The sequence below is a fragment of the Streptomyces asiaticus genome (assembly GCF_018138715.1).
Taxonomy (GTDB): Bacteria; Actinomycetota; Actinomycetes; order Streptomycetales; family Streptomycetaceae; genus Streptomyces; species Streptomyces asiaticus.
On sequence record NZ_JAGSHX010000006.1, the window covers coordinates 1,311,761 to 1,368,998 of the forward strand.

Annotated in this window: 51 protein-coding genes (2 of these 51 cut by a window edge); 26 read left to right on the forward strand and 25 right to left on the reverse strand. The window is 69.8% G+C overall.

The features are described from left to right. Positions 1–388, forward strand: the final stretch of a protein-coding gene (locus tag KHP12_RS13215; RefSeq protein ID WP_211832971.1) for a methyltransferase domain-containing protein. The gene continues 752 nt to the left of window position 1, outside the view; only the last 388 of its 1,140 coding nucleotides appear in the window; the start codon falls outside the window, past its left edge; its stop codon occupies positions 386–388. Positions 389–587: 199 nt separating this feature from the next. Here the strand turns inward: KHP12_RS13215 and KHP12_RS13220 are convergent, their stop codons facing one another. Together KHP12_RS13220 and KHP12_RS13225 are read right to left on the reverse strand one after the other, a co-directional pair. Further along, positions 588–806: a hypothetical protein gene (locus KHP12_RS13220; RefSeq protein ID WP_037951535.1), complete on the reverse strand. Its 219-nt coding sequence runs from the start codon at positions 804–806 to the stop codon at positions 588–590. A gap of 286 nt (positions 807–1,092) precedes the next feature. Beyond that, on the reverse strand, positions 1,093–1,329 hold the full coding sequence (locus tag KHP12_RS13225; protein WP_037951761.1) for a DUF8836 family protein: 237 nt from the start codon (positions 1,327–1,329) through the stop codon (positions 1,093–1,095). 306 nt (positions 1,330–1,635) lie between these two features. On the opposite strand from KHP12_RS13225, the gene KHP12_RS13230 reads away from it, so the two are divergent. Continuing rightward, positions 1,636–3,012, forward strand: a complete 1,377-nt coding sequence (locus KHP12_RS13230; RefSeq protein ID WP_086886241.1) for a serine/threonine-protein kinase — start codon at positions 1,636–1,638, stop codon at positions 3,010–3,012. Positions 3,013–3,263: 251 nt separating this feature from the next. Here KHP12_RS13230 and KHP12_RS13235 read toward each other — a convergent pair whose 3' ends face one another. From KHP12_RS13235 to KHP12_RS13275, 9 genes are all read right to left on the reverse strand, one after another. After that, entirely contained in the window at positions 3,264–4,082 is an 819-nt protein-coding gene (locus KHP12_RS13235) for a TrmH family RNA methyltransferase (protein ID WP_037951528.1), read from the reverse strand. 80 nt (positions 4,083–4,162) lie between these two features. Beyond that, complete coding sequence (gene cobA / locus KHP12_RS13240; RefSeq protein WP_037951526.1) at positions 4,163–5,383, reverse strand: uroporphyrinogen-III C-methyltransferase; 1,221 nt, start codon at positions 5,381–5,383, stop codon at positions 4,163–4,165. A 107-nt stretch (positions 5,384–5,490) separates the two neighbouring features. Further along, a complete protein-coding gene (gene cobT / locus KHP12_RS13245) occupies positions 5,491–9,687 on the reverse strand; it encodes a nicotinate-nucleotide--dimethylbenzimidazole phosphoribosyltransferase (RefSeq protein ID WP_211832972.1) in 4,197 nt (1,398 codons plus the stop codon). 280 nt (positions 9,688–9,967) lie between these two features. Continuing rightward, complete coding sequence (gene cbiE, locus KHP12_RS13250) at positions 9,968–11,221, reverse strand: precorrin-6y C5,15-methyltransferase (decarboxylating) subunit CbiE (protein ID WP_211832973.1); 1,254 nt, start codon at positions 11,219–11,221, stop codon at positions 9,968–9,970. A gap of 306 nt (positions 11,222–11,527) precedes the next feature. Next, positions 11,528–12,175 (reverse strand): GNAT family N-acetyltransferase, encoded by a 648-nt coding sequence (locus KHP12_RS13255; protein ID WP_210610188.1) that lies wholly within the window; start codon positions 12,173–12,175, stop codon positions 11,528–11,530. A 198-nt stretch (positions 12,176–12,373) separates the two neighbouring features. Next, positions 12,374–13,198 carry a MetQ/NlpA family ABC transporter substrate-binding protein gene (locus tag KHP12_RS13260; RefSeq protein ID WP_211832974.1) on the reverse strand — a complete coding sequence of 275 codons (825 nt, stop codon included), beginning with the start codon at positions 13,196–13,198 and terminating at the stop codon, positions 12,374–12,376. A gap of 94 nt (positions 13,199–13,292) precedes the next feature. Then, the gene (locus tag KHP12_RS13265; protein WP_210610184.1) at positions 13,293–14,090 is read right to left on the reverse strand and encodes a methionine ABC transporter permease; all 798 of its coding nucleotides are present in this window, start codon (positions 14,088–14,090) and stop codon (positions 13,293–13,295) included. Further along, positions 14,087–15,169: a methionine ABC transporter ATP-binding protein gene (locus tag KHP12_RS13270; RefSeq protein WP_210610182.1), complete on the reverse strand. Its 1,083-nt coding sequence runs from the start codon at positions 15,167–15,169 to the stop codon at positions 14,087–14,089. The genes KHP12_RS13265 and KHP12_RS13270 overlap by 4 nt, the downstream gene beginning before the upstream one ends. A gap of 401 nt (positions 15,170–15,570) precedes the next feature. After that, the gene (locus tag KHP12_RS13275; protein ID WP_086883059.1) at positions 15,571–16,218 is read right to left on the reverse strand and encodes an HAD-IA family hydrolase; all 648 of its coding nucleotides are present in this window, start codon (positions 16,216–16,218) and stop codon (positions 15,571–15,573) included. A 148-nt stretch (positions 16,219–16,366) separates the two neighbouring features. On the opposite strand from KHP12_RS13275, the gene KHP12_RS13280 reads away from it, so the two are divergent. Both KHP12_RS13280 and KHP12_RS13285 read left to right on the forward strand, forming a co-directional pair. Further along, positions 16,367–16,735 carry a hypothetical protein gene (locus KHP12_RS13280; RefSeq protein WP_020867132.1) on the forward strand — a complete coding sequence of 123 codons (369 nt, stop codon included), beginning with the start codon at positions 16,367–16,369 and terminating at the stop codon, positions 16,733–16,735. Further along, a complete protein-coding gene (locus tag KHP12_RS13285; protein WP_244202977.1) occupies positions 16,728–17,252 on the forward strand; it encodes a hypothetical protein in 525 nt (174 codons plus the stop codon). Before KHP12_RS13280 ends, KHP12_RS13285 begins: the two co-directional genes overlap by 8 nt. 51 nt (positions 17,253–17,303) lie before the next feature. Here KHP12_RS13285 and KHP12_RS13290 read toward each other — a convergent pair whose 3' ends face one another. The 3 genes from KHP12_RS13290 to KHP12_RS13300 all read right to left on the reverse strand — a co-directional run bounded on the left by KHP12_RS13290 (position 17,304) and on the right by KHP12_RS13300 (position 19,757). Then, a complete protein-coding gene (locus KHP12_RS13290) occupies positions 17,304–17,807 on the reverse strand; it encodes a GNAT family N-acetyltransferase (RefSeq protein WP_037966064.1) in 504 nt (167 codons plus the stop codon). A gap of 123 nt (positions 17,808–17,930) precedes the next feature. Beyond that, complete coding sequence (locus KHP12_RS13295) at positions 17,931–18,452, reverse strand: RNA polymerase subunit sigma (RefSeq protein WP_086883060.1); 522 nt, start codon at positions 18,450–18,452, stop codon at positions 17,931–17,933. A 141-nt stretch (positions 18,453–18,593) separates the two neighbouring features. Next, a complete protein-coding gene (locus KHP12_RS13300; RefSeq protein ID WP_211832975.1) occupies positions 18,594–19,757 on the reverse strand; it encodes a glycerophosphodiester phosphodiesterase in 1,164 nt (387 codons plus the stop codon). 304 nt (positions 19,758–20,061) lie between these two features. Between KHP12_RS13300 and KHP12_RS13305 the strand changes: the two genes are divergently transcribed. Beyond that, positions 20,062–20,694: a lysophospholipid acyltransferase family protein gene (locus tag KHP12_RS13305; protein ID WP_246643536.1), complete on the forward strand. Its 633-nt coding sequence runs from the start codon at positions 20,062–20,064 to the stop codon at positions 20,692–20,694. A gap of 233 nt (positions 20,695–20,927) precedes the next feature. Then, complete coding sequence (locus KHP12_RS13310) at positions 20,928–21,734, forward strand: alpha/beta fold hydrolase (RefSeq protein ID WP_240813324.1); 807 nt, start codon at positions 20,928–20,930, stop codon at positions 21,732–21,734. A 215-nt stretch (positions 21,735–21,949) separates the two neighbouring features. Here the strand turns inward: KHP12_RS13310 and KHP12_RS13315 are convergent, their stop codons facing one another. The 4 genes from KHP12_RS13315 to KHP12_RS13330 all read right to left on the reverse strand — a co-directional run bounded on the left by KHP12_RS13315 (position 21,950) and on the right by KHP12_RS13330 (position 26,380). After that, a complete protein-coding gene (locus KHP12_RS13315) occupies positions 21,950–22,939 on the reverse strand; it encodes an aldo/keto reductase (protein WP_211832977.1) in 990 nt (329 codons plus the stop codon). Between the two features lie 38 nt (positions 22,940–22,977). Continuing rightward, a complete protein-coding gene (argH, locus tag KHP12_RS13320) occupies positions 22,978–24,408 on the reverse strand; it encodes an argininosuccinate lyase (protein WP_211832978.1) in 1,431 nt (476 codons plus the stop codon). A 113-nt stretch (positions 24,409–24,521) separates the two neighbouring features. Continuing rightward, the gene (locus KHP12_RS13325; RefSeq protein ID WP_086885216.1) at positions 24,522–25,718 is read right to left on the reverse strand and encodes an argininosuccinate synthase; all 1,197 of its coding nucleotides are present in this window, start codon (positions 25,716–25,718) and stop codon (positions 24,522–24,524) included. 92 nt (positions 25,719–25,810) lie between these two features. Beyond that, the gene (locus KHP12_RS13330) at positions 25,811–26,380 is read right to left on the reverse strand and encodes a MarR family winged helix-turn-helix transcriptional regulator (RefSeq protein ID WP_211832979.1); all 570 of its coding nucleotides are present in this window, start codon (positions 26,378–26,380) and stop codon (positions 25,811–25,813) included. Between the two features lie 65 nt (positions 26,381–26,445). Between KHP12_RS13330 and KHP12_RS13335 the strand changes: the two genes are divergently transcribed. The 3 genes from KHP12_RS13335 to KHP12_RS13345 all read left to right on the forward strand — a co-directional run bounded on the left by KHP12_RS13335 (position 26,446) and on the right by KHP12_RS13345 (position 29,751). Beyond that, entirely contained in the window at positions 26,446–27,162 is a 717-nt protein-coding gene (locus KHP12_RS13335) for an SDR family NAD(P)-dependent oxidoreductase (RefSeq protein ID WP_211832980.1), read from the forward strand. A 73-nt stretch (positions 27,163–27,235) separates the two neighbouring features. Beyond that, entirely contained in the window at positions 27,236–27,469 is a 234-nt protein-coding gene (locus tag KHP12_RS13340) for a hypothetical protein (RefSeq protein ID WP_211832981.1), read from the forward strand. Between the two features lie 131 nt (positions 27,470–27,600). Beyond that, complete coding sequence (locus tag KHP12_RS13345; protein WP_211832982.1) at positions 27,601–29,751, forward strand: AIPR family protein; 2,151 nt, start codon at positions 27,601–27,603, stop codon at positions 29,749–29,751. A 78-nt stretch (positions 29,752–29,829) separates the two neighbouring features. Here the strand turns inward: KHP12_RS13345 and KHP12_RS13350 are convergent, their stop codons facing one another. Beyond that, positions 29,830–30,303 carry an ATP-binding protein gene (locus KHP12_RS13350; RefSeq protein WP_211832983.1) on the reverse strand — a complete coding sequence of 158 codons (474 nt, stop codon included), beginning with the start codon at positions 30,301–30,303 and terminating at the stop codon, positions 29,830–29,832. Positions 30,304–30,469: 166 nt separating this feature from the next. Here KHP12_RS13350 and KHP12_RS13355 point away from each other — a divergent pair, with 166 nt between their 5' ends. Further along, positions 30,470–31,309 carry a helix-turn-helix domain-containing protein gene (locus KHP12_RS13355; protein ID WP_211832984.1) on the forward strand — a complete coding sequence of 280 codons (840 nt, stop codon included), beginning with the start codon at positions 30,470–30,472 and terminating at the stop codon, positions 31,307–31,309. Further along, a complete protein-coding gene (locus KHP12_RS13360; protein ID WP_211832985.1) occupies positions 31,306–31,551 on the forward strand; it encodes a DUF397 domain-containing protein in 246 nt (81 codons plus the stop codon). The genes KHP12_RS13355 and KHP12_RS13360 overlap by 4 nt, the downstream gene beginning before the upstream one ends. A gap of 68 nt (positions 31,552–31,619) precedes the next feature. Here KHP12_RS13360 and KHP12_RS13365 read toward each other — a convergent pair whose 3' ends face one another. After that, complete coding sequence (locus tag KHP12_RS13365; protein ID WP_211832986.1) at positions 31,620–32,459, reverse strand: ParB N-terminal domain-containing protein; 840 nt, start codon at positions 32,457–32,459, stop codon at positions 31,620–31,622. Positions 32,460–32,602: 143 nt separating this feature from the next. On the opposite strand from KHP12_RS13365, the gene KHP12_RS13370 reads away from it, so the two are divergent. From KHP12_RS13370 to KHP12_RS13435, 13 genes are all read left to right on the forward strand, one after another. Next, entirely contained in the window at positions 32,603–34,696 is a 2,094-nt protein-coding gene (locus KHP12_RS13370; RefSeq protein ID WP_211832987.1) for an N-6 DNA methylase, read from the forward strand. Positions 34,697–34,803: 107 nt separating this feature from the next. Next, positions 34,804–36,804, forward strand: coding sequence for a type I restriction-modification system subunit M (locus tag KHP12_RS13375; protein ID WP_246643105.1), 2,001 nt, complete (start codon positions 34,804–34,806; stop codon positions 36,802–36,804). Further along, positions 36,801–38,099: a restriction endonuclease subunit S gene (locus KHP12_RS13380; RefSeq protein WP_211832989.1), complete on the forward strand. Its 1,299-nt coding sequence runs from the start codon at positions 36,801–36,803 to the stop codon at positions 38,097–38,099. Before KHP12_RS13375 ends, KHP12_RS13380 begins: the two co-directional genes overlap by 4 nt. A gap of 5 nt (positions 38,100–38,104) precedes the next feature. Beyond that, the gene (locus KHP12_RS13385; RefSeq protein ID WP_211834844.1) at positions 38,105–41,317 is read left to right on the forward strand and encodes a type I restriction endonuclease subunit R; all 3,213 of its coding nucleotides are present in this window, start codon (positions 38,105–38,107) and stop codon (positions 41,315–41,317) included. A gap of 123 nt (positions 41,318–41,440) precedes the next feature. After that, entirely contained in the window at positions 41,441–43,015 is a 1,575-nt protein-coding gene (locus KHP12_RS13390; protein WP_308036091.1) for a serine/threonine-protein kinase, read from the forward strand. A 27-nt stretch (positions 43,016–43,042) separates the two neighbouring features. After that, the gene (locus tag KHP12_RS13395) at positions 43,043–45,175 is read left to right on the forward strand and encodes a UvrD-helicase domain-containing protein (RefSeq protein ID WP_211832990.1); all 2,133 of its coding nucleotides are present in this window, start codon (positions 43,043–43,045) and stop codon (positions 45,173–45,175) included. A 289-nt stretch (positions 45,176–45,464) separates the two neighbouring features. After that, on the forward strand, positions 45,465–46,319 hold the full coding sequence (locus tag KHP12_RS13405) for an endonuclease/exonuclease/phosphatase family protein (RefSeq protein ID WP_211832991.1): 855 nt from the start codon (positions 45,465–45,467) through the stop codon (positions 46,317–46,319). Between the two features lie 175 nt (positions 46,320–46,494). Next, positions 46,495–47,823, forward strand: coding sequence for a ferredoxin reductase family protein (locus KHP12_RS13410; protein WP_051573977.1), 1,329 nt, complete (start codon positions 46,495–46,497; stop codon positions 47,821–47,823). 13 nt (positions 47,824–47,836) lie between these two features. Next, positions 47,837–48,313, forward strand: coding sequence for an FMN-binding protein (locus tag KHP12_RS13415; RefSeq protein WP_210610181.1), 477 nt, complete (start codon positions 47,837–47,839; stop codon positions 48,311–48,313). Between the two features lie 47 nt (positions 48,314–48,360). Further along, the gene (locus KHP12_RS13420; RefSeq protein WP_372455298.1) at positions 48,361–49,101 is read left to right on the forward strand and encodes an FAD:protein FMN transferase; all 741 of its coding nucleotides are present in this window, start codon (positions 48,361–48,363) and stop codon (positions 49,099–49,101) included. Positions 49,102–49,268: 167 nt separating this feature from the next. Continuing rightward, positions 49,269–49,703: a hypothetical protein gene (locus KHP12_RS13425; RefSeq protein ID WP_244203035.1), complete on the forward strand. Its 435-nt coding sequence runs from the start codon at positions 49,269–49,271 to the stop codon at positions 49,701–49,703. Positions 49,704–49,712: 9 nt separating this feature from the next. Then, positions 49,713–51,590 carry an alpha/beta hydrolase gene (locus KHP12_RS13430; RefSeq protein ID WP_086883471.1) on the forward strand — a complete coding sequence of 626 codons (1,878 nt, stop codon included), beginning with the start codon at positions 49,713–49,715 and terminating at the stop codon, positions 51,588–51,590. 77 nt (positions 51,591–51,667) lie between these two features. After that, positions 51,668–52,132: a hypothetical protein gene (locus tag KHP12_RS13435; RefSeq protein ID WP_143678163.1), complete on the forward strand. Its 465-nt coding sequence runs from the start codon at positions 51,668–51,670 to the stop codon at positions 52,130–52,132. 12 nt (positions 52,133–52,144) lie between these two features. Here KHP12_RS13435 and KHP12_RS13440 read toward each other — a convergent pair whose 3' ends face one another. Then, a complete protein-coding gene (locus KHP12_RS13440) occupies positions 52,145–52,531 on the reverse strand; it encodes a DUF488 domain-containing protein (protein ID WP_086883473.1) in 387 nt (128 codons plus the stop codon). Positions 52,532–52,582: 51 nt separating this feature from the next. On the opposite strand from KHP12_RS13440, the gene KHP12_RS13445 reads away from it, so the two are divergent. Further along, on the forward strand, positions 52,583–53,173 hold the full coding sequence (locus KHP12_RS13445) for a pyridoxamine 5'-phosphate oxidase family protein (protein ID WP_086883474.1): 591 nt from the start codon (positions 52,583–52,585) through the stop codon (positions 53,171–53,173). A gap of 66 nt (positions 53,174–53,239) precedes the next feature. Then, positions 53,240–54,250, forward strand: coding sequence for a bile acid:sodium symporter family protein (locus tag KHP12_RS13450; protein ID WP_308016769.1), 1,011 nt, complete (start codon positions 53,240–53,242; stop codon positions 54,248–54,250). Positions 54,251–54,391: 141 nt separating this feature from the next. Here KHP12_RS13450 and KHP12_RS13455 read toward each other — a convergent pair whose 3' ends face one another. The 4 genes in view from KHP12_RS13455 to argJ are tightly spaced (at most 8 nt apart) and all read right to left on the reverse strand, a layout consistent with a single transcriptional unit that may run on beyond the window. Then, positions 54,392–54,943 carry an arginine repressor gene (locus tag KHP12_RS13455; protein ID WP_044568653.1) on the reverse strand — a complete coding sequence of 184 codons (552 nt, stop codon included), beginning with the start codon at positions 54,941–54,943 and terminating at the stop codon, positions 54,392–54,394. A gap of 8 nt (positions 54,944–54,951) precedes the next feature. Beyond that, a complete protein-coding gene (locus tag KHP12_RS13460) occupies positions 54,952–56,154 on the reverse strand; it encodes an acetylornithine transaminase (RefSeq protein ID WP_037964502.1) in 1,203 nt (400 codons plus the stop codon). Beyond that, on the reverse strand, positions 56,151–57,104 hold the full coding sequence (gene argB / locus KHP12_RS13465) for an acetylglutamate kinase (RefSeq protein ID WP_211832993.1): 954 nt from the start codon (positions 57,102–57,104) through the stop codon (positions 56,151–56,153). The genes KHP12_RS13460 and argB overlap by 4 nt, the downstream gene beginning before the upstream one ends. Beyond that, positions 57,101–57,238: the final stretch of a bifunctional glutamate N-acetyltransferase/amino-acid acetyltransferase ArgJ gene (gene argJ / locus KHP12_RS13470; protein WP_037964498.1), read on the reverse strand. The gene runs 1,017 nt beyond the window's last position; the window shows 138 of its 1,155 coding nt (coding positions 1,018–1,155); the start codon falls outside the window, past its right edge; it ends in the stop codon at positions 57,101–57,103. Before argJ ends, argB begins: the two co-directional genes overlap by 4 nt.

Genomic DNA, 57,238 nt, shown 5'->3' on the forward strand with positions numbered 1-57,238 from the left:
CGTTCGCCTCGCCAAGGCCGCGGAACTGGACGGAGATGAAGTGACCAGCGGTCCATATCCCGTCGTCGACGTGGCGAATGCGTGGGACCTCGCGTCCATGCTCGATATCGAGGCGCCCGGTATCGAGCACGACTTCCGGGAGGACGGCGCGCAGCGTGTCGCGCTCATGGCGCATGCCGACGGGTCGTGGGCCCGGGCGACGGCGACCGGGAACGAGCGGCCCACTGTGCACCAGGGCGGCCCCCGCCGGCTGTGGGACGCCCTCGACAAGGTCCGCGACTACTGGCTCAGCAACGGCGAGCTACCGGTGCGAGGGGCCCGCGTGGACGTCATGCCCGACGGTCGTACGTTCCTCGGCCGCGGGAAGTGGTCCGTCGAGCTGAGCTGATCCCGGCGGGAGCCGCGGCCCCCGGCGCCGAGTCCCGTGAAAGGGGTCCCGACGGCGGTCCGAATCGGTGCCAAAAGGCGCGATGCCCGGACAGCTCCCCAGCTGTCCGGGCATTCGTGCCGTCCGCCGCACCCCCGTCCCCACGGGGTTAATGGCCGGAAGTCCCCGGCCCGGGCCGCTCTCCCGGGCCCGGGGCGCCTCAGCGCCCCAGCATTCCCGCCACGGACGACGCTTGTGTGACGACGGCATCCCAGCCGCCGAAGGTGATGGTCAGGAGGATGGCCATCGGCAGCACCATCGCCGCCGCGACCAGAGGATGGCGGGTGCCGGTCTGCGGGCCGCCGAACGCGTCCACCGCCGCGCTCACGGACCTGCGACGACGTGTTCCGATGACCGTGCGTCCAGCCGTGTCCGCCATCGTCCCTCCTCCGTCACATCTGGGGGCGGCGAGCGTCTGACCTCGGGGGACGAGTGCTGCGCCCGCCGCTTGACCACAACATTAGGCGCGCACCCCGGTCCTCGGCGTCATGCCTTCGTACCGATTGCCGGGCCTCCCGGAGGATGACCCCGGGAGGCGTCGACTACTCCCCTGGGTGGAGACGCGCCCTCACGCCTTGGGGTCTTCCCGGAAGGGGTCGCGGAAGCGATCCCTCCGGATGCCCTCCGGAGTCAGCGGAGTGTGCCCCTCCGAGCCTGTGCGAGCTCTACTCACCCTCCCCCTCCTCACTCCGCGGAACCGGCTGCTCCACCAGGGCCAGGACCCGGTTCGCCATGAAGCGGGCCGTCCGCACCACGGACCCATTACGGGTGACTTCGCTCACTTCCACCACCCCCCGCCGGACCGCCGTCTCGACCCTCCGGCCCGCTCTGGTGGCCACCACTTCATATGTCCGCGTCGTGTCCCCCGCGTCCACGACTATCTCCACACGATCACCCTTCACGGTCTCAATCCCCCTCCTGAGACGGCCTTTTGAGATCACGCAGCAGCGGGCCCGAGCGCGGATTGCCACGATTCCGGCCCACTTCTCCAGGATCCCAGGCACCACTGACAATCCATCGGCCGACGCATGCGCGGCCTCTCAGCGCGAGGGGCCGTCAATCCGTAAGCTGTGCACGTCAGACGGACGGCAACGGAACAACAGCGGCGAACCGACGGCAGTTCGACGGCAAACGGCAAGCAGACGGCAGCGGATGGGGCTCCCCACCAGGGGTTAAGGGAAGGGGCCCACCGGAGGTAGGGGACGGACATGGCGATGATGCGGCTCCGGCGCGAGGACCCGCGTGTCGTCGGCTCCTTCCGCCTCCACCGGCGGCTCGGCGCGGGCGGCATGGGGGTGGTCTACCTCGGCTCCGACCGGCGCGGACAGCGGGTGGCCCTGAAGGTGATCCGGCCGGACCTCGCCGAGGACCGGGAGTTCCGGTCCCGGTTCGCCCGGGAGGTCTCCGCCGCGCGACGGATCCGCGGCGGCTGTACGGCCCGACTGGTCGCCGCCGACCTGGAGGCCGACCGCCCCTGGTTCGCCACCCAGTACGTACCGGGGCCCTCCCTCCACGACAAGGTGAACGAGGAGGGCCCGCTGCCCGCCGCCCAGGTCGCGTCGATCGGGTCGGCGCTGGCGGAGGGGCTGTTGGCGGTCCATGAGGCGGGGGTCGTCCACCGCGACCTCAAGCCCTCCAACATCCTGCTCTCGCCCAAGGGCCCGCGCATCATCGACTTCGGCATCGCCTGGGCGACCGGGGCCAGCACCCTCACCCACGTGGGCACGGCGGTCGGCTCGCCCGGCTTCCTCGCCCCCGAGCAGGTGCGGGGCGCGGCGGTGACCCCGGCGACCGACGTCTTCGCGCTGGGCGCCACGCTCGCGTACGCCTCGACGGCGGACTCGCCGTTCGGGCACGGCAGTTCCGAGGTGATGCTGTACCGGGTGGTCCATGAGGAGCCGCAGCTGCTGGGCGTCCCCGACGCCCTGGCACCGCTGCTCCACGCCTGCCTGGCGAAGGATCCGGAGGACCGGCCGAGCACCCTGCAACTGTCGCTGCGGCTGAAGGAGATCGCGGCGCGCGAGGCGCACGGTCACGGTGCCGGTTCCGGTACTGGTGCCGGTGCCGGTGCCGGGGGCTACGGCGGTGGGCAGGGCCGTCCTCCGGCGCGGCGCCCCGAGACGCGCCCCGAGGCGTACGCCGACCAGCACACGGAGCGGCGCTCCGGCGGAACGCCCGCGCCGCGGAGCGGGCCACCGGCCCAGCGGCCGGGGGCCAGTACGGGCGGGTCCTCGGGCCGCCCCTCGGGGCGGAACACTCCCGCGCGCCCGGCGCAGCGCCGGGGTGGCGCGAGACCGCCCGCGCGTACCGGGCGCCCGGCCCAGACCGTGCGCACCTCGCCGAACGGGCGCCGCCCCAGCGGGCCCAACCGCCGGCTGCTGCGGCAGCGGCTGACCGTGTTCGTCGTGGTGACGCTGCTGGTGGCGCTGGGGATCGCGGCGGCGCAGGGCTGCCAGGGGCCGGCGAACGGGCTGGGTGCGCCGGCGAAGCCGACGGGGGCGGCCTCGTCGGCGGCACCGGACGCCGCACCGGGCTCGGTGGCGGTCGAGGCTGACGGCCGCCAAGACGTGTCCGGCGGATCTTGACGCCTGCGGCGAGCTGCTCCCCTCCCCGCCCGTTCCCTCAACTGGGGCTCCGCCCCAGACCCCGCTCCTCAAGCGCCGGAGAGGCTGGAAGGCGGGGTTCCGCCCCATGACCCCGCTCCTCAAACTCCCCCAGCTACCGCTGGGAGGTGCCCCCCGGAGGGGCTGGAAGGCGGAGCTTTGCCCCAGACCCCGGGGCCCGGCCCGGGGGCGGAGTCCCGGGGCCCAGGGGCGAAGCCCCCGGCGTGCGGTGGTCAGCGGCCCGGTCTGCCCGATGTGACCGCGTAGAAGGCGACCGCCGCTGCCGCGCCCACGTTGAGGGAGTCCACGCCGTGGGCCATGGGGATCCGGACCCACTCGTCCGCGGCCATCAGTGCCTGGGTGGAGAGCCCGTCGCCCTCCGCGCCCAGCATCAGCGCGACCCGCTCCAGGCGGTGCGGGGCCGCGTCGTCGATGGTGGTGGCCTTCTCGTCGGGGGTCAGCGCGAGGATCTTGAAGCCCGCCTCCCGGACCGCCTCCAGCCCGCGCGGCCAGCTCTCCAGCCGGGCGTACGGCACGGAGAAGACGGCGCCCATGGAGACCTTGACCGAGCGCCGGTAGAGGGGGTCGGCGCAGTCCGGGGAGAGGAGCACGGCGTCCATGCCGAGGGCCGCCGCGCTGCGGAAGATGGCACCGGTGTTGGTGTGGTCGTTGACGGACTCCATGATGGCGACGCGCCGCGCGTCCGCCAGGATCGTCTCCGCGTCCGGCAGCGGCTTGCGCTGCATGGAGGCGAGGGCGCCGCGGTGGACGTGGTAGCCCGTTACGCGTTCGGCCAGTTCGGGGCTGACGGCGTAGACGGGGGCGGGGACGTCCTCGATCACGTCCCGCATCACATCGACCCACTTGGACGACAGCAGCATCGAGCGCATCTCGTAACCGGCGACCCGGGCGCGCCGGATCACCTTCTCGCCCTCGGCGATGAACAGGCCCTCGGCCGGCTCCCGCTTGCGTCGTAGCTCCACATCGGTCAGACCCGTGTAGTCGCTCAGCCGCGGGTCGTCCGGATCATCGACGGTGATGAGATCAGCCACTTAAGTGATACTGCCTTGTCCTGGATGCGGTGCCAATGAGCCCGACGCGAATAAGTTACCGGCGGTTACGTCCGATGACGTCACCGGTGGTCACGGGACGAGACCGCGACGACCTCACCGATCACCACGACCGCCGGGGGCCGTACGCCCTCGGCCGCGACCCTCTCCCCGACGGTGGCGAGGGTCGCGTCCACCCGGCGCTGGGCCGGGGTGGTGCCCTCCTGGACCACGGCGACGGGGGTGTCGGCGGCGCGGCCGTGGGCGACGAGGGCCGCGGCGATGGCGCCGATCTTCTCGACGGCCATGAGCAGCACCAGCGTGCCGCGCAGCCTCGCCAGCGCCGCCCAGTCCACCAGGGAGCTGGGGTCGTCGGGGGCGACATGGCCGCTGACCACCGTGAACTCATGCGCGACGCCCCGGTGGGTCACCGGGATCCCGGCCGCGCCCGGGACGCTGATGGAGCTGGAGATGCCGGGCACGACGGTGCACGGGATACCGGCCTCGGCGAGCGCCTCCGCCTCCTCCATGCCGCGCCCGAAGACGAAGGGGTCGCCGCCCTTGAGGCGGACCACCGACTTGCCCGCCTTGGCGTGCTCGATCAGCGCGTTGTTGATCGCCTCCTGGGCCATGAAACGGCCGTACGGGATCTTCGCCGCGTCGATCACCTCGACATGCGGCGGCAGCTCATCGAGCAGATCGCGCGGGCCGAGGCGGTCGGCCACCACCACGTCCGCCTCGGCGAGAAGGCGGCGGCCGCGCACGGTGATCAGGTCCGGATCGCCGGGGCCGCCGCCGACCAGCGCCACATGGGGGCCACGGGTGCGGTGGCGGGGCGCGGCGAGGGTGCCGTCGCGCAGCCCCTCCACCACGGCGTCCCGTACGGCGGCGGAACGGCGCGGGTCCTGGCCGGTGAGGACGGCGACGGTGACGCCCTCGCTGCGCCCGGTGGCCGGGGTCCAGGCGGAGGCGGCCGCGGCGTCATCGCTGCGCACACACCAGACGCGGCGCGCCTCGGCCTCGGCGGACGCGGCGGCGTTGGCCTCCGGGTCGTCGGTGGTGATCAGGACGTACCAGGCGCCCTCGAAGTCGCCCTCCTGGTAGCGGCGGCGCTCCCAGCGCACCTCCCCCGCCTCGGCCATGGCCTCGACGGAGGCCGTGGCGGACGGCGAGATCAGCAGGATGTCCGCACCGGCCGCTATCAGCGCGGGCAGCCGGCGCTGGGCGACCTGACCCGCCCCGAGGACGACGACACGCCGCCCGGAAAGGCGCAGCCCGACCGGGTATGCGAAGTTTTCGGACATGGCGGTGCGGCTCTCCTCGTGCGAAGCAACGGCCGCTGCGGCGCTGGAGCGGCTGATCGTCTGTGGGGCGGGGCCCCCGCCGACACCCTACGCGGCGGGGGCACGCGTCAGTTCTTCTCCGTGACCCCTGCGGAGTCGAACGTGGCCACCTCGTGCATCGCCCGTGCGGCGCTTTGCACCACCGGGAGGGCCAGCAGCGCCCCGGTGCCCTCGCCGAGCCGCAGATCCAGGTCGACCAGGGGGCGCAGACCCAGTTTGTTCAGGGCCGCCACATGGCCCGGCTCGGCACTGCGGTGGCCCGCGATGCAGGCCGCCAGCACCTCGGGCGCGATGGCGCGGGCGACCAGCGCGGCGGCGCCCGCACTCACCCCGTCCAGGATCACGGGCGTACGCAGCGAGGCGCCGCCCAGCAGCAGCCCGACGATCGCGGCGTGCTCCAGCCCGCCGAACGCCGACAGGACGCCGATGGGGTCGGCCGGATCGGGCTGGTGCAGCTCGAGCCCGCGCCGTACGACATCGATCTTGCGCGCGTGCATCTCGTCGTTGATGCCCGTGCCGCGCCCGGTCACCTCGGCCGGGTCGGCGCCGGTGTAGATGGCGACCAGGGCGGCCGACACGGTGGTGTTGGCGATCCCCATCTCCCCGGTGAGCAGCGCCTTGTTCCCGGCGGCCACCAGATCGCGGGCCGTCTCGATGCCCACCTCGATGGCGCGCAGCACCTCCTCGCGGGTGAGCGCGGGCCCGACGGTGAAGTCTCCGGTGCCCGCCCGCACCTTGCGCGGCAGCAGCCCGGGGGTGCTGGGCAGATCGCTCGCCACGCCGACGTCCACGACGCACACCTCGGCGCCCACCTGACCGGCGAAGGCGTTGCAGACCGCGCCGCCGCCCAGGAAGTTGGCCACCATCTGGGCGGTGACCTCCTGCGGCCAGGCGGTGACGCCCTGGGCGTGCACCCCGTGGTCGCCCGCGAAGATCGCGACGGCCGCGGGCTCCGGGATCGGCGGCGGGCACTGCCGGGACAGCCCGCTCAGCTGGGCGGAGATGATCTCCAGCATGCCGAGCGCGCCGGACGGTTTGGTCATCCGCTTCTGCCGCTCCCATGCCTCGCCGAGCGCCTTGGCGTCCAGCGGGCGGATGCCCCGCAGGGTCTCCTGGAGCAGATTGTGCGGGTCCCCGCCGGGCAGGGTGCGGCGGCCGTACGACTCCTCGTGGACGACCCAGGACAGCGGGCGGCGCTTGGACCACCCGGCCTTCATCAGCTCGGGCTCCTCCGGGAACTCGTCGACGTATCCGACGCACAGATACGCCACGACCTCCAGATGCTCGGGCAGCCCGAGCTCCCGCACCATCTCGCGCTCGTCGAAGAAGCTGACCCAGCCGACGCCGAGGCCCTCGGCGCGGGCGGCGAGCCAGAGGTTCTCCACCGCGAGCGCGGAGGAGTACGGCGCCATCTGCGGCTGGGTGTGCCGGCCGAGGGTGTGGCGGCCGCCGCGGGTGGGATCGGCGGTGACGACGATGTTGACCGGGGTCTCGAGGATGGCCTCGATCTTCAGTTCCTTGAACTGCTTGGCCCGGCCCTTGGGGAGGGACTTGGCGTACGCGTCCCGCTGGCGCATGGCCAGGTCGTGCATGGCCCGCCGGGTCTCCGCCGAGCGGATCACGACGAAGTCCCACGGCTGGGAGTGCCCCACGCTGGGCGCGGTGTGCGCGGCCTCGAGGACGCGCAGCAGCACCTCGTGCGGGATGGGGTCGGGCCGGAAGCCGTTACGGATGTCCCGGCGCTCGCGCATCACGCGGTGGACGGCGGCGCGCTCGGCCTCGTCGTACCCCTCGGCGCGGGGACCGATGGGGATGGGGACCGCTTCGGGCTCGGGCTCCGGCTCGGTTTCCGACTCCGGCTCCGGCTCCGGCGCGGATTCGGGGGCCGTGGCGGGGGTGGTGCCCTCGGGGTTCACGTCCTCGGGGGCCGTCTCGGGTTCCGATGCGGGCTCGGGCTCCGGCCCGGGGGCGACCGCCTCGGAGGCGGTGGCCTCGGCGTCGGTGGCTTCGGAGTCGGCGGCGTCGGGTTCCGTGGCTTCGGGCTCGGCGGCTTCCGCGTCCGTGGTCTCCGGTTCGGCGGTCTCGGCCTCGGGCTCGGTGGGTTCCATCGCCTCGGCCTCGGACTCGGTGGCTTCCGGGGTGTCGGCTTCCGGGGCACCGGCCTCCGGCTCCGTGGCCTCCTCCTCGGTGGCCCGGGTCTCGGGCTCGGCGGCCTCGGGCTCAGCGGCCTCGGGCTCGGTGGCTTCGCCTTCGGGAGCCGTGGCCTCGGGCTCGGCGGGCTGGGGCTGCGCCCCTGCCTCATCCGTGGGCTCGGTGGCCTCCGTACCGGCCTCCGGCGCTGCCTCGGCGTCCTGGGTGTCCTGGGTGTCCGCCGCTTCCGCCTCCGGCTCGGCGGGCGTCCCCTGGGCCTCGGCGGCCTCGGGCGCCTCCGCCTCGGGCTCTTCGCTCGCGGCGGCCCCGGGCTCCGGGGTGTCCGCCGCTTCGGGCTCGGGAACCTGCTCCTCCGGTGACGGCTCCTCAACCACGACCTCGGCCGCCGCCGCAGGGGTCTCCGCCTCGGCGGCGGTCGGCCCGTGCTCCGCCTCGGCCGCCGCCTGCTCCTCGGCGGGCTCCTCCGGCGTCGCTGCCTCGACCTCCGATGCGGCCTCCGGTGCGGCCTGCGGCTCGGCGGCGGACGGTTCCGCGGCGACGGCGGGCGCCTCGGGCTGGGGCGTCTCGTCGGTCACTATCGAGTGCCCCGGGTCCACGGCGGTCTGCGCCACCGTTTCGGCGGGCTGCTCCGGGAGTTGCGGAGCGGCCTCCTCAGCGGGGGCCTCGGCGGGGACCCCGGCGGCGGGAGCGGGCGGCATCTCGATGGCGATCGGCTCATGGGCCAGCTGCGCCGGGATCTCCGGCGCGGCCCCCGCGACCGGAGCCGGGGCGGGCTGGGCCTCGGGCTGTTCGGTGACGGGCTCGGTCTGGGCCTGGGCCGGGATCTCGACGACCTGCTCCTCCGCCACGGCGGCCTGCGGGGCGGGCTCCACGACGGGCGCCCCGGCCTGAGCCGGAATGCTCGCGCCCGTCTGGTGCGGGTCCACGGCAGCCGGATCCACGGCGGCCGGGTCCACATACGCCTGGTCCATCGCGACCGGCTGCGCCTCCGACGCCACAGCCTCGGGCTGGGCGAACTGCTCGGGAGCGGGCTCCGCTTCGGGCACCTCCGCGACCTGGGGCTCCTCGGCCGGAACGCCCGTCTCCACGGGCACGGCCTGCTGGACCGGGGGCGTGGAGTCCCAGGCGTCCCCCGGCGGCGGGGCGTCGACGAGCTGCGAGAGGTCCGCGAGCTGGGGCCCGGGGAGCCGCCCCGGGTCGTCGGGCTGCGGGGTGAAGTACTGCGGCCCGGCGGCGTACTGGGGCGCGGTGGAGTAGTCCGCCGCCAGCGGCTGCTCGGGCATGACCGGCTGCTGCTCAGGCATGACCGGCTGCGGCTCGGGAACCACGAACTGCTCGGGCACCGCGAACGGCTGCTCGGGCATGACGAACTGCTCGGGCCCGGCGAACTGCTGCTCGGGCATCCCGCCCTGCTCGGGCACCGGGACGCCCTGCTGGGCCCCCATCCCGTACTCCGGCTGCGGCTCGGGCCGCACCTCCGGCTGGGACGCCCCCTGGTGCGGCACCTGCGGCTGCGGCTCGGGCGCGATCCGCGGCTCCAGAACCTCCGGAACGGCCTGCTGCTCCGGAACGGCCTGCTGCTCCGGCGCCGCCTGCGGCTGGGGCTCCGGCTGGCGTACGGGCGCGGCGTGCCGACCCGCCGCCGGGCCCCGGTCGGCGAGCGAACGCACCACGCCGCCGGAGGTGTCGGGCACCGGCGGGCCCATGTGGAGCGGGCGCCGGGAGGGGGCGGTGGGTGCCGCGTAGGCGGCCGGGGCGGGGGCCGGCTGCGGTACGGGCTGCTCCGCCACGGGCTGTGGCTCGGGCATCTGGGTCTCGGCGTACGCGGCGGGGTCGAGCACCCCCGCCTCGTACGCCCCGGTCTGGTACTGGGCCTGCTGCTCGCTCCAGGCGCCCTGGGCGCCCGGCATCAGCAGCAGGTCGTCCTCCTCGCCCACGTGTTCGGAGCCGTCGAGGAAGGTGTAGGCGGCGCCGGGCGGGACACCGGGCTGTGGCTGTTCGATGTAACCGGCGTCGGCAGGCGGGGCATGGACATCCGCCGGGTGCGGGTGTCCGAGTCGTCCGCCTGCGTTCTCCGGCAGTCCCTCGCCCGGGACCTGGCCGGTGTCGGTCATGCGTACCCCTCGCCCATCGCTAGTGCTCCTTCCAACCGCCTACCGCCGAGAGCAAGCCCCCTGAGCAAGAACGAGCATGCGCCGTGCGCGGCACGTAGACACGCCCGAGGCTTGCCTACCGCGGCCCCACCAAGGGAGGGGCACATTCCGGCCTTTGGCCAATAAAGCACCGAACGCCGGGCAGCGGTATAGGCAGTACAACGATCCGCCAGCCTACCCCGCGCACTACCTCGAGCAGGTCACCGGGGCGAAGCTCGGGGCGAACGTCACAAGGACAAAATCACTGGTGCGGGCGGTGGCCGCACAGCATGAAGGCGACCGCACGCTCCCGTTCCGTCCAGCCCCGCGTGTCCAGTTCGACGGATTGGAGGAGTACGCATTCGACGGCGTAGCCCCCGTCCTCAAGCGCCGCGCCGATGGCCTCCGCCTCGTCCCGGGTCGTGGCCTGCGTGACGATGCGCTCGGGGCGGCGCGCGGCGCACGCGGCGACCACGGGCGCGCCCCCGCCACCGATCCGCACCACATCCGGCTCCGGCAGGTCCTCCAGCACCCCGGGGGCGACGCCCTGGATCACCTGGAGCTGTACGGCGAAGCGGCGGGCCAGGGTGGCGGTGCGCTCACAGGCGTCCGGGTCGCGGTCGACGGCGATGACGGCGGCGCCGAACCCGGCGGTCTCGACGGCCGCCGCGCCGCTGCCCGCTCCGATGTCCCAGACCAGGTCGCCCAGGCGGGGGCCGACGCGGGCGAGTTGGAGGGAGCGCAGCTGCGGGGACTCGCTCTCGCTCAGCGCGGTCCCGTACGCGGGGCCGGGCAGCGCCCAGCCGCGGACGGTGCCCGGGTAGCCGGGCTCGCGTCCGGCGATCCAGCCGCCGCTCTGGAGCGCGCCACGGGCGGCACCGGCCGACGAGCCGCCGCGGACGGGCGCTATGCCGGAGCCGCCGATGACGATGACGACGTTGGGGTCGCGCCAGGCGTGGTCGGCGGCCTTGTCGGAGGTCAGCACGGTGACCTGCTCGCGCTCGGTGCCCAGGGCCTCGCAGATGACGAAGGTGCGGTGCACCGGGCCGAGCAGCAGCGCGAGTTCGGCGGGCCCCGCGCCGGGCGAGGTGAGGACGGCGACCTTGGTGTGGGCGCGGCAGACGTTGACCGCGCGGCGCAGATCGCGGCTGTGGGCGACGACGACCTGGGCGTCGTCCCAGGGCATCCCGGCCCGCGCGAAGGCGGTGGCGACGGAGGAGACGGCGGGGACGACCTCGACCTCGAGCCCGTGCTCGGGGGCGCGCAGGGCGCGGACGACGCCGAAGAAGCCGGGGTCGCCGTCGGCCAGGACCACGGCGGAGCCGCGGTGCTGGGCGATCCTGCGGGCCGCGAGATCCACGCTGCCGAGCCGGATCCGCTCGGCACCGGGCGGGACTTCGGGCAGCGTCAGGTGATGAGCGGCGCCGGCCACGAGGGTGGCCGCGCCGAGGGCGGAGCGGGCCGCGTCCGTGAGCGGGGTGCCGTCCCAACCGATCACCGTGACGCGGTCGGCCATCGTCCTTGTTCTCCCCTATGTGTGGCGGGTCGGGTCTGTCGGGTGCGGCTGCGTCGCGGTGTGGTGCCCGTGAGGGTCCACGGGCGGGTCGCGGCCGGTGCGCCGCGGATGCGCGGGTCACGGCCCCGGATGCGGCCGAGGCGCGGGTGCTCGGCGCGGACAGAGAGTACCCCGGCTGGTCCCGGACCGCCGGAGCGGGGGCGGGCGCTGGGGTGGTGCGCCGAGGGCGCGGACGGCGCGAATGCGCCGGATGTCCGCCCCGGCCGGGGTGCGGTGGGGGCGGTGGGGGGGTCGGCCCCGGCCGGATCAGCCCCAGTCGGAGTAGCTGGGATAGACGCCGAAGCCGTCGGGCCCGGAGAGCTGGCCGGTGGCGCCGTCGAGGTCCTCGGCGAGCAGGCTCCAGACGATGAGGTCGGTGCGCAGATCGGTCCAACCGCCGTCCTCCGTCTGGGTGCGGGCTATCCAGGCGTGGCGCAACACGCCCTCGCTGATGCAGCCGACCTTCTGGGCGACCTGCTGGGCGGCGGTGTTGCCGGCGGCGGTGCGCAGCTCCAGGCGCTCGAACTTCTGGTCCTGGAACAGCCAGCGGGCCACGGCCAGCACCGACTCCGAGGCATAGCCCTCACCGCGCGCCCAGTGGGCGACGATATAGCTGACCTCGGTGGCCAGCAGCCGCCAGTCGGTATTGCGCAGATGCACGATGCCGACGAGCCGCTGGGTGAGGAATTCGGCGACCGCGAAGACGATTCCGCGACCGGTGGTCCGCTCCGCCGGGGCGAGCCGCAGCGCCTGGTCGCGGGCGTCGCCGAGGCCGTACGGATAGGGCGCCCGGGTCCAGGCGATGACGCTTTCGTCGTTCATCATGTCGGCGAGCGCGGGTATGTCCGCTTCCTCGAACGGGCGCAGCACCAGCCGTTCCGTACTGATGGAGATGTCCGGGAAGGTGGATGTCATGCGCCGCTCCGTAACCGGGGGTGGTGGTCTGGGCCGTGGAAAAGCCCAGCATGCAGCATCACCCAGGGGAAATGCAGCACGGGGGGTGAATCGGAAGGCTCCGCATCCGGTCGCGGTCCGGATGCGGAGCCTCGGGGATCCGCCGGCGGGCGGGAAACGTTGGCGAATTCCTTGCGGTGGTGACGGTGTGCCGCGGGATCAGAAGGAGGGCAGTACGGAGCCCTGGTACTGGTCCTTGATGAACTTCATCACCTGCGGGGAGGTGAGCAGCTTGGCCAGCTTCTTGACGCGCGGGTCGTCCTCGTTGCCCTTCTTCACGGCCAGGAAGTTGGCGTACGGGTTGTTCTTGGGCGACTCGAGGATGATGGCGTCCTTGGCGGGCTTGAGGTGCGCCTCGATGGCGTAGTTGCCGTTGACGACCGCGGCGTCCACGTCGTCGAGCGACCGCGGCAGCTGGGCGGCCTCCAGCTCCTTGAACTTCAGGCCCTTGGGGTTGGCCGTGATGTCCTTGGGGGTGGCCTCGTTGCCGACGCCGCTCTTGAGCTTGATGACGTCATTGGCGTCCAGCAGCTTCAGCGCGCGGGCCTCGTTGACCGTGTCGCTCGGGACGGCCACGGTGGCGCCCTTCTTGAGCTCGTCGGCCTTCTTCACCTTGTGCGAGTAGAGGCCGAGCGGCTCGAGGTGCACGGTGACGACGGGCACGATGTCGGTGCCCTTCTTCTTGTTGAAGTCGTCGAGGAACGGCTGGTTCTGGAAGTAGTTGGCACCGACCGAGCCGTCCTGGGTGGACAGATTCGGCGTGTTGTAGTCGGTGAACTCCTTCACCTCCAGCTTGAGGCCCGCCTTGTCGGCCAGGTGGTCCTTGACGTAGTTGAGGATCTCCGCGTGCGGGACGGGGCTCGCGGCGACGACCAGCGCGCCGTTCTTGTCGTCCGACGAACCCGGGGCGCCGCACGCGGCGACACCGAGGGCGAGCGCTCCGGCGGCGAGGACGGTGGTGACGGTCTTGGTGGTGTTACGCACGAAAAGTGCCTTTCTTCGAGGGCGCACGAATCCGCCGCGGGTGCGGAAGCGGAGTACGAGCGGGGTGGTACGGGGTGCGGGGGTGTGGGGGGGCTCAGGGGACCTTGGTGGGCTCCACGGACTCGATCTCGGCGGGCGCGGCCCGCCGCTCCGGCGCCGGAGCGGGCTTCCCGGGCTTCCCGGCCCGGGACGCGCCGCCGCGCAGCAGCACCAGCCGCGGGGCGACCGAGGAGCGGCCGCGGTGCGACAGGCCACGGGCGGCGAGGTCGCCCGCGAACTGGATGATGGCGATGACCACCGCGAGGATGGCGACGGTGATCCACATCAGCTTGGTCTCGAACCGCAGATAGCCGTAGCGGACGGCGAGGTCACCGAGGCCACCGGCGCCGACCGTGCCGGCCATCGCGGAGTAGCCGATGAGCGCGACGATCGTGGTGGTCGCGCTGGAGATCAGTGACGGCAGCGACTCGGGCAGCAGCACCTTGCGGACGACCGTCCAGGTGGAGCCGCCCATCGACTGCACGGCCTCCACCAGCCCGCCGTCCACCTCGCGCACCGAGGTCTCCACGAGCCGGGCGTAGAAGGGGATGGCGCCGATGGCGAGGGGCACGATGGCGGCCTCGGGGCCGATGGTGGTGCCGACGATCGCGCGGGTGAAGGAGATCAGGGCGACCATCAGGATGATGAACGGCATCGAGCGGGCGATGTTGACGACCTGCCCGACGACCTTGTTCACCACCACGTTCTGGAGCACTCCGCCGCGGTCGGTGAGGACCAGCAGCACACCGAGCGGCAGTCCGCCGGCGACGGCGATCAGCGCCGACCAGCCGACCATGTAGAGGGTGTCCCAACAGGCCTGCTCCAGCAGGGGCTCCATCTCGGACCAGGTCACTTGGCGCCCTCCTTGAGCAGCGGGGTCGGGGTCGCGCGCGGGCCGTCGGCGATGGCCGCCACATCGACCTGGAGGCCCTGCTCCCGCAGGAAGCCGATCGGCACGACGTTCTCCTCGAACCGACCGGGCAGCTCGATCCGCATCCGCCCGACCTGGTGGCCGCCCACGGTGTCCATGGCGGCGCCGAGGATCGAGATGTCGATGTTGTACGTACGGGACAGCTGGGAGATGACCGGCTTGGTGGCCGCCTCGCCCTGGAAGGTGACGTCCACGACCGTGCGGTCCTCGCCCGAGGGCACCCCGCCGACCGGGAAGAGCTCCTGGGCCAGCTCGGAGCCGGGCGTGGCCAGCAACTCGCTGACCTTGCCGGACTCCACGATCCGCCCGTCGCGCATCAGCGCGGCCGAGTCGCAGATCGTCTTGACGACGTCCATCTCGTGGGTGATGAGCAGCACGGTCAGGCCCAGCTGCTCATTGAGGTCGCGCAGCAGCTGGAGGATCGAGCGGGTGGTCTCGGGGTCGAGCGCGGAGGTCGCCTCGTCCGAGAGCAGCACCTTGGGGTCACCGGCGAGCGCGCGGGCGATGCCGACGCGCTGCTTCTGGCCGCCGGAGAGCTGTGCGGGGTACGCCCTCGCCTTGTCGGCGAGGCCCACCAGCTCCAGCAGCTCCAGGGCCTTGCGGGTGCGCTCCTTGCCGGAGACGCCGAGGATCTCCAGGGGCAGCTCGACGTTGTCCCGCACGGTGCGCGAGGAGAGCAGGTTGAAGTGCTGGAACACCATGCCGACGCGGCTGCGGGCCTGGCGCAGCGCGGACCCCGCCCTCCCCCAGCTACCGCCGGGAGGTGCCCCCCGGCCGCGCCCGGCCAGTGCGGTGAGGTCCTGGCCGGCCACGGTGACCGTGCCGGAGGTGGGGCGCTCCAGGAGGTTGACACAGCGGATGAGGGTGGACTTCCCGGCGCCGCTCTGGCCGACGACGCCGTACACCTCGCCCTCGCGGACATGCAGATCGACGCCGTCGAGGGCGGTGACCTCGCGGCCTCGTGAGCGGTAGACCTTGGTCAGGTCCGTGGTGGTGATCACAGGGTTTCCGTCACTGTTGAGTGCACGGCGGTTGGTGCCGCCGGGCACGGCTCGTTCATTTCGGAACGCGACAGGGTGGACCCGAGGGCATGCCCGGTGTGGGGGCGGGGTCCGGGGTCCGGTGACGCGGGGCGGCGCGGTCCGGCGCGATGGACGCGCGGATCCGGCTCAGCGGGTCTCGCTTCGGGGCGCGAGGCTCAGCGGGGGCCCTCAGCAGTCACACATTCGACACCGACAACGAGCACCGGGCGCGGGGATCGCCTCGGTCGCAGGGATGCGGCAGCTCGTCGTGGTCATGGCTGCAAGTAAAACAGACACCGGCGGGGACCCATCAAGGCTGTCCGTATAACGGACACCTCTGCTCGGTCCGTGGACAGGTGGCGGGGTGGCCCGGAGCCGGTTCAGACCCGGCAGGTGATCTCCACTCCCCCGTCGGAGACCCGTGCGGACACGGCCGACAGGTCCTCGACCACGACATCGGCGACCAGCTCTGCCCGGTCGGTCGTTGTGGCCAATGCCACGGTCCGCATCCCGGCCGCGCGGCCCGCCGCGAGCCCGGCCGGGGCGTCCTCGAAGACCACACAGCGTGCCGGGTCGACTCCGAGCCGCTCGGCGGCCAGCAGGAACGGCTCGGGGTGCGGCTTGCCACGGGTGATGTCATCGGCGCTGATCAGCGTCCCGGGACGGATCGCCACCTCCGCCAGACGGGCCTCGGCCAGCTCGCGGTAGGCGGAGGTCACCACGGCCCAGCGCCCGGCGGGCAGCCCCGCCAGCAGCTCGGCGGCGCCGGGGAGCAGCTTCACCCCGCCCGGTACGTCCGCCAGCTCCAGCTCGTCGATGCGCGCCCGGGCCCGCGCGGCGCGGTCGGCGGGCAGCAGCTCGGCGATGATGTCGTCGGCCGGACGGCCGTGCAGCTCGACCCGGGCGAAGTCCTCCGCCGCGATCCCCTGCTCCTCGGCCCAGCGGGTCCAGCAGCGCAGGACCGAGTCCAGGGACGAGACGAGGGTTCCGTCGTTGTCGAACAACAGCGCGTCAGCGGAGATCTTCATGAGCCGCAGCGTACGTGGGGCCGGCGGAGGCCCTCGGGCGCGGGGCCGAGCGCAGTGCGCCGGGCCGGGCCGATTACCCTCGTCCCATGCTTGTCACTCCCTGTGTGCGCCGCCGTCGGGTGCGCCGCCGCACGGCGCGGAGGTCCCGTTGATCGACGCGCTGACGGTCGCGCTCGGTGTGACCGCGCTCCTCCTCGCCGCGTGGTGCGGCTTCGCCGCCTACCGGGACCAGCCGACCAAGGACTGGCACTTCATCGGCATGGCCGTGGTGGCCCTGCTGGCGATCGTGCAGCTGGTCATAGGAGTGGTGCGGCTGGCGGGCGGGGCCGACCCCCAGCAGGGCGTGGCCATCTTCGTGGCGTATCTCATCGGCTCGGCGCTCGCGGTGCCGATCGCGGCGTTCATGTCGCTGACGGAGCGGACCCGCTGGGGGTCGGCGACGGTCTCCGCGGCGGCCGTGGTGCTGGCCGTGCTCGAGGTGCGGCTCTACGACATCTGGGGAGGCGTCGGTGGCTGAATCACGGGAGGCGTCGATGACCGAGGACCCGGCGGCCGGGAAAGCGGCCGAGAGGGCGACCGGGAAAGCGGACGAGAAGGCGACCGGGAAAGCCGAGAGGGCGACCGGGAAACCGGAGTCCGCCGCGCGCACCGGGCTCGGTCAGGGGCCGGGGCGGCTGCTGGTGATGCTCTACGGGGTCTTCACGGTGGCCGCCGCGTCCCGCTCGGTCTACCAGCTGATCGCGCAGTACCAGGAGGCCCCGCTCGCCTACATCCTCTCGGCGGTCTCCGCCGTGGTGTACGCGTTCATCACGGTCTCGCTGGTGCGCGGCGGCGAGGGCGCCCGTAAGGCGGCGATCGTCTGCTGTGCGCTGGAGCTGCTGGGGGTGCTGACCGTGGGCACCTGGACCCTCGCCGACCCGTCGGCCTTCCCGGACCAGACGGTGTGGTCCGACTACGGGATGGGCTATCTGTTCATCCCGGTCTTCCTGCCGGTCACGGGCCTGCTGTGGCTGCGAAGGTCCCGGCGAGGCTGACTTCGGTTGCCGGACGGGCTGGACTGTCAGCCCGTCCGGCGGTCGACTGCGTCAGGCGCTGGCGGCGTACGCCGTGGCCGTGGCGTCCTTCTCCAGGGTGACCAGGCTCAGCCTGCGGTTGACCTCCTCGGTGCCCACCTGGGCGTAGCCGTAGCGGCGGTACAGCCGCAGATTGCCCTCGCTGCGATGGCCGGTGAACAGGCGGTACCGCTTGGCGGCCCGCTCCCCGGAGAGCCGCTCCTCGATCGCCGCGAGCAGCCGTCCACCCAGGCCGTGCCGCTGCATCCGGGGGTGGACGATCAGCTTGGCGATGGCGGCGGTCCCCTTGTCGTCGACGACTCCGCGGACCGAGCCGACGACCTCCGCGCCGAGCCGGGCGACGAGCACACAGCCCTCGCTCAGTTCGGCGCGCAGGTCGTCGAGCGACTGCGTCAGCGGTTCGATCGAATAGTCGCCGTAGAGCTCCGCCTCGGCCTGGTAGCACAGATACTGGAGCTTCAGGATCTGCTCGGCGTCGTCCGCGGTCGCCGCGGAGATGGTCACGCTCATGCCCATGTGCGCATGCCTCCCCTATGTCGTCAGTCCACCGGCCGCGGTGAGGGTGGGAGTGCGACCGGGGGTTCATGGCCTGGGTGGAGGCGCCGCGTGGTCGACGTCCGCCTCCGAGGCGCCGGTTGTCTATCGCTCCTTTCCCCATGGTTCAGGAGCCGCAACCTCCGCCGTGAGCATTCTGCGCAGGCAACCCAGACATCGGGAACGTACCGGGCCCAGACTGCCCTGTGACATTCCCAACTGACCGGCGATTTCGCGATACGTCGGATCGGCGCGGGAGAGCATCGCCGCGAGCAGCGCGGGGCAGCGCCCGGGCAGCCGCCGCACCGCCGCGCGCAGCGCCCGGCGGGTCTCCGCGGCCAGCACGGCGTGTTCGGCCGGGCGCGGCTCGGGGCCGCTGGGCGGGCCGCCGGCCACCGGGTCGTACGGCACCTCGCGGCGCGCCCGGCGCCTGGCCCCGCGCACCTCGGCCCGTACGGCGCAGCGCAGCCAGCGGGCGGGGTGGGGCGGCGGTCCGGTGTCCCGGGTGCGTTCCAGCAGCCGTAGCCAGACGGCCTGTTCGAGTTCGGCGGGCTCGACGCCGACGCCGTGTGCCTCGGCCGCCGCTTCGGCGGCCAGCAACGGGCCCAGCTGCTTCACAAGGTCCATGCCGGGCGGGACGAGGGCCGGTCGTGGGGTGGTTGCCGAGTGACCGTGGTCTCACCCGACCGGGGAAGCGGCGGGGCCGCGCCTTGACGCTCGCGCGCCCCCGCCGCCTCTCACGGACGGATCACTCGCCTTACGGGCGGATCACTTGCGGAAGTCCGCCGCCGCGAGCAGCGCGGTGTCCGCGTTGTCGGAGAAGATGCCGTCGATTCCGGTCGCGAAGTATGCCTTGAACGCCCCGAAAGCGTCACCGTAGGCGTTGGGGTCGCTGCCGCGGCGGAAGTCGGCCGGGAGGAAGGTGTTCTCGTTGCGCATGGTGTACGGGTGCAGGATCAGCCCCGCCGCGTGCGCGTCCTTCACCACGCTGGTCGGCGTGCCCAGCTTGCCGTCCGGCGTCCGGGGGATGATGACCGACAGATCGGGGCCGATGCCCTGGGCGTAGCTCGCGATCCACTTGAGCCCCTCGGGCTTGACCAGGTCCGCGACCGTCCGCGGGTCGTTCGCCTCGACGAAGTCCCAGGGCCGGCTGTTGATGGTGGACAGCAGCACGACGGCCGGGGTGTCCACCAGCTTGCGCAGCCGCTGGATGCTGCTGGGCTCGAAGGACTGGAGGAACAGCGCCGAGTCCTTGCGGTGGCGGCCGTAGCGGCGGAGCAGCTTGGCCACCCGCTCCTCGAGACCGAGGCCGAGCTTGCGGAAGTAGGTGGGGTGCTTGGTCTCCACGTACAGCCAGATCCGGCGGCCGCGCTCGCGGCCCTCGCGCTCGGCCCACTGGAGCACCTCTTCGAAGGTGGGCACCTCCCAGCGGCCGTCGTAGAGGGTGTTGCGCTGGCGGTTGCCCGGGATGCGCTCCTTGGCGCGCAGCGTCTTCAGCTCGGCGAGGGTGAAGTCCTCGGTGAACCAGCCGGTGAGCTTGGTGCCGTCGACCGTCTTGGTGGTCTTGCGGTCGGCGAACTCCGGGTGGGCGGAGACATCCGTGGTGGCCGTGATGTCGTTCTCGTGGCGGCAGACCAGATGGCCGTCCTTGGTGGGGACCAGGTCCTGCTCGATGATGTCCGCGCCCATGTCCAGGGCGAGCTGGTACGAGCCGAAAGTGTGCTCGGGCCGGTAGCCGCTGGCGCCGCGGTGGCCGATCACGGTGGGAACCGGCAGCTCATGGCCCCGGCCGGACGTTCCCGCGGCCGCGCCCGGCGCGGTCTGCGTCTCCGCGGCCGTCGCCGTGCCCGCACCGCTCAGCGCCATCGCTCCCGCACCGAGGGCCGCGGCCCCCAGCAGGGCGCGCCGTCCGGGCTTCTGCTCCCGCTCCATGCAGCACTCCTTGATGTGGTGTTCAACACCTGTCAAATCCCGTCAGAGAACGGCCTGATGGTAGGCGTGGGCGGCTTTCCTACGGGAGACATCGGGTGAAACGCGTGGGGAACGTGGGTCAACACGACGTACCAGGTGGGTGAACCTGGTGTGCGCCGGAGCGCGACCGGCGAGTATCGTCCTCATCGGCGCTCTGGTGCGGTACGAGGTTGACGGACCGTACACGGTTGCGTCCCAGACCTTGACCCCGACCGGAGGGCCCGTGTCCCGATTCGCGTTTCTGAAGGCAGTACTCGGTCCGCTGATGCGCCTGATGTTCCGCCCACGGGTCGAGGGGGCCGAGGGCATTCCGGGCTCGGGCCCGGTGATCCTCGCCGGGAACCATCTCACCTTCATCGACTCGATGATCCTGCCGCTGGTCTGTGACCGTCAGGTCTTCTTCATCGGCAAGGACGAGTACGTCACGGGCAAGGGCCTCAAGGGCCGGCTGATGGCCTGGTTCTTCACCGGCGTCGGCATGATCCCGGTGGACCGGGACGGCGGACGCGGCGGCGTGGCGGCGCTGATGACGGGGCGCCGGGTGCTGGAGGAGGGCAGGGTCTTCGGCATCTACCCCGAGGGCACCCGCTCCCCCGACGGCCGCCTCTACCGCGGCCGCACCGGTATCGCCCGCCTCGCGCTGATGACCGGCGCGCCCGTGGTGCCGTTCGCGATGATCGGGACCGACCGGATCCAGCCGGGCGGCAAGGGGCTGCCGCGGCCGGGCAAGGTCGAGGTCCGCTTCGGCAAGCCGCTGGAGTTCACCCGCTACGAGGGCATGGACCGCGACCGCTATGTGCTGCGGGCCGTGACCGACGAGGTGATGAGCGAGGTCATGCGGCTGTCGGGGCAGGAGTACGTGGACATTTACGCCACGAAGGCGAAGTCGGCCGCATAACGGCTGACGCCTGGTGTTTCGGGCGAACCGCGGCGGTCCGGTGTTCGGACCGCCGCGGTTCTGTGTCCGGGCGAGCGGCCGGGCGCCGTACGTTCGGGCAACACGGCTGTCTCGCGCACCGGTGAGCCGACGCTCCGGCCGGTGTCGTGGATCACCAGATGTGCGGAAGATCTGATTCCGCTACCCGCTGGTCACCACCGGGCACGGCCACTATGGTGCCGCGAGTGACCACGATGACCGTGCCCTCCCCCGACTTCGTGATGCTGCGCGGTCGGCGGTTCGCCGTGACCGATTTCGGCGGACCGGGCGACCCGGTCCTGGCCCTGCACGGCCACTTCGGCCGGGGCCGGATGTATGCGCCGCTGGCCGCCGCGCTCGCCCCCGAACGGCGGGTGATCGCCCTCGATCAGCGGGGGCACGGGCTGACCGGCGGCGGTGGCCCCTTCACGCTGGACGAGTACGTGGCCGACGCCGCCGCGCTGCTGCGGGAGCTGGACCTCGGCCCGGTCCCGGTCGTCGCCCACTCCACCGGCGCGGTCGGCGCGTACGCGCTGGCCGCCCGCCATCCGGATCTGGTGAGCGCGCTCGTCGTCGAGGACATCGGCGCGGTGACGGACCGTCCGGTGGTCAGCCATCCGGTGCTCGATGTCTCCGGGTGGCCGACCTGGGCCGTGGACCGGGAGAAGCTGCGCGCCGCCATAGAGTCCCGGGGCATCCCGGACGCCTCGTACTTCCTGGACAGCGCCGAGCCGGACCCGCAATCGGGCGGCTGGCGGCTGCTGTTCGAGCCCAGCCATATGATGGCGTCCCAGCAGGCGATGTGCGGTGACTTCTGGGACGACTGGCTGGGCTCGTCCTGCCCCGCGCTGCTGATGCGCGGCGAGCACAGCTCGCTGCTGCCGCCGGGCCATGCCCACGAGATGGCCACCCGCCGCCCCAACACGCGGCTCCGCGAGTTCGCCGGGTGCGGTCACTGGATCCATGACGACGCGCCCCGGCCGTACACCCGCGCGGTCCGTTCGTTCCTGAGCCTGCTGTAGCGGGTGCCCGGCGGTACGCGTACGCCTGCGGCGGGCCACGCGGCGGAGCCGCATATCGGTGCTTCCCCCCTCCCCGCCCCTTCCCTCAACTGGGGCTCCGCCCCAGACCCCGCTCCTCAATCTCCCCCAGCTACCGCTGGGAGGTGCCCCCTGGAGGGGCTGGAAGGCGGGGCTCCGCCCCAGACCAATCGCCGGCCGGGCTTGACGGCGAGCCGTCAAGCCCAGGGCAGCTCCGAGCGGTGCCGCCAGTAGGTCTCCGCAGGTTCGGCCAGTTCCTCCAGCTGGGCCAGCCGGGACTCGTCCAGGCGGAGGTCGGCGGCGGCCAGGTTGGACCGCAGCTGGTCGGTCGTGGCGGCGCCGGAGAGGACGACCGTCACCCAGGGGCGGTGCAGCACCGCGGCCAGCGCGACGGCGTCCGGAGTGGCACCCGTCTCCTCGGTCACCCGGCGCAGGGCCTCCGGAAGCCGCTCGGCCGCCGCGGTGAGCCGGCCATTGGCCACGGCCTCCTTGACGATGACCGCCCGGCCCGCCGCATGGGCCTCGGCCAGCGCCGCCCCGGCCGAGGGCTCCAGCAGGTTGTAGGTGGACTGGACGGTACGGAAGAGCGGCCGGCCGTCGACCTCCACGGCCAGCGCGGCGCGGATCGCCTCGGCCTGGCGTGGGCCGCTGGTGGACACGCCGACCGTCACGCCCTCCGCGGCCAGCCCGGCCAGCCGCGCGTGCAGCCCGGGGTCGGTGAGGGCCGGGCTCTCGGGGGTCACCGAGTGGATCTGGTAGAGGTCCAGCCGGTCGCCGAGCAGCGCGTCGGTCAGCTCGCGCTGGCGCTCGAAGGTCTCGACGCCATGGTCCTTGACCTCGTGGGTCTCGGCGTCCGTACGCCACTCGGCGACATACGTATAGCCCCACTTGGAGCCGACGACCACGTCCCGCGCGGCGTCCGGGCGCTCCAGCAGCCAGTCGGCGAGGAACTCCTCGGCCCGGCCGTAGGAGCGCGCCGCGTCCAGATAGCGCACCCCGGCGGCGTACGCGGCGTCCAGCAGCTCATGGCTGCGCCGCCGCATCACCTCGACCGGGCGCTCGGCCGGGAGGTCACGGTCCCGGCCGAGGTTGATGTAGGCGGGGCGGCCGACCGCGGCCAGGCCGAGCCCGATCCGGGCCGCCCCCGCCCCGGGGGCCGCGATCTCCGCGAGTCGTCCGACGCCCATGCTCCGTGTCCCCACCTCTCCCTTTCGGTCCGTCGCTGTCAGCGCTTGGCGCCCGCCCACGCGTACTGGGCGGCCAGGTCCTCCTTGACCTCCGCGAGCTGGGCCCGCACCGCCACGGGGGCGGTGCCGCCGCGGCCGCCGCGCGCGGCCAGCGCGCCCTGCACATTGAGGACGCCGCGGACCTCGGGCGTCAGATGCGGCGAGATCTTGGCGAACTGCTCGTCGGTGAGCTGGTCGAGCTCGATGCCCGTCCGCTCGCACTCCTTGACGCATTCCCCCGCGACCTCGTGTGCCACCCGGAACGGCACACCCTGCCGCACCAGCCATTCGGCGATGTCGGTGGCCAGCGAGAACCCGGCCGGGGCCAGCTCCTCCATGCGCTCGCGGTTGACGGTCAGCGTGGCCATCATCCCGGTGAAGGCCGGGAGCAGCACCTCCAGCTGGTCGCAGGAGTCGAAGACCGGCTCCTTGTCCTCCTGGAGGTCGCGGTTGTACGCGAGCGGCAGGGCCTTGAGCGTGGCCAGCAGCCCGGTGAGGTTGCCGATCAGCCGGCCGGACTTGCCGCGGGCGAGCTCCGCGATGTCCGGGTTCTTCTTCTGCGGCATGATCGAGGAGCCGGTGGAGAAGGCGTCGTGGAGGGTCACGAAGGAGAACTCCTTCGTGTTCCAGAGGATGATCTCCTCCGCGATCCGCGACAGATCGACGCCGATCATGGCGGTGATGAACGCGAACTCGGCGACGAAGTCACGGGAGGCCGTGCCGTCGAGCGAGTTGGCGGACGAGCCCCGCTCGAAGCCGAGGTCGGCCGCGACCGCCTGCGGGTCGAGACCCAGCGAGGACCCGGCCAGCGCGCCGGAGCCGTACGGCGAGACGGCGGTGCGCTCGTCCCACTGCCGCAGCCGCTCCGCGTCCCGGGACAGCGCCTGGACATGGGCGAGGACATGGTGGGCGAAGAGCACCGGCTGGGCGTGCTGGAGGTGCGTACGGCCGGGCATCGCGACGTCCGGATGCGCCTCCGCGAGCCCCACCAGGGCCTGCTGGAGGTCGGCGATCAGCCCGCCGACGATCCGGGCGTGGTCGCGCAGATACATCCGGAAGAGGGTGGCGATCTGGTCGTTCCGGGACCGTCCGGCCCGCAGCTTGCCGCCGAGGTCCGGGCCCAGCCGCTCCAGCAGTCCGCGCTCCAGGGCGGTGTGGACGTCCTCGTCGGCGATGGTGCCGGTGAAGTCGCCGGAGGCGACATCGGCCTCCAGCCGGTCCAGGCCCGCCAGCATCCGCTCCAGCTCATCGGGGTTAAGCAGCCCCGCCGTGTGCAGCACCCGGGCGTGGGCGCGGGATCCGGCGATGTCGTACGGCGCCAGGCGCCAGTCGAAGTGCACGGAGGCGCTGAGCTTCTCCAGTGCCTCGGACGGGCCGTCGGCGAAGCGGCCGCCCCAGAGCCGGACGTCGCCGCTGTTGCCGTTGCTCACGCTGTTGCTCCTGTCGGCTGTGGGTGTGCGACCGCCTCCCCGCCGCGGGGCGGGGAGGCGGCTCGTGACGCGTCGCGTACGTCGGGTACGCGGGCTTGACGCTGGTAGGCAGGCTACTGCTGGAGATCCCGCTTCGCGGCGATCTTGCTGGACATGCCGAAGATCTCGATGAAGCCCTTGGACAGCGACTGGTCGAAGGTGTCGCCGGTGTCGTAGGTCGCCAGGTGGAAGTCGTAGAGCGACGCCTGCGACTTCCGTCCGGTGACGACGGCCCGGCCGCCGTGCAGGGTCATCCGGATCTCGCCGGACACCTGCTCGTTCGCCTCGGCGATGAATCCGTCCAGGGCCCGCTTGAGCGGTGAGAACCACAGGCCGTCGTAGACCAGCTCGCCCCAGCGCTGCTCGACCTGCCGCTTGTAGCGGGCCAGCTCGCGCTCGACGGTGACGGCCTCCAGCTCCTGGTGGGCGGTGATCAGCGCGATGGCGCCGGGGGCCTCGTAGACCTCCCGCGACTTGATGCCCACCAGCCGGTCCTCGACCATGTCGATCCGGCCGACGCCCTGGGCGCCCGCCCGCTCGTTCAGCCGCTGGATGGCCTGGAGCACGGTGACGCGCTCGCCGTCGATCGCGACGGGGACGCCCTTGTCGAAGGTGATGACCACCTCGTCGGCCTCGCGCGGAGCGGCCGGGTTGGAGGTGTACTCGTAGACGTCCTCGATCGGCGCGTTCCAGATGTCCTCGAGGAAGCCGGTCTCCACGGCCCGCCCGAAGACGTTCTGGTCGATCGAGTACGGGGACTTCTTGCTGGTCGCGATCGGCAGGCCCTTGGCCTCGCAGAAGGCGATCGCCCTGTCCCGGGTCATCGCGTAGTCCCGGACCGGCGCGATGCAGGTCAGATCGGGGGCGAGGGAGGAGATACCGGCCTCGAACCGCACCTGGTCGTTCCCCTTGCCGGTGCAGCCGTGGGCGACGGTCCCGGCGCCGTGCTTGCGGGCGGCGGCCACCAGGTGCTTGACGATGGTCGGCCGGGACAGCGCGGAGACCAGCGGGTACCGGTCCATGTACAGCGCGTTGGCCTTGATCGCCGGAAGGCAGTACTCCTCGGCGAACTCGTCCTTGGCGTCCGCGACCTCCGCCTCGACCGCCCCGCAGGCGAGCGCGCGCTTGCGGATGACGTCCAGGTCCTCACCGCCCTGACCGACGTCCACGGCGACGGCGATGACCTCGGCACCCGTCTCCTCGGCGATCCAGCCGATGGCGACGGAGGTGTCCAGGCCGCCCGAGTAGGCGAGTACGACGCGCTCGGTCACGGGTGCCTCCTTACGATCCATGCGCTTCTCTGCATGATTATGCACTGGACCGTATGTTTCGTCAAAGCGGCGGGCTCCGGGCCCTCACCCGGTCACCGCTCCGTACGCCGCCGGACGTCCGCCATCAGCCTGTCCAGCAGCCCGGCGAGCACCGTGCGCTCCTCGTCCGACAGGCCGCGCACCAGCCTGGCCTCGCGGCCGAGCACGGTGTCGACGGACCGCTCGATGAGGGCGTGCCCCTCGGCCGTCAGACACACCAGGACGGTGCGCCGGCCGGTGGTCCCGGGTCTGCGCACGACGAGGCCGTCCCGCTCGGCCCGGGCGACGCGCTGCGAGATCGCTCCGGCGGTCACCATGGTCCGGCGGGCGATCTCGCGCGTGCTCAGGGCGTAGGGCGGGCCGGAGCGGCGGATGACGGACAGCAGATCGAGGGTGGCCGCGTCGATCCCCGCCGCGCGCAGCGCCCGGTCGCGGTCGTCGGCGAAGAGCTTTCCCAGCCACCAGATGGGGGTGACGATCTCGATCGACTCCGTGGGGGCACCCGGGCGCTCCCGCTGCCAGGCCGCGGCGATGTCCGCGGCGGAGTGGACGGCCCCGGGCTCCTCCGACGAGCCATAGGCACCGGGCTCGGGGACATCGGGGGTGGGGTCGGGGTCGGCCATGGATGCGTTCTCCTGTCGCCATGAGTTACGTTTAGACCTAAACGTAGCTGAGCGGAGGAGGACTTGTGAGCCGGACCGTGCTCATCACCGGTGGCACCAGCGGCATCGGCCGCGCCATCGCGGAGGCGTTCATCGCCGACCAGGCGGAGGTCTTCATCACCGGCCGCCACCCCGACACCGTCGAACAGACCGCCAAGGAGACGGGGGCGCACGGCGTCGTCTGTGACGCCGGCTCCCCCGAGCGGGTCGCCGCCCTCGCCGACCGGCTCGGCGAGCTGGACGTCCTGGTCAACGCGGCCGGCGGACTGCCCGAGGCGGCGTCCGACGGCCTCTCGCCCCTGGACGAGCTGCTCGCCCAGTGGCACAGCAGCCTGTCCCAGAACCTGCTCACCGCGGTGCTGACCACCGCCTCGGTCCAGGAGAAGCTGACCGGCGGCGGTTCCGTCATCAGCATCGGTTCGATCGGCGCCGAGCGCCGGGGCGGCTCGTACGGCGCGGCGAAGGCCGCCCTGGCCGCGTGGAACGCCTCGACCTCCGCCGAGCTCGCGCCGAAGGGCGTCACCTGCAATGTCATCTCCGCGGGCTTCATCGCCGGTACGAACTTCTTCCAGGGCCGGATGACCGACGAACGCCGCGCCGCGCTCGTGGCGGAGACCCACAACAAGCGTGCGGGCACTGTCTGGGACATCGCGCAGACCGCCTTCTTCCTCGCCTCGCCCGGCGCGCGGCACATCACCGGCCAGACCGTTCACGTCAACGGAGGCGCTTTCACCACGCGGTAGCACCTGCCCATCCGGCCGCCGGGCTGAGACCATGGCGGGGCGGGGAGCGCAGACCGAGGGGGAGTCGGGGCCGGTGCAGAAGAAGCAGATGATGGTGCTCGGCGCATTCGTGGTCGGGGTCCTGTGGATCAACAACCACGGTGACGGCAACACCCGCGACGACAAATCGCCGCATCCGCATCAGACGGCCCGGTACCCCATCCACTTCGAGAAGGACGACGGAAAGAAGGGCGACGGGAAGGGCACCAAGAAGCGGCCCGAACCGCGCTCAACGGTGTCCTATCCGATCAAGTTCCACCATCGGTGACGTCCATCTAGATCCAGGCCGCCTGGACCGACGTACGGAACCAGAACGCACGCTGACCACTTCCCGCCCTGCCACCGTCGATCCCCTTACCATGTGGAGACCTTCGAGACGGAACGTGATCAGGGGTGGGCATGAGCGGCAACACGCGGGGCGGCCGAAGGATTCCTCGGGAGGTTCATCAGGTACGCGAAGCCCTGCTCCGCGAGTTCGACGGGCTCATCAACGTTGACGACATCACGCATCCGGACCCCGTTGAGCGGCAAAGGGCCTTCCTCTCCAGGGCGCTGGCGGCCAAAGCCGCCCGCCGACTGACCGACTGCACGCCCGAGGAGGCCGCGGCCACCGTCATCGACGGAGAACACGACTTCGGCATCGACGCGGTCGCCTTCTCCGCGGCAGCCACCGAGATGTGGCTGATCCAGGCCAAGTGGAGCGACAAGGGCACCGCCGGCTTCAACACCGAGGCGGCCAACAAGCTGGTCCGCGGCCTCAAGAAGCTCGACAACCGGGACTTCGATCAGTTCAACGAGCGGTTCCAGCGCCTCGCGGACCGAGTGCAGTCGGTCCTCAACAGCCACACCTGCAAGGTGGTCCTGGTCGTCGCCGTCATGGGAGACGGCAGACTCTCGACCGAGACCGTGGACATCCTCGACGAGGCACGCCAGGACTTCGAGGGTTTCGGCCGCACGATCGAGCACCAGGTGATGAGCAGCGCCGAGTTCCATCAGGCGGTGCGGGAGGACATCGCGCCGCAACCCATCAGCCTCAGTGCCACGATGGCCACCGGGTGGCATCACCGCGACACCCCCTACAAGGCTTACTACGGCCTGGTCGCGGCCGACGAGCTCGCGCGATGGTACGGCGAGAAGGGGGACGCCCTCTACGACCGCAACGTCCGCACGTCGCTGGGGCTGACCAGTGTCAACCAGGTCCTCGTGGAGAGCCTGACCAAGGACCCGCAGAACTTCTGGTATCTCCACAACGGCATCACCGTGATCTGCGGCTCCATCACGGAACACTTCTTCGCCAAGCGGGCGGTGGGCGAACCGGTGCGCCTCGAGCTCACCGATGCCAGCGTGGTCAACGGCGCCCAGACGGTCACCTCGGCCCACCGCGCCTTCGAGCAGAACCCCGAGGCCGTGGCCGACGCCTACGTCACCGTCCGGATCATTTCCGTGAAGGACAGCCCCGAGGGGTTCGACCGGGACATCACCGAGGCCACGAACACCCAGAATCACATGGAGCGCCGCGACTTCATCGCCATCGATGAGGTACAGAGCCGTATCCGCGAGGATTTCAAGCTCTCTCTCGACAAGGAGTATGTGTTCCGGCGCGGCGAGCTCGATCCGCCGCCGTCGGCCGGCTGCTCGGTCCTGGAAGCCGCCACGGCCCTGGCGTGTGCGCACACCGACCCGGCCTTGGCCGTGCGGGTCAAGGGATCCAGCGAATCCCTGTGGGAGCGGGGCTCCCGGGGCGCGTACACCCGGCTGTTCGGCAGACAGCCCAGCGCGTACCAAATCTGGCGTTCCGTGCAGCTCATGCGGCGGGTGCGGGAGGCGCTCCACGAGGTGCGGGCCGCGCTCACCGGGCGTGCGGCGTCCATCGCCGACGCCAGCAGCTTTCTGGTGTCGCACATCGTCTTCCAGCGCATCGGGACGGAGGGTATCGACGAGCCCGATTCCTCATGGGAAGCGGCCCTGGGCCAGGTCGAGGACCGGGTGGCGGAGGTGCTGGCTCAGCTCATCCCCCTGGTGGATCACCTCTTCGGCGAGAACAGCTACATCTCCAGCACGTTCGCGAGCGAGCCGCGTTGCAGACAGCTGGTGAACGGCGTACTGGACGCGCTCTCCAGCGGGACGGACGCCCGCGACCTGGCCGCATACCAGCAGCGGCCGGCGACCAGGCCGCAGCGACGCCCCCGTACGATCCCGCTCCTCGTGGACCACGGCCACATCGACGACGGCACCCGGCTGGTCTACCGCCCGAGCCAGGTCGAGGAGCAGGCCATCGGGGACTGGCTCAACGCGGACCCCCGGCGCTTCTTCGCGACCTGGATCAACGACCGCAACAAGCCGCTGCTCTGGGAAGCCGACGGGCGGCGCTACTCACCGACCGGTCTCGTCCAGCAGATCTGGCGAAGCGCCGAGTGGCGCGAGGCATGGAGCGCCGTCCAGGGCCCTAAGCAGTGGGCGCTGCCGGATGGTGGAACCCTGGTCGACCTGGCCGAGCGGATCTGGCAGGAGATGCTCGCGGCGGAGGAGACCGAGGGCGAACCGGCCTGAGGGGCATGGGTTTGTGGTGAGTATGAGACGGCGACACGCCGAAGTGACGGCGTGTCGCCGTCTCATACTCACCACAAATCACCGGCATTGAGGCTCGCTGCTTGACACTCGGGTATCGACTTCCGCCCAGACCGTCTTGCCGGGCCCCAGTCGGTCGGTGACTCCCCAGCGGGCGGCGAGGGCCGCGACCAGCAGAAGGCCACGGCCGGTCTCCGAGTCCGGTGCGGGGGCGACCGGCGCGGGGTCGGTAGGCGGTCCGGCTTCGGTGAAGGTGTCGGCCACTTCGATGCGAATCGCGTGCGCGGTGCGGGTGAGGCGAACCTCGAAGTCCCTGCCGGGCACGCGGCCGTGCGTGGCGGCATTGGCGGCCAGCTCCGCGACGATCGCGGCGACTGTGTCGGATTCCGCGCTTCGGTAGGGGAAACCCCACTCGTCGAGCTGACGGAGGGCGAGAAGCCGGGCAAGCCGGGCGCCCTTGCGGGTGGAGCTGAACCGCTGAGTGAACACGTGTACGGTGCCGGGCGTTTGAGGGGTCTGTAGCTGAGCTGACATGCGGCTCAAGGTGACGGTTCCGCGAGGGACGTGACCAGCTCACCTACTCGTACGCTGAGTCAGCGTACGAGCACCCAGAGTGGACAGTACGGGTAACCGACCGTGACCATGGATGCGTTGGGCAGATAGTCAGGCTCAGAGCGGGGTGCACCGGAGGTGGCCGGAGATGGCGGGCAGCGCGGGAAACACGGGCAACAACGAACCGGAGTCTTCGGACAGCCTCAAGGCATTCGGGGCCATCGTCAAGGTCTTCCGAGAACGGGCGGGACTCACCCAGGAGGAACTTGCGCCGCTGCTTCAGTACTCGGTCCAGACACTCGCATCGATCGAGCAGGGACGCCGGTTTCCGCAAACGGAGTTCGTTGAGAGGGCGGAAGACGTACTGGACGCCTTCGGGGTGCTGCGGGCAGCGGCGCGGCACTTGGCCCGGCGACCGGGGCTGGCGGCGTGGTTTCGGCAGTGGGCGGGGCTGGAGGAGCAGGCGGTCACCTTGTGCACGTACGAGTGCCGGGTCGTACCCGGGCTCTTGCAGACGGAGGCATACGCGCGAGCCGTCATCCTGAGCGTGCCACCACCACCCAACGAGGAGCAGGTCGAGCAGCGAGTCACCGCGCGACTGGCACGGCAACAACTCCTGCACCGCAGGCCTCCAATCGCGTTCAGCTTCATCATCGAGGAGGCACTGCTTGAGCGGCACACGGGCGGCGTCGAGGTCACCAAGGAACTTATCGACCATCTGTTGAACTGGGTTGAACTGTGGAACGTCGAGTTGCAGATCATGTCGCTGCGCCAGTCTGATCACGCTGGTCTCGACGGACCTGTACAGCTGCTGGAGACGCCAGACAACACATGGCTGGCCTACATCGAAGGCCAACGCCACAGTCAGCTGATCTCCGACCGGAAAGACGTGAGCGTGCTTCTCCAGCGGTATGCCAAGATGCGCTCACAGGCCCTCAGCCCGGCGGATTCCGTGGGCCTGTTGAAGCGAAAGCGAGGAGCGCTATGAGCACCACCGAGCTGGACTGGTTCAAGAGCAGCTACAGCGGCTCCGAGGGCGACAGCTGCGTCGAAGTCGCCCTCTCTTGGCGCAAGTCCAGCCACAGCAATGACTTCGACAACGCTTGTGTCGAGGTCGCCGCCTGCCCCGGCACCGTCCACATCCGGGACTCCAAGGACAAGCAGGGCCCCCAGCTCGCCGTCTCCCCCGCCGCCTGGTCCAGCTTCGTCGCATACGCCGCGAGCAGCTGACCGTACAACCTAAAGGTGCTTGCCCCGGAAGCCCGCTCCGGGGCAAGCACCTTTGCCCAGGTGCAGCCCTACGCCCCCTCCGCGAACCTCGGCGGCGCCGTGTACCGCGAGATCCTCGGCATCTTCTCGCCGGGCGAGCGCCGTAGCAGCTTCATATCGCGGCCCTCAACCCACGCGTTCCAGGACTTGAGGTAGTACAGCAGGTGCTCACGTGAGTCATCGCGCTTGCGGTGGGCCTTACCGGCCGCCAGGCTGAGGAGCGTGTTGCGCAGCGTGAGCCGGGGGTCGCCGACACGGAGACCCGCGCCGGTCACCAGCCCATCGAGCCACGGCTGCTGCTCGATGTCCGGCCGTGCCCCGGTCGTCGTATACCAGCCGATGGCCGCAGCGGTCACGGTGATCCGGAACCCCTTGTTCATCGCCACGCCGCGCTTGACCGCCTCCCGCATGCCCGGGTGCTCACCGAGGACGGCGAGCAGCTGATCGTTGCTGATCACCGAGCTCTGCCCGCTCCAGGCCGACTCGGGCGCGGTCAGGTACATGTGCAGCCCACGTAGCGCGGCGGCCAGATGCACGCTGTTCTCTTCCCCCGCGAGAGCCAGCGCGTCACGTCCGCTCCGCTTCCGGCCCGTGTCCATGACCGTGAACGCGGAGGACGCGACCCCTCGCGTCACCGCTGACTTCACAGGGACGCCTGCCTTGATGATCGCGGCAAGCCGGTGCTGGCCGTCGATCAGCACGCCATGCTCGTCGAACGCGATGCCCTGGTGGGTGAGCTGCCACTCCCCCCTCTTGATCTGCTGGGCAAGCTGGTTGACGAACGCCTGACTCAAGGGCCGGTTCCTGGTGTTGAGCTCTAACCATTCGCGGGCCTTGGCAGGCGTGATCTCTTCGACCTGGGTGTCCATGACATCCCCCCTCCGCTGGACCTCGGCGATGAGAGCCGAGGATGACGTTCCCCAATCAGAGCAACACATGAAAGCATTGTCAATCGAGCTCCCGCCGTGCTGTACTGTTCGCGCTTGTTCGACAAAAGTGAAGGGGAGGGCTGGTGTCCGGTCAGCAGACCACGGTGAGCACGTCCGACATTGCCCGCATCGCGGGCGTTGGTCGCGCGACTGTGACCAACTGGCGACGGAGGCATGCCGACTTCCCCAAGCCCGCGGGCGGCACAGAGGCACGCCCTTCCTTCGACCTGGAGGAAGTGGAGAGCTGGCTGGGCGATCACGGCCGACTCCCGGAGCCAACGGAAGACCAGAAGCTGTGGCGGGGGGTACTGCGCGAGGCCGACGACGCCGGGCTCGGCGCGGCCGTGGCGCGGGCCGCCCTGTTCCTGGTATTCCTGGAGCGCGCAGGCCATACATCGCCGGACGCGATGTACGTACGCCCTGGCGGGGGCCCGGACCTGGATGCCGAGCTGGGCGGCGAGATACTCCGGGAGATCGGCCGCACTCTTCCCGAGATGCCCGGGCCTCTCGCACTCTTGCGATCCCCTAATCTGATGCGGGACCTGTCAAACGCGGTAACGAAGCGCCCGCCCGCCGAGGTGTTGGGGACACTCCTGACACGGTTCCGCAGCGAAACGCGGGGGCGCGTGCCGGGCACTCCCATGCCCGTCGCCGCCTTCATGGCGACACTCGCCAGGGCCGCGACCCCGGCCGGCTCATTCCGTACCGTCCTAGATCCCTCGTGTGGCACCGGAGACTTGCTGGAGGCGGCCCGTGTCCAGGGCGCCGGCTACGTCTACGGGGAGGAAAAGGATCTCCCCATCGCGCAGCTCGCGGCGGCCCAAATGGCGGTGCGGCTCACGGGCCCCGGCGAAGGCTCTACGATCCGCAGTGGGGACGCGCTCCACGAAGACCGTGCCTACGGACCGGAGATCGACGCGGTGCTGTGTAATCCGCCGTACAGCCAGCGGGATTGGGGTGCGGAAGAACTCGCCTACGCCTCCCGCTGGGAATACGGCCTGCCTGCACGTTCGGAATCCGAACTCGCCTGGGTGCAGCACTGCCTCGCACGCGTACGCCCCGGCGGTCCGGTCGTCATGCTTCTCCCGCCCGCAGTCGCGGCCCGCAGCTCAGGCCGCCGTATCCGGGCCGAGCTGCTGCGCCGGGGCGCGCTCCGCGCCGTGATCGCCCTGCCGCCGGGGGCCGCTCAGCCCGCGCATATCGGTCTGCATATCTGGGTGCTGCAACACCCGGAAAGCGAAGGGCGGCCTCGTATGGAGAACGTGCTCTTCATGAACTGCCCGTCGGTCCCTGCGGGGCCGTCTCCAGATCGCCCCCAGGTCACCTGGCGTGAGTTGCTGACGGCACCGGAGAAACACGGCGAGGTGCCAGGGCTCTCCCGCTCCGTCCCGATCATCGACCTCTTGGACGACACCGTCGATCTGACGCCCGCACCTCGTCTTGCCGGGCCGTACGAGATCACACGACCCGACGAGCTGCGGCGGACTCTCGGCGGCAGTCAGGGCAGTCTGAGTTCCTCACTGTCCAGGGCGGTGAACCTCTCCCCCGGGAGGGAGTGGGGCACACCGCGCACGGCCGATCAGTGGACTACGGCGTCGGTCGCCGACCTGATCCGCACCGGAGCGCTCACCCTGCTCCGCCCCAAGACCACCGGGCCTCCGGCTTCTCAGGACACCTCGATGGCCGGACAACCCGTACTCAAGGCCGCTGATGTGATCGCGGGCCGCCCGCCGTCCGGCACGATCCCCGAGCCGGAAGACGGAGCGGTACGCATCGAGGCCGGCGACGTGATCGTCCCGTCGACCGTCCTGTCCGAGGGCAAGTACACCGCTCGGGTGGCCGACGCGAGGACGGATGCGCGGGCCCTGCTCGGGCGCAATCTGCACTTGCTTCGGCCTGATCCGAGCCGACTCGACTCTTGGTTCCTGGCCGGTTTCCTGGCCGACCCGACCAATGTGCAGCGGGCCAGCCAGGGCTCATCCGTCGTCCGCGTCGACGCGCGGCGCCTCCAGGTCCCCCTTCTGCCACTCGAAGAGCAGCAAACTTACGGGGCGGCCTTCCGTCGGCTCCGCTCCTTCACCGAGGCGCTGCGCCGGGCGACAGCCCAGGGCGAGGACGTAGTGGGACAGCTACACGACGCCCTGACGGCGGGCACCCTGAAGCCTCCGGCCGACTGATTCCCAGCGCCTCGATGCGCTCGCCCGACACACTGGACACAAGCACTGACGCAACAGCCGCCTCGCGGCCCGAAAGGATATTGGTGGACCACAGCAGGCACTCGGAGATGGTCAACTTCATCTGGAAGGTTGCCGACCTGCTCCGCGGCGACTATCGGGCGCATGACTACGGCAAGATCATCCTGCCGTTCACGGTGTTGCGACGGCTTGACTGCGTGCTGCAACCGACGAAGGATGAAGTGGTCGCTCTCGCTGACCAGATGAAGGGGCAGGGGCTGCCGGAGCACCTCCAGGAAATGCGGCTCCTAAGCGCCGCCAAGCATAAGTTCTACAACTCCAGCCCCTTGACCTTCGATGCGATTGCCAAGGATCCCAGGCAGGCAAAGAAGCAGCTACAGGACTACGTCGGGGGGTTCTCGGCCAACGCCCAGGCGATCCTGGAGCGGTACGACTTCGAGCAGCACATCACGAGCCTCCAGTCAAAGGACCTTCTGTACCTGGTGGTCGGCGAGTTCGCGAAGATCGACCTCCGGCTCCCCAAGGACGACGAGGACGAAGGCGGCATCGACAACCACCAGATGGGCTATATCTTCGAAGAACTTATCCGGAAGTTTTCTGAGGACAATCCGGCTGGTGAGCACTTCACTCCCCGCGAAGTCGTCCAGCTTATGGTAAACCTCTTGCTCGCTCCCGACGAGAAAGTTCTGAGCGCTGGCAGGACCAGGACCGTGCTCGACCCGGCATGCGGAACGGGCGGCATTCTCAGCGAGACGAAAGCGCACATCGAGCGGCTGGCTCCACATGCAACGGTGGTTCTGTACGGACAGGAGTTGAATCCTGAGTCACACGCCATCTGTCAGTCCGACCTGTTGATCAAAGAACAGACCCCGGACAACATCAAGTTCGGCAACTCCTTCACAGAGGACGGCCATAAAGAAAAGGCCTTCGACTACCTGGTGACCAACCCGCCATTCGGAGTGGAGTGGAGGAAGGTCAAAAGCTTCATCGAGAACGAGAATAAGCGAGGTCACTCTGGGCGCTTTGGTGCCGGACTTCCCCGTATCAACGACGGCTCGTTCCTCTTCCTTCAGCACATGATCTCGAAGATGAAGCCCGCCGTTCCTGACGGCAAGGGAGGGTACGAAGGCGGCAGCCGAATCGCTATTGTTTTGAACGGCTCTCCGCTGTTCAGCGGTTCGGCGGGCTCTGGCGAGTCTGATATCCGTAGGTGGATTCTTGAAGAGAGGGATCTACTTGAGGCCGTTGTGGCGCTGCCGGATCAGCTCTTCTACAACACGGGCATCGCGACTTACTTCTGGATCCTGTCGAACCGCAAGGAGCGCAGACTCAAGGATAAGGTGATCTTGCTGGATGCTCGTGATCACTGGACAAAGATGCGGAAGTCATTGGGTGACAAGCGCAAGTACGTCTCGCGCGACCAGATGACCGAGCTGACGCAGCTGTATACGGATGCCTGTGAAGTCGTGAAGGACCCCGAGCACCCGATGCACGACAAGGTCAAGATTTACGACACCAAGGACTTCGGGTACCAGCGCATCACGGTCGAGCGACCACTCAAGCTGCGCTTTGAAATCACGGAAGAAACGCTGGAGACGATTCGGTCCTCGGCAGGATTCAAGAAGTTCGCGATGAGCGAGGAACTCGCCGTCGCACTCAAACCGCTACTGGGGCAGCGGTGGGAAACCAAGCTGGAGGCGTGGGACGCCATCCGCCAGGCCATGGTGGGCGCTGGGCTGCTATGGCCTTCGGGCAAGCCATTCGCGAAGGCCTTGCGTGACGCGGTTGGGGTCCGTGACCCCGAGGGCGAGGTTCAGATGGAGAAGGGCGAGACGGAGCCGGACCCTGAACTGCGAGACTTCGAGAACATCCCGCTGGACGAGGACATCGACGCGTACATGGAGCGTGAGGTGTTGCCGCACGTCCCGGATGCGTGGGTTGACCGCTCGAAGACGAAGATCGGGTACGAGATCCCCTTCACCCGGCACTTCTATGTCTATGAGCCGCCACGGCCGCTGGAAGAGATCGACGCAGAGCTGAAGTCGCTAGAGGAAGACATTCAGCGGCTACTGAGTGAGGTGACAAAGTGACAGACGTACTCGGCGTCACGCTGCCGCAGACCTGGTCTGCGTCCCGCTTGAAGCACGTCACCTCTCTTCTGAATCGGGGATCTGCCCCAAAATATGTCGAGAAGGGTGCTGTTCGAGCCATCAGTCAAGCGGCCAACCAGCCCGGACGATTGGACTGGACCCGCACACGATTCCATGATTTCACTGGCGATCCCAGCAAACTCAGAGGATACCTTCTGCCTGGCGATGTGCTTATCAACTCGACCGGGACTGGCACTCTAGGACGGGTTGGATATTTTCAAGGAGCGCATGATGGTATTCCATGCATGGCGGACACCCATGTGACAGTGGCTCGTACTCTTCCTTCACGGGTGATTCCTCGTTTCCTATATCACTGGCTCTCCTCCCAACCTTTCCAGGACTACATTTTCGCGGCCCTGGTAGTGGGTGCGACGAATCAGATCGAGCTGAACGGCGACCGCCTTGGAGACGCTCCGATCCCGGTGCCGCCGCTACCGGAGCAGCGTCGCATCGCCGACTTTCTCGATGCCGAGATCGCACGCAGTACAGTTTTGAGCGCGCTGCTTGAGCGTTTCAGCAAAGATGTCAACGAGCGAGAAACTGCCCTCCTGGCGCGCACAGTTAACGCCGGTGCAAACACAGTGGGAGAAACTCTGCCGCAGGGGTGGCGATGGGTCCCACTCATGCACCTGACGGAGCCCCTCCGGCCCATCATGTACGGAATCGTTCTGCCAGGGCCGAATGTGGAGCACGGCATCCCCATTATTAAAGGTGGAGATGTGGCCGCAAATAGATTGCGCGCAGATCAATTGAACCGCACTACACCCGAAATTGAATCTAGATACGTACGGTCCAGGCTCTGCGGTGGCGATATCGTTATCGCAATTCGTGGCAGCGTAGGTGAAATTGCTGTAGTACCTGATGAACTAACAGATGCAAACTTGACCCAGGACGCGGCAAGGATCTCTGTCGGCCCCGGAGTAAATCGCGCCTGGCTCCAGGCAGTGATTTCTTCCCCGTTGGTCACCTCTCAGATTGAGGCACGGATTACTGGTGCCACCATCAAAGGCATCAACATCGGGGATCTAAAGCGCATCTTGATCCCCTGTCCACCGACGTCGGAACAGCAGGCACTGTCCACTCGCCTCAAGCGAGACCTTGACCTCCACCACATGCTTCGCAAGAAGGTGGAAGACCACACAAAGGTCCTAACCGAGCGCCGCCGAGCCCTCCTCACCGCCGCCGTCACCGGCCAAATCGATGTAACCACTGCACGGGGGGTGCAGGTTCAATGAGCAACATGGGCAAGGTCCACCAGGAAAAAGCCTTCGGCACCGCCATCGTCAACCGCATGCTGGCCAACGGCTGGAAGCTCGCCACCGCCGTCCACTACCAGCCCGGCCTCGCCCTCGATACAGGCGAACTGTTCACCTTCATCGGCCGCACCCAGAACAAGGCCTGGCTCAACCTGGTCGGCTACTACGGCGGGGATGTCAATACCGCCCAGCACGAGTTCGCCAAGCAGCTTGCCGCAACCATCGACAAGCGCGACACCCTCCACGTGCTCCGCAAAGGCATCACGAGCCACGGCATCCACTTCGACCTCGCGTACTTCAAGCCGTCCCTCACCATCAGCCCCGACGCCCTCCGCGAGTACGACGCAAACCGCCTCACCGTCGTCCGTGAGCTGCCCTACGCCGCCAAGAACAAGGACCAGGGCAACAAGCTCGACCTCACCCTCTTCGTCAACGGCATCCCCGTCGCGACCGCCGAGCTCAAGAACCCGCTTACCGGCACCGGCACGGCCCAGGCCATCGATCAGTACCGGACCAGCCGGGACCACCGCGAACCGATCTTCGCCAAGCGGGCCCTCGTCCACTTCGCCGTGGACCCCACCGACGTGTTCCTCACCACCAAACTCAAGGGGAAGGACACCATCTTCCTCCCCTTCAACACCGGCTCCGACGGCCCCGGCCGGCCCGGCGGCGACGGCAATCCGCTCGTCCCTGACGACGCGCCCGAGGGCACGTACCGCACCTCCTACCTCTGGGAGGAGATCTGGCACCCGGACGTCTGGCTGGACCTGATCGAGCGGTACGTGCATGTCCAGAAGGAAACGCAGGACGACGGCAGCACCCGTAAGAAGTTGATCTTCCCCCGCTTCCACCAGTGGCATGCCGTCCGCGAACTCACCAAGCACGCCGCCCGCCACGGAGCCGGGCACAACTATCTGATCCTGCACTCCGCCGGCTCCGGGAAGTCCAACACCATCGCATGGGTGGCACACCGCCTCTCCGACCTGCACACCTCCCCCGAACACCCCACACCCAACATCCCCGTGTTCGACAAGGTGCTCGTGATCACCGACCGCACCGTCCTGGACGATCAGTTGCAGGAGACCATCGGCGACTTCCAGCAGACCAACGGGCTGGTGATAGGTGTGGGCGGCAAGGGCGGAGCGAAGTCTGCCCAGCTCGCGGACGCGCTCGCGCAGGAGACCGGGAAGATCGTCATCGTCACGCTGCAGACGTTCCCCGCGCTGCTGGCGTACCTGCGCCGCGAGCCGGCCGAGATCCGGGGCAGCAGGTTCGCCATCATCGTCGACGAAGCGCACTCCTCACAGACAGGGGAAGCGGCCACCGACGTCAAGCGGGCGCTGCGCGACCTCGGGCTGGACGCGGACGACGAGGAATCGGGGGCGTCCAGCATCAGCGCGGATGCCGTGGACGCCGAGGCCACGCCTTCCGCCCCCCTTACCACCGATGACAAACTCGCCGCCTCCGCCAAGGCCCGCGGCCATAACCCGAACCTCTCCTACTTCGCCTTCACCGCAACCCCGAAGCACAAGACCTTGGGTCTTTTCGGCACGTACAACCCCCTGAAGGGCAAGAACGAGCCGTTCCACACCTACTCGATGCGCCAGGCGATCGAGGAAGGCTTCATCCTCGACCCGCTGCGCCAGTACGTCACCTATGAGACGTACTGGCAGATGGTGAACAAGGACCCCAAGGAAGCGAGCCGCGAGGTCGACAAGAAGAAGGCGAACGCCATGCTGGCGCTCGCCGCGCACACCCACCCGTCCACCGTCACCCAGCACGCCCAGGTGATCGTCGAGCACTTTCTGAGCCACACCCGGGGGCGGCTCGGCGGCCGGGCGAAGGCCATGGTGGTGTGCCGGTCGCGGCGCAGTGCGCTGGACATGTACCGGAGCATCAACCAGTACATCGACGACAACGAGCACCCCGACCCGGGGGTCCTGATCGCGTTCTCCGGATCGCTTCAGGAGGGAGACGAGGAGGTCACGGAGGCCGGGCTGAACGGTTTCTCCGAGGGAGCACTGCGCAAGAAGTTCGCATACACCCGGGCCGACGACAAGCGGGGAGCGGCCGTCGCCGCCCGGGAGCGCGAATACCGGATTCTCGTGGTCGCGGAGAAGTACCAGACCGGCTTCGATCAGCCGCTGCTGACGACCATGTATGTGGAGAAGCGGCTGAAGGGCGTCGCCGCCGTACAGACGCTGTCACGGCTGAACCGCACGCATCCCCTCAAGAGGCAGGAAGACCTGTGCGTCCTGGACTTCGCGAACAAGGCGGAGGACATCAAGGGCGAGTTCAAGCCGTTCTTCGAACAGCCGGAGACGATGCCGGTCGACCCGAACCTCATCTATGACGCACAGTATGCGGTCATGCAGCCGCCGATCCTGGCGGACGGCGAGATGCAGGCCTTCGCCGCCGCGTACCTCGCGGCCGAGGAGGAGGCGGGCGGCGATCAGTCCCGCTGGGAGAAGATGCACGCGGAGCTTTACCGGCTCACCGATCCCGCGCGCGACCGGTTCATCAAGCTGCTGGACAGCAAGGAGGAGGACGGGGACGCGGACCAGGAATCGGCAGACCAGAAGGCGGCCGAGCAGTTCCGCGCCGATCTCGCCGACTACGTGCGCAAGTACAGCTTTCTCGCGCAGATCGTTCCGTACATCGACACGGACCTGGAGCGGCTACACCTGTTCGGGCAGCATCTGCTGCGCAGGCTGCCCCGCCGTGAGGGTGGCGGGGTCGACATCGGCGAAACACAGCTGTCGCACGTACGGCTCGAGAAGATCGGTGAGTTCGACGTAAGCCTGAGGCCGGAAGGCCCGGCGGAGCTCGGGGGATTCGGCAGTGGCGCCGCTGCCGCGTCCGAGCCGGAGAAGTCGCCGCTGGCGGAGGTGATCGAGCGCTTCAACGCCGATCACGGCACGGACTTCACCGAGTCCGATCTCATCAAGCCGGTGCGGGCCGCGATGGCGAACGACAAAGTGAAGCGGTCGGCCGCCATCGACGATCCGGACGGCTTCCAACATGTCTTCGATCCGGTCCTGGACGACGAGATGATGAAGCACTTCGATTCCATCCGCGAGCTCGGAGAGCAGTACTTCGCGCCGAACCCGGACTACCGCAATTCGATGAAGCGCGATCTACGCCGGCACGCCTACCGCATGCTGCGACGCGAGCTGGGCATGGACGACGCGGCCTGAAATGCTCGTTGACCGGGCACACGTCCACGTCAACCCCGTGTCGGCGTGGACGCGTTGCCATGTAAGCGACAATGCTGGGCCGCACGTGATCGCGAGACGGCAGGGGCGGGGAGGACACGGCGGGTGTCGGGAGAAGTACAGATCATCGCGGACCGCTATGAGCTGCGGACGGAGATCAACTCTGGCGGGATGGGGGACGTGTGGCATGGCTTCGACCCCGTCCTTAATCGTGATGTGGCGATCAAGCGCATCCGCCGGGAGCTCACCGGCCCAGGGCCGGATGCCGAGGAGTTCGCGGAGCGGTTCCGGCGGGAGGCGCGGGTGACCGCCAAGTTCGACCATCCTGGTGTACCCGCCATCTACGACGCCGTGCTCGACGAGTCCGCGGACGGCGTGTACATGGTGATGCAGCTGGTACGCGGCACCCTGCTCACGAACATCATCGCCAGTCGCGGACCACTTCCCATTCCCTGGGCGGTCTCCGTCGTCGCGCAGATCTGCTCGGTCCTCTCGCACGCGCACGCCGTCCCCGTGGTCCACCGGGACCTCAAGCCCGACAACATCATGATCGCGGCCGATGGCACGGTGAAGGTCCTCGACTTCGGCATCGCCGCCGTACTGGGGACCGACGTCACCAAGCTGACGTCCACGGGGCACATCATCGGCACCCGGCGCTATATGTCCCCCGAGCAGATCCAGTGCGCGGCCGTCAGCCCGCGCAGTGACCTCTACTCCCTCGGCTGCATCCTGTACGAGCTGCTGGCTGGCCGGCGTCCGTTCGACGCCGAGTCGGAGTTCGCCCTGATGGAAGGGCACATGTACGGCTGGCCTACGCCGCTGCGGGAACTGCGTGCCGAGGTCGACGAGGCCCTAGAGGCGCTCACCCTGGAGCTACTGGCCAAGGTGCCGCATGAGCGGCCCGCCTGCGCGCAGGACGTCCACGACCGGCTCGTACCGTTCCTTCCGCCGCCCGATGCCCAGCCGACCGACGCGCCGCAGTCGCCGGGCCCGCCGGACCCCACGACCCCGTACCGTCGGCCGCTCGCGCCGCGCCCTCGCCCGGTGACCGAGAAGGCTGCCCCCACACCGGCGCTCATGGATGCTCCCGCGATCTCCGACCAAGAGTTGGACCAGGCGCGCAACCATGCCGCCGCCCTGGTCGAGGAGGAGCGGTTCTCCCAGGCCGCGGGCATGCTGGAGGAAATCCTCGCGCAGGCTCTTGCCTCCCGGCCCGCTAACGAGTCCATGATGATCCGCCTCAAGATCATCCATGCTCTCGCGCTGTTCTACGACGAGGATTACGGGCGCGCACTGCCGGAGTACGACGCACTCGCCGAGGTGATCGGCGCGGCCGGGCCGGACCGTGCTGAGGACGCTCTCTACTACCGCAGTCAGGCCGCCTTCTGCCGGATGGAACTGGGTGACAGCGCCGGAGCGTTGGCGGAGTACCAGGAGGTGCTCGCGCGGCTCCGGCTCAGCCACCCCGAAACTTCGGATCCCGTGCTGGAGGTGCGCCGCCATGTCGGACAGCTTCTCTTCTCTGGCGGTCGGCTGAGCGAGGCGGCCGAGATGATGATTCCGCTGTACCGCGATCTGGTCGAAGTGTACGGCGCCGCCGCACGCGAGGCAGGCGAGGTCCGGGACGCCCTCGTCCGCATCCGTCTCAGGACCTCCGGCAACCGCCGCCCCACCCCGTAATCCGCTGACCGGAAGAGATCACTCGTCATGCCCCAGCTCGCGCTCTCCGCGCGCTTCCTGGAGGAGTTCGGGAAGCTCGATTCCAAGGCCCGGGACGGTGCTGTCAAGGTTGCCTTGAAGTTCCAGCAGTTGACGCTCAAACAGCTCTGGACAGACGTCGGTCTCGACTTCAAGCAGCCCAAGGGGGCCCGGGACAAACACATCTACACCTGCCGGGTCAGCAAGTTCTATCGGGGCGTGGTGCTGGCGCCCGACAGTGGCGAGGCGTTTCTGCTTCTTCGTGTCCTTCCGCACGACGACGCGTACGCCTGGGCGGCCAAGCAGGTGCCCAGTGTCAATGCGGTGACCCGCGGCCTGGAGATCCTCGACGCCGTCACGACAGAGCAACTGATCCCGATGTGGGAGGCAGAAGCCGCAGGGTCTCCCGCATCGCCCCTGTTCGCGGACTACTCGGACAACGATCTGCAAGGGCTTGGAGTCGAAGCCGATGTGCTGCGCGCCGCGCGTTCGCTCACGGACAAGGCCCAGCTCGACGCCTTCGCTCCGCTGATGCCCGAGGATCAGTGGCAGGTGCTGCAGTTTCTCGCTGAGGGGCTGAGCCTCCAGGAGGTGTGGAGCGAGTTCGTGGCATACCGCGCTCCCACCGCCGCGCTCGACCGTACGGATCTCGCCACCGCGATCCGCAGCACTCCATCCCGGATCGCACTCGTCACCGGGGAGCAGGAGCTAGCCGACATCCTGGAGAAGCCGTTCGCCGCGTGGCGAGTCTTCCTCCACCCCTCTCAGCGACATGTCGCCTACCGACCCAGCTATTCCGGCCCCGCCCAGGTCACCGGAGGACCCGGCACCGGCAAGACCGTGGTCGCCCTGCACCGCGTGAAGCATCTGCTGAGCCATCTGCGGCAGGGCGAACGGATCCTTCTCACCACCTTCACGGGTACGCTGACGGCTGCGCTGCGCGACGGGCTGGCCCAGCTCGTGGAAGACGATCAGCAACGGGCACGGGTGGAGGTCACCACGGTCAACGCGCTGGCGCGCCAGATCGTCACAGCACCGGGAGAAGAAGCGGGCGACTATCTGAGCAGCAGCGAAGAGCTCGAGCTGTGGGATGAGATCTCCAAGCGCCTGGAACTCCCCTGGAACGGCCAGTTCCTGGCCCAGGAGTACAAGCACGTCATCCTGGCGCAGGGCCTGCGGTCTCTCGACGAGTACGCTGCCGCTTCCCGGGCAGGACGCGGCTCTCGTCTGCCGGCGACGCGGCGGCCCGAGCTGTGGCGAGCCGTGGAAGAGTTCGACGAGAACCTGGCGGCGCGAAAGGCGCGCACACACCTGCGGGTTTGTGACGAGGCCGCGCTTCTCCTCGCCTCTTCCGGTCCGCTGTATCGGCATGTCGTTGTCGACGAGGCCCAGGATCTCCACCCCGCGCAGTGGCGGCTGCTGCGCGCCACGGTGTCTCGGAGACCGGACGATCTGTTCATCGCCGGGGATCCGCACCAGCGGATCTACGACACCAAGGTCTCTCTCAAATCGCTGGAGATTCCGGTCGCCGGGCGATCCACCCGGATGCGCAAGAACTACCGCAGCACGCAAGAGATCCTGGCTTGGTCCATGGCGCTGCTGAACGGACGCCCTGTCGAACAGCTCGCCGACGGCAGCGACGAGACCCTGGCGGGATTCCGTTCCTCCCTGCATGGCCCACGTCCGTCCATGCACGCCGCACCGAGTCAGGACGACGAGTTGGACGAACTGGTCCGATGCGTCCAGGAGTGGCACGACAAAGGCGTGGCGTTGTCCGATATCGCCATCGCAGCCCGGTTCAACCGCCTGGCGGGCCGGGCTGTAAGCCATCTACGGGAAGCGGGTATTCCGGCACTCGGGCTGCGACAGGAGACTTCGGAGACGGAGGGCGTTCGAGTGGGCACGATGCATTCACTCAAAGGCCTGGAGTTCCGATGCGTCGCCGTGATCGGTGTCCGGGACGGTGTAGTGCCGTACCCGGGCGCGGTCACACCCATGGAAGCAGACCCTATCCAGCACCATACGGACCTCACCGCCGAACGATGCCTGCTCTTCGTGGCCTGCACCCGGGCTCGAGACCGGCTCCACGTGTCGTGGAGCGGCGCTCCCAGCCCATTTCTTGCAGAAGCCGGTACAGCGTAGGTGACGGCGGCTAATGCCTCGAAGTCGCCCCCGCCTGGCGCAAATCCACTTATCGCGGCCCGCAGGGCGACAGCTACGTCGAGGTCGCCGCCTGACCCGCACCGTCACGTCCAGGGCTCCAAGGAGGGGCATGGCCCTCAACTCGTTTTCTCCCCCACCGCGTGGAACGCCTTCGTGTCCACGTCGCGAGTCGACCGTAAGCGGCTCCGGCCGAGACGACTCCCACCCGCCCAAGGCCGTTCATGGCGCCGTGGGAAGGCGTTCGGAACCGGAACGCACGCTGACCGCCATGAATCAGCTGAACCCTGCCCCCAGCCGCCGCCGGTTCCTCGCCGCGGCGGCCGGCCTCGCGGCCACCGCCGCCGGGACGTCCGGGGTGGCGGCCGCCGCCACCGGCCCGCGGCCGCTGCGCGTGGCCACGTTCAACATCCACCACGGCGCGAGCCCCGCCGACGTACTCGACCTGGACCGCGTCGCCCGGGTGATCCAGGCCATGCGGGTGGACGTCGTCGGCCTTCAGGAGGTCGACCGGTTCTGGAAGCGCAGCGGCTTCGTCGACCAGCCCGCCTGGCTGGGCGAGCGGCTGGGGATGCGGCACGCCTTCGGCGCCAACCTCGACCTGGACCCGGAGGAGCCCGGCCGGCCGCGCCGTCAGTACGGCACCGCGGTGCTCTCCCGCTGGCCGATCCGGTCCTGGGCCAACACCCCTCTGCCGCTCGTCCCGGGCCATGAGCAGCGCGGTCTGCTCCGGGCCACGCTGGACGTGCGCGGCGCTTGCGTCGACTTCGCGGTGACGCATCTCCAGCACAACGACAGCCAGGAGCGCGAGCGGCAGTCCGCCCGGATCGTCGAGCTCCTCGGCTCCTCCCCCGAGCGCACCATCCTGGTCGGCGATCTGAACGCCACGTCCGAGACCCCGGAGATCCGGACCCTGACCGACGTGCTCGGCGATGTATGGCCCCAGGCCGGGACCGGCGACGGCTTCACCTACGACTCCGTCAACCCGCACGCCCGTATCGACTTCCTCCTCCCCTCCCGCGACCTGCGCCCGCTCACCGCCCAGGTGTTCACGGCGGACCCGGAGGCGTCGGACCACCTGCCGGTGGTGAGCGAGCTGCTGCTGCCCGTGCGCCACCGCCGGTGACGCCCGAAACCTGTGAATCCTGAGCCGGACCTGTGAGCCACGGCCGAAACCTGTGAATCCCGACGGCCTTTGAGTCATCCCGCGCTCGGGGCCGTATTCCCTTGCGCCGGAGCCCAAGGGAAGGGGACAGGCCGTGACGACGCTACTGAACAGCCGGGCCGGGCGGCGGCAGGCCATGCGCCGCATCCAGCCTCGCCGTTCGCCCGCCGTGCCGTTGATCCTGCTCAGCCTGGCAGGTGCGGCGGCGGTGCTGTCGCTGTGGTGGCAGAACACTCCGAACGTCGAGGGCACCGCACAGTGGCTGACCCACGCCGGGCGGCTCAGCGGGCTGCTCGGCGGCTATGTCCTCGCCCTCGTCGTCCTCCAGATGGCGCGCGTTCCGGCGCTGGAGCGGCGGGTGGGGTCGGACCGGGTCTCGCGGTGGCACGCGTTGAGCGGGCGGTACGCGCTGTGTCTGATCGTGGCGCATGTCGGACTGATCATCGCGGGCTACGCGGAGCAGGCCGGCACCGGCCTCGTCGACCAGTCCGTCACCGTGGTGATGGACTACCCGGACATGATCAAGGCGGTGGTCGGCACCGCGATGCTGGTGGTGATCGGGCTGATCTCGGCGGGGATGGTGCGCCGCCGGATGCCGTACGAGGTCTGGTACTACCTGCATCTGTTCACCTATCTGGCGGTCTTCCTGACGTTCTGGCACCAGCTCGCCACCGGCGCGGAGTTCGTCGGGAACAAGACCGCGGAGACCGCCTGGTACGCGCTGTACGGCACGGTCACCGCGCTGGTGGTCTGGTACCGGCTGCTGGTGCCGCTGCGGCTGAACCTGCGGCACCGGATGCGGGTGGAGGCCGTCGTACCGGAGGCGCCCGGAGTGGTGTCGGTGCTGATCAAGGGGCGCAAGCTGCACCGGATCGGGGCGCAGGCCGGGCAGTTCTTCCGATGGCGGTTCCTGGCCCCGGGGATGCGCTGGGGCTCCCATCCGTACTCGCTCTCCGCGCCGCCCCGGCCGGAGCTGCTGCGGATCACGGTGAAGGCGGTGGGCGGCCACAGCACGGGGCTGGCCTCGCTGGAGCCGGGGACGCGGGTGTGGGCGGAGGGGCCGTACGGCGCGATGACCGCGGCCCGGCGCAGCCGCGGCAAGGTGCTGATGATCGCGGGCGGTGCCGGGATCACCCCGATCCGGGCGCTGTTCGAGACGCTGCCGGGCAAGGGCAGCGACCTCACCCTGCTCTACCGGGCCCGCAGCGTCGAGGACCTGGCCCTGTGGAACGAGCTGAAGCAGATCGCGACCGAGCGCGGGGCCCGGCTGCTGTACGCGGTGAACGGCCCGGACGGCGCCCGGCCGGAGATCACCGCGGAGCGGCTCGGCCATCTGCTCCCCGATATCGAGGACCACGACGTCTATCTGTGCGGCCCACCGGGCCTGGCCGAGCACGCGTACGGGGCGCTGCGTGAGGCGGGGGTTCCGGATCGCCGGATCCACCACGAATCCTTCGAGCTGTGACCGAGGTGAAGCCATGAAGAGGAAGCATCCGCTGCGCCGCATCATCGTGGGAACGGCCGCCACCGTCTCCGGTGTGGTGCTGCTGCTCGCACTGAAGCAGCCCGGTTCCGGGGGCGGCCAGGCCGTCGCCGAGAACCAGCCGGGGCAGGCGCCCCCGGTCGCGGCCACGGCACGGCCGGGCGGGGCGGGCGCGGGGGCCGGGGCGGGTGCGGGCGGCGCCCGTACGGTCACCGGCGACGCCGTGCAGACGCAGTACGGCCCGGTCCAGGTGAGCCTCACCGTCAACGGCGGGAAGATCACCGGCGCGCAGGCGGTCAAGACCCCGGACTCCGGGCCGCGCAGCGAGCAGATCGCCAAGGACTCCATCCCCAAGCTCAACCAGCAGGCGGTGTCCGCGGCGAAGGTGGACACGGTCTCCGGGGCCACCTACACCAGCGAGGGCTACGCCAAGTCGCTCCAGAGCGCGCTCGACAAGGCAGGTGCCAAGTGACGTACGGAATGGACGAACCCGAGCCGCTGCGCCATGTCGAGCACGTCATGGGCACCGTCTTCTCCTTCGACATCCGCGAGGTCGCGCCCGCCGACCGGCCCCGGGTACAGGCCGCGCTGGACGGGGCCGTGGTGGGGCTGCACCGGGTGGACGAGCTGTTCTCCACCTATCGCCGGGACAGCCAGATCAGCCGGCTGGGGCGCGGTGAGCTGACACTGTCGCGCTGCGATCCCGAGGTCCGCGATGTGCTGCGGATGTGCGAGGACGCCGAGCACCGCAGCGGCGGCTGGTTCACCGCCCGCTACGCCGGTGGCCGCCTCGACCCGACCGGCCTGGTCAAGGGCTGGGCGGTGGAGCGCGCCGCCCGGATGCTGGTCTCCTCCGGCGCCGGGTCGGTGTGTGTGAACGGCGGCGGCGACGTCCAGGTGCACGGCGGCCCCTGGCGGGTGGGCATCGCCGATCCGCTGCGCCGGGGCGAGCTGGCCGCGATCGTGGAGGCCCACGGCGAGCTGGCGGTGGCCACCTCGGGCCCGGCCGAGCGGGGCTGCCACATCCTGGACCCCCACACCGGCCGTCCCCCGGCGCAGGGCCTGGCCTCGGTCACGGTGATCGCCACCAGCCTGGCCGACGCGGACGCCGTGGCCACCGCGGCCTGCGCCATGGGCGCCGAACGCGCCCGCCCCTGGCTGGGACGGCTCCCCGACGCCGAGGCGTTCGTCATCACCGCGGACGGCTCCACCTGGTACACCAGCGGCTTCGCCCGCTACTCGGCGGAGCTGTGCGTATAGGGCCGGTTGTCCGATCCGACACTGACACCCTGAGTAGGGATACTCAGGTGTCCGTCCGCTCCCCTCCCTATACTTTGTGTGGTTTTTCCATCACAGACCGGGGGGCAGAGGTCGTGACGACCTTTGAGCAGGAGTGGGCGCACATCAAAGCAGGTGCCGCCACGGACGTGAGCACGAGACTCGCGAGCGCCGACGGATGGGGCAAGGGCGGTGACTCGGGTGGCCTCCGGTCCGACAAGAAGGCATGGACCGCGGCGGCAAGCGGAGTCGGAACGGTCAAGGAGATCGCCAAGATCGCGCTGACGGAGCTGGAGCGGGGGCAGAAGAACCGCGGGGGCTTCGACCCGCTGGCGGTGCTCCCCGTGATCGGTCCCACTGCCGCTCCGGGCTCGCAGTGCATCGCCGCCCAGCGGGAGGTCTACCAGTCCTGGAAGCGATACCTGGACAATGTGACGGGCAGATGCGACGCGCTCAAGGGACGACTGGAAAAGGCGGGCCAGAACCACTACAAGAACGACAAGGCCGTCCAGGACGCGTTCGAGGCACTGGAGAAACGCTACGAAGACACCCCACAGGTGGGCGGCCAAAGCCGGGGCCGGTGATCCGAGCAGATGGACTACGCGGCGTTGAAGGCTCTCCAGCCGTCCGAGTTCGAGGATGCGGCGGCCGGGTACCGCGCCACCAGGGATCTGGTCAGCGGGGCCAAGGACATCCTGGAGCAGCGGATCGCGGGCAGGATGCAGGCCGATCTCGAGGGCGAGGCCGCGAGTGCCGCCCTCAAGCAGTTACGGGAGCTGTGGCAGAACTTCCACTACGTCCAGGTCGAGTGCGGCCTGCTCACCACGGCCCTCACAGCGCTGTTCTCCGAGATGGAGGCCGCCAAGAAGAAGCTCGAGGCCGCCGTCGAGGACGCCCGTGCCGACAAGATGACGGTGAACGCCGACGGCTCGGTCAGCTACCCGGCAGGGGGTGAGAAGGTCGACGGCAAGGTGCCGGAGGGTGGGAAAGTGACCGGCAGCGCCGGGGGTGACCGGGGCGGCAGTCCACTCGACCCGGTCGACCCGTCGTCCCTCGCCGACGCGCTCGACCGGCAGGCGGCGGCACAACACCCGAACCCCTACTTCGGCAGGGCCATCGAGTACGCCAACCGGATAGCCGAAGCGGTCAAAGAAGCCACCGAGGCCGACGAGCTGTGGGCCCCGAAGCTGCGGCGGCTCAAAGCCGATGACGACTTGACCGTCTCGTCCAAGGACTGGATCGACGTCGAGAAAGACACCGGCGGTGTCCGCAAGGCCGCCAAGAGCTATCTGGACGACATCAAGCCCCCTCCCAAACACGGTGATCCGATAGCGAACGCCGCCTGGTGGCGGGGCCTCTCGCCAGAGGAGCAGGACGCGTACCTCTCTTTGCACCCCGCCGGCGTGGGTGATCTGGACGGGCTCCCCGCTGAAGTCCGCGACGAGGCGAACCGTACCGTCCTCGCGGAGTCCCGCGCCCAGGTCACGGAGGAACGCACTCGTCTGCTGGCGCAGGAGCCCCAGCAGACCAAGGTGCTCTACGACCCCGAGACCGGGCAAGCGGTGGGGAAAGTGAATACGGTGGAGTGGAGCAAGTGGAACGACCGGAAGAAGCAGCTGGACAACGCTATATCCGGAATGGACATCATTCAGCGGCGCTTCGAGCAGACGGGGACCCAGGACCTGCCGAAAGCGTATCTACTCGGCTTCGATCCCTTCGCGAACAAGGATGGAAGGGTCATCATCGCCAACGGCAACCCGGATACCGCCGACCACACGGCGGTGTTCGTGCCAGGCACCAAAACGGTTCTGGGGAATATCGACGACGAAATCGACAAGAGTGATCGCCTGTGGCGGCAGAGCAACAAGCTGGCCCCTGGGGAATCCACCTCGACCATCACCTGGTTCGACTACGACGCACCGCGCTCGGCGAAGCCCGGTGACGCCGGAGACATCGACCCCGAGGCACGGCACGACTCCTATGCGAGCAAGGCCGCGCCCACGCTCCGGCATTTCATGGACGGCGCGGAGGCGGCCCATCGGTCGGCCACCGGGGACACCGCGCACACCACCCTCATCGGCCACAGCTATGGCAGTACAGTCATCGGCGACACAACCAAATACCCCAGTGATTATCGCGTCGCCGATGACATCATCGCCGTGGGCAGTCCCGGAATGCAGGTGGACCGTGCCGCGGATCTCGGCCTCAATCCGAAGCACGTATGGGCCATGGCCGGCGGCGGCGAAGACAGATGGGTCAGGGAAGGGGGGCGACTCGCCGGTCTCGGCGATAACAGAATCATTCCCACGGACGAGGCATTCGGCGCGAATCTCATGGCAAGCGACTCCCCCAGTCACGGCGGTTTCTGGAACGAGGAGAACGACAGACCGTCCGTCAGTCTGGAAAATCAAGCCAAGGTCATTGTCGGGAGATACGACGATGTCAAACTGTATAGGGAAGCACATTGGTGACGCGCATCGGTCGACGTCGTATCCGGATGGCTCTGGTGCTGCCATGTGCCCTGCTACCGATGGTGGGATGTTCCTCCGTGGACAGTGACGAGAACAAACTCGGCTACGAACCCGCGGCGCGGGACAAGCGGGAGGTCGAGGACGAAGTCGGCTCGCTGTCCAGCAGAGTCCTGGAGATGCTGCGGGTCAAAGGCCAGGTGACCGAACCCGGGCCCATGACCAACTTCTGCGACACCGGTGGTGATGACAGACCGCGCTACCGGGTCGTGGCCCATCCATGGTCGCTGTACGGCGTGGACAACACCGCCCTCGGTAAAGGGATGGGCCGCCTCGTGGACCAACTGCCGAAGAAGGGCTGGAAGGTGTTGCGACACGGGCCGGACAGCAGCAAGAACCGGAACCTGGAGATCGTGGCGGTCCACACGAAGACGCATACCCATCTCGAGGTCACCTGGATGAAGGGCCAGGACGGCCATGAGCCGTTGATCTCCGTCGATGTCACCTCCCGATGCTTCCGCGACGACAACGCACCGAGCGGCTGACCGTCGCGGCGCTCACCCCTGGTCGCGGATCGCCTCGGCCAGCACCTGGACATGGCCGTGGTCGAGGTCCTTCACGGCCGTGAGGAGGGTCAGGGGGCCGGAGGCGGTCAGCTCGCGGAGGTGGGCGACGGCCTCGCGGCGCTCCGGGGTGGTGAGCTCGGCGCGGTAGCGGCGGGTGAATTCCGGGAAGCGGTCCGGGTCGTGGCCGTACCAGCGGCGCAGCTCGGTGGACGGGGCGGCGTCCTTGACCCAGTCGTCCAGCTGGGCGTCGGCCTTGGCGAGGCCGCGCGGCCAGACGCGGTCCACCAGGACGCGGGTGCCGTCGTCCGGGTCGGGGGCGTCGTACACCCGGCGGATCCGGAGCTCGGGCTTGCTCGCGGAGGCTTTCTTGGTGGCCATACGCCCATGGAAACATCGACCCGGCGACCACCCGCAGGGATAATGCGCCACATGGGAAAGGTGTACGAACGTATCGAGGGCAGACTCCGCACCTTCATCGAAGAGCAGAAGATGTTCTTCACCGCCACCGCCCCGCTGGCCGGGGACGGCACGGTGAATCTCTCCCCGAAGGGGCTGACCGGCTCCTTCGCCGTGGTCGACGAACTGACCGTGGCCTACCTGGACTTCGCGGGGAGCAACGCGGAGACCATCGCCCATCTGCGGGAGAACGGCAGGATCACCCTGATGTGGTGCGCCTTCACCGGCCCGCCGAACATCGTGCGCGTGCACGGCCGGGGCGAGCCGGTGTTCCGTGACGATCCGCGCTTCCCCGCGCTGCTGACGCACTTCCCGGACATCGATGTCGAGGACCACGGGCTGCGGGCGGTCATCGTGGTGACGGCCGAGCTGATCCGGGACACCTGCGGGTATGCGGTGCCGTATCTGGACTACCGCGAGGACCGCCCGCTGCACGCCTCCCGCTTCCGGCGGGAGGACGACGAATCGCTGGACCGCTACTTCCACAAGAAGGAGCACATCGCCAGCAGCATCGACGGTCTGCCGGGGCTTCCACTGCCGCTGCCGCCACTGAGTTCCACATAGTGGGTGCAGTGACCACATAACGAGACGGTGTTGCGGAAGGCACCTCCGGAAGCGTTCCATCACGCGGTGCGATCCGAATCGAAGAGCTCCGCGGACAACTCCCCGACGACGGCGGGGCAGGCGCCCTCGTCGCCGGAGCCCGCCGCCGCCGACCGCGCGGCCCGGCGGGCCGTCACCGTCTTCCCCCTCCTCGTCCTCGCCGCCGGCGCGGCGGGCCTCGTCACGCCCGGCACCTTCAGCGGCTGGGCGCCGAACGTGCCCTATCTGCTCGGCGTGGTCATGTTCTGCATGGGGCTCACCATGACCCCGCGGGACTTCTCCGGTGTGGCCAAGCGGCCCTGGGCGGTGGCGCTCGGGCTGGTCGCGCACTATGTGATCATGCCGGGTCTCGGGTGGCTGATCGCCCACGCCCTCGGTCTCTCCCCGCAGTTGGCGGCCGGTGTCATCCTGGTCGGCTGTGCGCCGAGCGGAACGGCCTCCAATGTGGTGACGTATCTGGCGCGCGGCGATGTGGCGCTGTCGGTGTCCGTCGCCACCGTCTCCACGGTGCTCGCGCCGCTGGTCACCCCGCCGCTGACGCTGCTGCTTGCCGGGGAGTTCCTGCCGGTGGACGCGGAGTCGATGGTCACCGACATCCTCAAGACCGTACTGCTGCCGGTGGTCGGGGGGCTGGTCGTACGGCTGGTCGCCGGGCGGTTCATCCAGCGGTTGCTGGGGCTGCTGCCCTGGCTGTCGGCCGTCACCATCGGCGTGATCGTGGCCATCGTGGTGGCCGCCAGCGCGGACGCCATCAAGTCGGCGGCGGCGCTGGTGCTGCTCGCCGTGGTGCTCCACAACGGGCTCGGCCTGGCGCTGGGCTACGGGGCCGGGAAGCTGGCCCGGCTGGGCGCGCCCGCCAGCCGGGCCATGGCCTTCGAGGTCGGTATGCAGAACTCCGGGCTCGCCGCCTCCCTGGCCGCCGCCCACTTCAGCCCGCTGGCCGCGCTCCCGGCCGCGGTGTTCTCCGTCTGGCACAACGTCTCGGGGGCGGTGGTGGCGGCCTGGATGTCGTACCGTGCGCGGAACCGGAGCGCCTAAGCGCTCCGCGGGACGTGCCGCGAGGTGCGGTCGTTCATCCGCGGCTGCGTCGTGGCGGATCGCCCACGCGGCGGAGCCGCATATCGACACAGCCGCGGCGGAGCCGCACATCGACACAGCCCCACGCCCCTACGGGGCGCCTCAGCGCTCCTTCTGGGCCAGTCGCAGCAGATGGTCGGCGAGCGCCTGGCCGCCCAGTGGGTCGCGGCTGATCAGCAGGAGCGTGTCGTCGCCCGCGATGGTGCCGAGGATGTCGTGCAGCTCCGCCGAGTCGATGGCCGAGGCGAGGAACTGGGCGGCGCCCGGCGGAGTGCGCAGCACCACGAGGTTGGCCGACGCCTCCGCCGAGATCAGCAGCTCACCCGCCAGCCGGGCCATCCGCGCCTCGCTCGCCGACTCGCCGAGCGGGGCGCGCGGCGTACGGTCGCCGCCCTCGCTCGGCACCGCGTAGATCAGCTCACCGCCGGTGTTGCGGATCTTCACCGCGCCCAGCTCGTCCAGGTCCCGGGAGAGCGTCGCCTGGGTGACGGAGAGCCCGTCGTCCGCGAGCAGCTTGGCGAGCTGGCTCTGGGAGCGCACGGCCTGCCGGTTCAGGATGTCCACGATCCGGCGGTGGCGTGCGGTGCGGGTCTGCGGCACGGCCGGTCCGCCGTGGCCCGCGTCCTGCGCGTCGGTGTGCTGCGCCTCGGTCATCGGTGTCGTCAGTCTCCGGCTCGTCGTTCCCCGTCTCCCTCATGTGCGGCGTCCAGGACGGCGGGCAGCTCCCGGAGGAAGGTGTCCACCTCGCCGTCGGAGATGACGAGCGGCGGGGCGAGCCGGACCACATCCGGCGCGACCGCGTTCACCAGGAGTCCCGCGTCCTGAGCCGCCTTCTGCACCTGCGGCGCGAGGGACTCTGTGAGCACGATACCGAGCAGCAGCCCGGCGCCGCGGACCCGGGCGACCGATGCGTGGTCGAGCGATTCGATTCCGTTACGCAGCCGCTCCCCTGCCCGCTTGACCCGGTCCAGGAGGCCGTCGGCGGCGATGGTGTCGAGGACGGCGAGACCGGCGGCGCAGGAGACCGGGTTGCCGCCGAAGGTCGATCCGTGCTGACCCGGGGTCAGCAGATCGGCCGCGGGCCCGAAGGCCAGGGTGGCGCCGATGGGCAGCCCGGCGCCGAGCCCCTTGGCGAGGGTGACGACATCGGGCTCGACGCCCTGCGCCTGGTGCTCGAACCAGTGCCCGGTCCGCCCGATGCCGGTCTGGATCTCGTCGAGCACCAGCAGGGTGCCGGTGGCCCGGGTGATCTCCCGCGCCGCGGCCAGATAGCCGGCCGGCGGCACGATGACGCCGTTCTCACCCTGGATGGGCTCCAGGATGACGAGGGCGGTGTCGGTGGTGACGGCCGCGCGCAGCGCCTCCACGTCCCCGTACGGCACGTGGGTCACATCGCCGGGCAGCGGGAGGAAGGGCTCCTGCTTGGCGGGCTGGCCGGTCAGGGCCAGCGCGCCCATGGTGCGGCCGTGGAAGCCGCCGTCGGTGGCCACCATATGGGTGCGCCCGGTGCGCCGCCCGATCTTGAAGGCGGCCTCGACCGCCTCCGCGCCGGAGTTGGAGAAGTACACGCGCCCGGAGCGGCCGAAGAGCTGGAGCAGCCGCTCGGCGAGCGCCACCGGGGGCTCTGCCACGAAGAGGTTGGAGACATGGCCGAGGGTGGCGATCTGGTCGGACACCGCCCGGACGACGGCGGGGTGGGCATGGCCGAGGGAGTTGACCGCGATACCGCCGACGAAGTCGAGGTACTCCTTGCCGTCCGCGTCCCAGACCTTGGTGCCCTCACCGTGGGTGAGCGGGAGGCGGGGGGTGCCGTAGTTGTCCATGAGCGCCCCCTGCCAGCGCCGCTTCAGCTCCGCGTTGCTCACTGGTCCTCCCCCTTGTCGCCGTCGCTGTCCTGGTCGTCGTTGCCGATCGCGGTCCCGTCCGGCAGGACCATCGTGCCGATGCCCTCGTCGGTGAAGATCTCCAGCAGGATGGAGTGCGGTACCCGCCCGTCGAGCACCCGGGCGGTGGTGACCCCGTGGCGCACGGCGTACAGACAGCCCTCCATCTTCGGCACCATGCCGCTGGCCAGCTCCGGCAGCAGCTTCTCCAGCTGGCTCGCGGTGAGCTTGCTGATCACCTCGTCGCTGTTGGGCCAGTCGGCGTAGAGGCCCTCGACATCGGTGAGCACCATCAGCGTCTCGGCGCCCAGCGCGACGGCGAGGGCGGCCGCGGCCGTGTCCGCGTTGACGTTGTAGACATGGCCGTCGTCGGCGCTGCGGGCGATGGAGGAGACGACCGGGATCCGGCCGTCGTCCAGCAGGGCCCGGACCGCGCCGGTGTCCATCTCGGTGATCTGGCCGACCCGGCCGATGTCCACCTGCTCGCCGTCGATCTCGGCGAAGTGCTTGGTGGCGGACATCAGATGCGCGTCCTCGCCGGTCATGCCGACGGCCAGCGGGCCGTGCCGGTTGAGCAGCCCGACCAGTTCGCGCTGGACCTGTCCGGCCAGCACCATCCGTACGACGTCCATGGCGTCGTCGGTGGTGACCCGCAGCCCGGCCTTGAACTCGCTCACCAGGCCGTGCCGGTCCAGCTGTGCGCTGATCTGGGGGCCGCCGCCGTGGACGACGACCGGGCGCAGACCCGCGTGGCGCAGGAAGACGACGTCCTGGGCGAAGGCGGCCTTCAGCTCGTCGTCCACCATGGCGTTGCCGCCGAACTTGACCACCACGGTCTTGCCGTGGTGCCGGGTCAGCCAGGGCAGCGCCTCGATGAGGATGCGGGCCTTGGGCAGAGCGGTGTGTTTACGGGTGGCGGTCGGCTGGCTCATGAGGAATAAGCGCTGTTCTCGTGGACGTAGTCGGCGGTGAGGTCGTTGGCCCAGATGACCGCCGAGGCGCTGCCCGCGGACAGGTCGGCGGTGATGCGGACCTCGCGGTAGCGCATGTCGACCAGCTCCCGGTC

What these genes read in the sequence shown, in the direction of transcription:
- KHP12_RS13360 (WP_211832985.1), top strand. Translation starts at nt 31,306, where the DNA reads ATGAGCACCACCGAGCTGGACTGGTTCAAGAGCAGCTACAGCGGCTCC.
- KHP12_RS13395 (WP_211832990.1), top strand. Translation starts at nt 43,043, where the DNA reads ATGCCCCAGCTCGCGCTCTCCGCGCGCTTCCTGGAGGAGTTCGGGAAG.
- KHP12_RS13350 (WP_211832983.1), bottom strand. Translation starts at nt 30,303, where the DNA reads ATGTCAGCTCAGCTACAGACCCCTCAAACGCCCGGCACCGTACACGTG.
- cobA (WP_037951526.1), bottom strand. Translation starts at nt 5,383, where the DNA reads ATGTCCGAAAACTTCGCATACCCGGTCGGGCTGCGCCTTTCCGGGCGG.
- KHP12_RS13345 (WP_211832982.1), top strand. Translation starts at nt 27,601, where the DNA reads ATGAGCGGCAACACGCGGGGCGGCCGAAGGATTCCTCGGGAGGTTCAT.
- KHP12_RS13440 (WP_086883473.1), bottom strand. Translation starts at nt 52,531, where the DNA reads ATGGCCACCAAGAAAGCCTCCGCGAGCAAGCCCGAGCTCCGGATCCGC.
- cobT (WP_211832972.1), bottom strand. Translation starts at nt 9,687, where the DNA reads ATGACCGACACCGGCCAGGTCCCGGGCGAGGGACTGCCGGAGAACGCA.
- KHP12_RS13420 (WP_372455298.1), top strand. Translation starts at nt 48,361, where the DNA reads ATGGGCACCGTCTTCTCCTTCGACATCCGCGAGGTCGCGCCCGCCGAC.
- KHP12_RS13405 (WP_211832991.1), top strand. Translation starts at nt 45,465, where the DNA reads ATGAATCAGCTGAACCCTGCCCCCAGCCGCCGCCGGTTCCTCGCCGCG.
- KHP12_RS13410 (WP_051573977.1), top strand. Translation starts at nt 46,495, where the DNA reads ATGCGCCGCATCCAGCCTCGCCGTTCGCCCGCCGTGCCGTTGATCCTG.
- KHP12_RS13310 (WP_240813324.1), top strand. Translation starts at nt 20,928, where the DNA reads ATGACCGTGCCCTCCCCCGACTTCGTGATGCTGCGCGGTCGGCGGTTC.
- KHP12_RS13220 (WP_037951535.1), bottom strand. Translation starts at nt 806, where the DNA reads ATGGCGGACACGGCTGGACGCACGGTCATCGGAACACGTCGTCGCAGG.
- KHP12_RS13305 (WP_246643536.1), top strand. Translation starts at nt 20,062, where the DNA reads ATGCGCCTGATGTTCCGCCCACGGGTCGAGGGGGCCGAGGGCATTCCG.
- KHP12_RS13290 (WP_037966064.1), bottom strand. Translation starts at nt 17,807, where the DNA reads ATGGGCATGAGCGTGACCATCTCCGCGGCGACCGCGGACGACGCCGAG.
- KHP12_RS13445 (WP_086883474.1), top strand. Translation starts at nt 52,583, where the DNA reads ATGGGAAAGGTGTACGAACGTATCGAGGGCAGACTCCGCACCTTCATC.
- KHP12_RS13355 (WP_211832984.1), top strand. Translation starts at nt 30,470, where the DNA reads ATGGCGGGCAGCGCGGGAAACACGGGCAACAACGAACCGGAGTCTTCG.
- KHP12_RS13385 (WP_211834844.1), top strand. Translation starts at nt 38,105, where the DNA reads ATGGGCAAGGTCCACCAGGAAAAAGCCTTCGGCACCGCCATCGTCAAC.
- KHP12_RS13230 (WP_086886241.1), top strand. Translation starts at nt 1,636, where the DNA reads ATGGCGATGATGCGGCTCCGGCGCGAGGACCCGCGTGTCGTCGGCTCC.
- KHP12_RS13255 (WP_210610188.1), bottom strand. Translation starts at nt 12,175, where the DNA reads ATGACATCCACCTTCCCGGACATCTCCATCAGTACGGAACGGCTGGTG.
- cbiE (WP_211832973.1), bottom strand. Translation starts at nt 11,221, where the DNA reads ATGGCCGACCGCGTCACGGTGATCGGTTGGGACGGCACCCCGCTCACG.
- argB (WP_211832993.1), bottom strand. Translation starts at nt 57,104, where the DNA reads ATGAGCCAGCCGACCGCCACCCGTAAACACACCGCTCTGCCCAAGGCC.
- KHP12_RS13455 (WP_044568653.1), bottom strand. Translation starts at nt 54,943, where the DNA reads ATGACCGAGGCGCAGCACACCGACGCGCAGGACGCGGGCCACGGCGGA.
- KHP12_RS13415 (WP_210610181.1), top strand. Translation starts at nt 47,837, where the DNA reads ATGAAGAGGAAGCATCCGCTGCGCCGCATCATCGTGGGAACGGCCGCC.
- KHP12_RS13330 (WP_211832979.1), bottom strand. Translation starts at nt 26,380, where the DNA reads ATGGCCGACCCCGACCCCACCCCCGATGTCCCCGAGCCCGGTGCCTAT.
- KHP12_RS13375 (WP_246643105.1), top strand. Translation starts at nt 34,804, where the DNA reads ATGGTCAACTTCATCTGGAAGGTTGCCGACCTGCTCCGCGGCGACTAT.
- KHP12_RS13275 (WP_086883059.1), bottom strand. Translation starts at nt 16,218, where the DNA reads ATGAAGATCTCCGCTGACGCGCTGTTGTTCGACAACGACGGAACCCTC.
- KHP12_RS13300 (WP_211832975.1), bottom strand. Translation starts at nt 19,757, where the DNA reads ATGGAGCGGGAGCAGAAGCCCGGACGGCGCGCCCTGCTGGGGGCCGCG.
- KHP12_RS13365 (WP_211832986.1), bottom strand. Translation starts at nt 32,459, where the DNA reads ATGGACACCCAGGTCGAAGAGATCACGCCTGCCAAGGCCCGCGAATGG.
- KHP12_RS13315 (WP_211832977.1), bottom strand. Translation starts at nt 22,939, where the DNA reads ATGGGCGTCGGACGACTCGCGGAGATCGCGGCCCCCGGGGCGGGGGCG.
- KHP12_RS13295 (WP_086883060.1), bottom strand. Translation starts at nt 18,452, where the DNA reads ATGGACCTTGTGAAGCAGCTGGGCCCGTTGCTGGCCGCCGAAGCGGCG.
- KHP12_RS13430 (WP_086883471.1), top strand. Translation starts at nt 49,713, where the DNA reads ATGGACTACGCGGCGTTGAAGGCTCTCCAGCCGTCCGAGTTCGAGGAT.